The 57,343-nt window shown below is 64.2% G+C and carries 50 protein-coding genes and 1 tRNA gene (1 of these 51 only partly in view); 33 read left to right on the top strand and 18 right to left on the bottom strand.

What is annotated here, in order from left to right; translation table 11 throughout:
• On the top strand, positions 1–1,229 hold the 3' portion of the coding sequence (locus QAZ22_RS08830; protein WP_278206333.1) for an aminotransferase. It extends 190 nt beyond the left edge of the window; only the last 1,229 of its 1,419 coding nucleotides appear in the window; the start codon falls outside the window, past its left edge; the stop codon is at positions 1,227–1,229.
• Between the two features lie 171 nt (positions 1,230–1,400).
• Here QAZ22_RS08830 and QAZ22_RS08835 read toward each other — a convergent pair whose 3' ends face one another.
• Complete coding sequence (locus QAZ22_RS08835) at positions 1,401–2,603, bottom strand: aromatic ring-hydroxylating dioxygenase subunit alpha (protein ID WP_278206334.1); 1,203 nt, start codon at positions 2,601–2,603, stop codon at positions 1,401–1,403.
• A gap of 475 nt (positions 2,604–3,078) precedes the next feature.
• Between QAZ22_RS08835 and QAZ22_RS08840 the strand changes: the two genes are divergently transcribed.
• Positions 3,079–3,489: a hypothetical protein gene (locus tag QAZ22_RS08840; protein ID WP_278206335.1), complete on the top strand. Its 411-nt coding sequence runs from the start codon at positions 3,079–3,081 to the stop codon at positions 3,487–3,489.
• Between the two features lie 236 nt (positions 3,490–3,725).
• Here the strand turns inward: QAZ22_RS08840 and QAZ22_RS08845 are convergent, their stop codons facing one another.
• Positions 3,726–5,825: a hybrid sensor histidine kinase/response regulator gene (locus tag QAZ22_RS08845; RefSeq protein ID WP_278206336.1), complete on the bottom strand. Its 2,100-nt coding sequence runs from the start codon at positions 5,823–5,825 to the stop codon at positions 3,726–3,728.
• Positions 5,826–5,971: 146 nt separating this feature from the next.
• Complete coding sequence (locus QAZ22_RS08850) at positions 5,972–6,700, bottom strand: response regulator transcription factor (RefSeq protein WP_278206337.1); 729 nt, start codon at positions 6,698–6,700, stop codon at positions 5,972–5,974.
• A 94-nt stretch (positions 6,701–6,794) separates the two neighbouring features.
• Between QAZ22_RS08850 and QAZ22_RS08855 the strand changes: the two genes are divergently transcribed.
• Positions 6,795–7,481 carry a response regulator transcription factor gene (locus QAZ22_RS08855; RefSeq protein ID WP_278206338.1) on the top strand — a complete coding sequence of 229 codons (687 nt, stop codon included), beginning with the start codon at positions 6,795–6,797 and terminating at the stop codon, positions 7,479–7,481.
• 86 nt (positions 7,482–7,567) lie between these two features.
• On the opposite strand, the gene QAZ22_RS08860 is transcribed toward QAZ22_RS08855, so the two are convergent.
• Both QAZ22_RS08860 and QAZ22_RS08865 read right to left on the bottom strand, forming a co-directional pair.
• Positions 7,568–7,732, bottom strand: a complete 165-nt coding sequence (locus QAZ22_RS08860) for a hypothetical protein (RefSeq protein ID WP_278206339.1) — start codon at positions 7,730–7,732, stop codon at positions 7,568–7,570.
• A 34-nt stretch (positions 7,733–7,766) separates the two neighbouring features.
• Positions 7,767–8,099 (bottom strand): hypothetical protein, encoded by a 333-nt coding sequence (locus QAZ22_RS08865; RefSeq protein WP_278206340.1) that lies wholly within the window; start codon positions 8,097–8,099, stop codon positions 7,767–7,769.
• 337 nt (positions 8,100–8,436) lie between these two features.
• On the opposite strand from QAZ22_RS08865, the gene QAZ22_RS08870 reads away from it, so the two are divergent.
• Positions 8,437–8,889, top strand: coding sequence for a L,D-transpeptidase (locus QAZ22_RS08870; RefSeq protein WP_278206341.1), 453 nt, complete (start codon positions 8,437–8,439; stop codon positions 8,887–8,889).
• A gap of 152 nt (positions 8,890–9,041) precedes the next feature.
• Here QAZ22_RS08870 and QAZ22_RS08875 read toward each other — a convergent pair whose 3' ends face one another.
• On the bottom strand, positions 9,042–12,125 hold the full coding sequence (locus QAZ22_RS08875; RefSeq protein WP_278206342.1) for an efflux RND transporter permease subunit: 3,084 nt from the start codon (positions 12,123–12,125) through the stop codon (positions 9,042–9,044).
• A complete protein-coding gene (locus QAZ22_RS08880) occupies positions 12,122–13,423 on the bottom strand; it encodes an efflux RND transporter periplasmic adaptor subunit (protein WP_278206343.1) in 1,302 nt (433 codons plus the stop codon). The genes QAZ22_RS08875 and QAZ22_RS08880 overlap by 4 nt, the downstream gene beginning before the upstream one ends.
• Positions 13,424–13,570: 147 nt before the next feature.
• Between QAZ22_RS08880 and QAZ22_RS08885 the strand changes: the two genes are divergently transcribed.
• Positions 13,571–14,104, top strand: coding sequence for a TetR family transcriptional regulator (locus QAZ22_RS08885; RefSeq protein ID WP_278206344.1), 534 nt, complete (start codon positions 13,571–13,573; stop codon positions 14,102–14,104).
• A gap of 91 nt (positions 14,105–14,195) precedes the next feature.
• Positions 14,196–15,797, top strand: coding sequence for an inorganic phosphate transporter (locus tag QAZ22_RS08890; protein ID WP_278206345.1), 1,602 nt, complete (start codon positions 14,196–14,198; stop codon positions 15,795–15,797).
• A gap of 452 nt (positions 15,798–16,249) precedes the next feature.
• Here the strand turns inward: QAZ22_RS08890 and QAZ22_RS08895 are convergent, their stop codons facing one another.
• Together QAZ22_RS08895 and QAZ22_RS08900 are read right to left on the bottom strand one after the other, a co-directional pair.
• Complete coding sequence (locus QAZ22_RS08895; RefSeq protein WP_278206346.1) at positions 16,250–17,410, bottom strand: patatin-like phospholipase family protein; 1,161 nt, start codon at positions 17,408–17,410, stop codon at positions 16,250–16,252.
• A complete protein-coding gene (locus tag QAZ22_RS08900; protein ID WP_278207803.1) occupies positions 17,403–18,191 on the bottom strand; it encodes an acetoacetate decarboxylase in 789 nt (262 codons plus the stop codon). Before QAZ22_RS08900 ends, QAZ22_RS08895 begins: the two co-directional genes overlap by 8 nt.
• 221 nt (positions 18,192–18,412) lie before the next feature.
• Between QAZ22_RS08900 and QAZ22_RS08905 the strand changes: the two genes are divergently transcribed.
• On the top strand, positions 18,413–19,201 hold the full coding sequence (locus tag QAZ22_RS08905; RefSeq protein WP_278206347.1) for a 3-hydroxybutyrate dehydrogenase: 789 nt from the start codon (positions 18,413–18,415) through the stop codon (positions 19,199–19,201).
• Between the two features lie 108 nt (positions 19,202–19,309).
• Here QAZ22_RS08905 and QAZ22_RS08910 read toward each other — a convergent pair whose 3' ends face one another.
• Positions 19,310–20,326, bottom strand: a complete 1,017-nt coding sequence (locus QAZ22_RS08910) for an ROK family protein (protein ID WP_278206348.1) — start codon at positions 20,324–20,326, stop codon at positions 19,310–19,312.
• A 314-nt stretch (positions 20,327–20,640) separates the two neighbouring features.
• Here QAZ22_RS08910 and QAZ22_RS08915 point away from each other — a divergent pair, with 314 nt between their 5' ends.
• The 19 genes from QAZ22_RS08915 (at position 20,641) to QAZ22_RS09005 (ending at position 39,620) form a co-directional block, all read left to right on the top strand.
• Positions 20,641–21,906 carry an ABC transporter substrate-binding protein gene (locus tag QAZ22_RS08915; RefSeq protein WP_278206349.1) on the top strand — a complete coding sequence of 422 codons (1,266 nt, stop codon included), beginning with the start codon at positions 20,641–20,643 and terminating at the stop codon, positions 21,904–21,906.
• A gap of 56 nt (positions 21,907–21,962) precedes the next feature.
• Positions 21,963–22,898, top strand: a complete 936-nt coding sequence (locus tag QAZ22_RS08920) for a sugar ABC transporter permease (RefSeq protein ID WP_278206350.1) — start codon at positions 21,963–21,965, stop codon at positions 22,896–22,898.
• Entirely contained in the window at positions 22,891–23,787 is an 897-nt protein-coding gene (locus tag QAZ22_RS08925) for a carbohydrate ABC transporter permease (RefSeq protein WP_278206351.1), read from the top strand. Before QAZ22_RS08920 ends, QAZ22_RS08925 begins: the two co-directional genes overlap by 8 nt.
• Positions 23,784–24,905 carry an ABC transporter ATP-binding protein gene (locus tag QAZ22_RS08930; RefSeq protein ID WP_278206352.1) on the top strand — a complete coding sequence of 374 codons (1,122 nt, stop codon included), beginning with the start codon at positions 23,784–23,786 and terminating at the stop codon, positions 24,903–24,905. Before QAZ22_RS08925 ends, QAZ22_RS08930 begins: the two co-directional genes overlap by 4 nt.
• Before the next feature lie 11 nt (positions 24,906–24,916).
• Complete coding sequence (locus QAZ22_RS08935; RefSeq protein ID WP_278206353.1) at positions 24,917–25,684, top strand: SDR family NAD(P)-dependent oxidoreductase; 768 nt, start codon at positions 24,917–24,919, stop codon at positions 25,682–25,684.
• Positions 25,685–25,724: 40 nt separating this feature from the next.
• Positions 25,725–26,726 carry a sugar phosphate isomerase/epimerase family protein gene (locus QAZ22_RS08940; protein WP_278206355.1) on the top strand — a complete coding sequence of 334 codons (1,002 nt, stop codon included), beginning with the start codon at positions 25,725–25,727 and terminating at the stop codon, positions 26,724–26,726.
• Positions 26,723–27,535 carry an SDR family oxidoreductase gene (locus QAZ22_RS08945; RefSeq protein ID WP_126091611.1) on the top strand — a complete coding sequence of 271 codons (813 nt, stop codon included), beginning with the start codon at positions 26,723–26,725 and terminating at the stop codon, positions 27,533–27,535. The genes QAZ22_RS08940 and QAZ22_RS08945 overlap by 4 nt, the downstream gene beginning before the upstream one ends.
• An 11-nt stretch (positions 27,536–27,546) precedes the next feature.
• Positions 27,547–28,323 carry an SDR family oxidoreductase gene (locus QAZ22_RS08950; protein WP_278207804.1) on the top strand — a complete coding sequence of 259 codons (777 nt, stop codon included), beginning with the start codon at positions 27,547–27,549 and terminating at the stop codon, positions 28,321–28,323.
• A 139-nt stretch (positions 28,324–28,462) separates the two neighbouring features.
• On the top strand, positions 28,463–29,281 hold the full coding sequence (locus QAZ22_RS08955) for a chromate resistance protein ChrB domain-containing protein (RefSeq protein WP_278206356.1): 819 nt from the start codon (positions 28,463–28,465) through the stop codon (positions 29,279–29,281).
• Positions 29,278–30,666, top strand: coding sequence for a chromate efflux transporter (chrA, locus tag QAZ22_RS08960; RefSeq protein WP_278206357.1), 1,389 nt, complete (start codon positions 29,278–29,280; stop codon positions 30,664–30,666). Before QAZ22_RS08955 ends, chrA begins: the two co-directional genes overlap by 4 nt.
• A 103-nt stretch (positions 30,667–30,769) precedes the next feature.
• The gene (locus QAZ22_RS08965; protein ID WP_278206358.1) at positions 30,770–31,654 is read left to right on the top strand and encodes a dihydrodipicolinate synthase family protein; all 885 of its coding nucleotides are present in this window, start codon (positions 30,770–30,772) and stop codon (positions 31,652–31,654) included.
• A gap of 22 nt (positions 31,655–31,676) precedes the next feature.
• Entirely contained in the window at positions 31,677–32,336 is a 660-nt protein-coding gene (locus QAZ22_RS08970) for a GntR family transcriptional regulator (RefSeq protein ID WP_278206360.1), read from the top strand.
• A gap of 58 nt (positions 32,337–32,394) precedes the next feature.
• The gene (locus tag QAZ22_RS08975) at positions 32,395–33,732 is read left to right on the top strand and encodes a sugar ABC transporter substrate-binding protein (protein ID WP_278206361.1); all 1,338 of its coding nucleotides are present in this window, start codon (positions 32,395–32,397) and stop codon (positions 33,730–33,732) included.
• Positions 33,732–34,670, top strand: coding sequence for a sugar ABC transporter permease (locus QAZ22_RS08980; protein WP_278206362.1), 939 nt, complete (start codon positions 33,732–33,734; stop codon positions 34,668–34,670). The genes QAZ22_RS08975 and QAZ22_RS08980 overlap by 1 nt, the downstream gene beginning before the upstream one ends.
• A complete protein-coding gene (locus tag QAZ22_RS08985; RefSeq protein WP_278206363.1) occupies positions 34,671–35,492 on the top strand; it encodes a carbohydrate ABC transporter permease in 822 nt (273 codons plus the stop codon).
• Between the two features lie 37 nt (positions 35,493–35,529).
• On the top strand, positions 35,530–36,588 hold the full coding sequence (gene ugpC / locus QAZ22_RS08990) for a sn-glycerol-3-phosphate ABC transporter ATP-binding protein UgpC (protein WP_278206364.1): 1,059 nt from the start codon (positions 35,530–35,532) through the stop codon (positions 36,586–36,588).
• A 503-nt stretch (positions 36,589–37,091) separates the two neighbouring features.
• Complete coding sequence (locus QAZ22_RS08995; protein ID WP_278206365.1) at positions 37,092–37,616, top strand: sigma-70 family RNA polymerase sigma factor; 525 nt, start codon at positions 37,092–37,094, stop codon at positions 37,614–37,616.
• Positions 37,603–38,529, top strand: coding sequence for an anti-sigma factor (locus QAZ22_RS09000; protein WP_278206367.1), 927 nt, complete (start codon positions 37,603–37,605; stop codon positions 38,527–38,529). The genes QAZ22_RS08995 and QAZ22_RS09000 overlap by 14 nt, the downstream gene beginning before the upstream one ends.
• 200 nt (positions 38,530–38,729) lie before the next feature.
• On the top strand, positions 38,730–39,620 hold the full coding sequence (locus QAZ22_RS09005) for an adenylate/guanylate cyclase domain-containing protein (protein ID WP_278206369.1): 891 nt from the start codon (positions 38,730–38,732) through the stop codon (positions 39,618–39,620).
• Positions 39,621–39,934: 314 nt separating this feature from the next.
• Here QAZ22_RS09005 and QAZ22_RS09010 read toward each other — a convergent pair whose 3' ends face one another.
• Both QAZ22_RS09010 and QAZ22_RS09015 read right to left on the bottom strand, forming a co-directional pair.
• A complete protein-coding gene (locus tag QAZ22_RS09010; protein WP_278206371.1) occupies positions 39,935–41,038 on the bottom strand; it encodes an ROK family transcriptional regulator in 1,104 nt (367 codons plus the stop codon).
• A gap of 47 nt (positions 41,039–41,085) precedes the next feature.
• Positions 41,086–41,736, bottom strand: a complete 651-nt coding sequence (locus tag QAZ22_RS09015; protein WP_278206372.1) for an SGNH/GDSL hydrolase family protein — start codon at positions 41,734–41,736, stop codon at positions 41,086–41,088.
• Positions 41,737–42,180: 444 nt separating this feature from the next.
• Here QAZ22_RS09015 and QAZ22_RS09020 point away from each other — a divergent pair, with 444 nt between their 5' ends.
• From QAZ22_RS09020 to QAZ22_RS09040, 5 genes are all read left to right on the top strand, one after another.
• A complete protein-coding gene (locus QAZ22_RS09020; protein WP_347566950.1) occupies positions 42,181–43,206 on the top strand; it encodes an ABC transporter substrate-binding protein in 1,026 nt (341 codons plus the stop codon).
• Positions 43,207–43,287: 81 nt separating this feature from the next.
• On the top strand, positions 43,288–44,817 hold the full coding sequence (locus QAZ22_RS09025; protein WP_278206375.1) for a sugar ABC transporter ATP-binding protein: 1,530 nt from the start codon (positions 43,288–43,290) through the stop codon (positions 44,815–44,817).
• Positions 44,814–45,776 (top strand): ABC transporter permease, encoded by a 963-nt coding sequence (locus QAZ22_RS09030; protein WP_278206376.1) that lies wholly within the window; start codon positions 44,814–44,816, stop codon positions 45,774–45,776. The genes QAZ22_RS09025 and QAZ22_RS09030 overlap by 4 nt, the downstream gene beginning before the upstream one ends.
• Positions 45,777–46,730, top strand: coding sequence for an ABC transporter permease (locus QAZ22_RS09035; protein WP_278206378.1), 954 nt, complete (start codon positions 45,777–45,779; stop codon positions 46,728–46,730).
• A 69-nt stretch (positions 46,731–46,799) separates the two neighbouring features.
• A complete protein-coding gene (locus QAZ22_RS09040; protein ID WP_278206380.1) occupies positions 46,800–47,480 on the top strand; it encodes an SGNH/GDSL hydrolase family protein in 681 nt (226 codons plus the stop codon).
• Positions 47,481–48,154: 674 nt separating this feature from the next.
• Here QAZ22_RS09040 and QAZ22_RS09045 read toward each other — a convergent pair.
• The 4 genes from QAZ22_RS09045 to QAZ22_RS09060 form a co-directional block, all read right to left on the bottom strand.
• Positions 48,155–49,327 (bottom strand): cytochrome D1 domain-containing protein, encoded by a 1,173-nt coding sequence (locus QAZ22_RS09045; protein WP_278206381.1) that lies wholly within the window; start codon positions 49,325–49,327, stop codon positions 48,155–48,157.
• 20 nt (positions 49,328–49,347) lie between these two features.
• The gene (locus tag QAZ22_RS09050) at positions 49,348–50,808 is read right to left on the bottom strand and encodes a multicopper oxidase family protein (RefSeq protein WP_278206382.1); all 1,461 of its coding nucleotides are present in this window, start codon (positions 50,806–50,808) and stop codon (positions 49,348–49,350) included.
• Between the two features lie 830 nt (positions 50,809–51,638).
• Positions 51,639–51,715, bottom strand: a tRNA-Arg gene (locus tag QAZ22_RS09055).
• Positions 51,716–51,844: 129 nt separating this feature from the next.
• Entirely contained in the window at positions 51,845–53,008 is a 1,164-nt protein-coding gene (locus QAZ22_RS09060; protein ID WP_278206383.1) for a M20 aminoacylase family protein, read from the bottom strand.
• Positions 53,009–53,224: 216 nt separating this feature from the next.
• Between QAZ22_RS09060 and QAZ22_RS09065 the strand changes: the two genes are divergently transcribed.
• A complete protein-coding gene (locus QAZ22_RS09065) occupies positions 53,225–54,397 on the top strand; it encodes a D-alanyl-D-alanine carboxypeptidase family protein (protein ID WP_278206384.1) in 1,173 nt (390 codons plus the stop codon).
• Positions 54,398–54,412: 15 nt separating this feature from the next.
• Entirely contained in the window at positions 54,413–55,519 is a 1,107-nt protein-coding gene (locus tag QAZ22_RS09070) for a GTP-binding protein (RefSeq protein WP_278206385.1), read from the top strand.
• 19 nt (positions 55,520–55,538) lie between these two features.
• On the opposite strand, the gene QAZ22_RS09075 is transcribed toward QAZ22_RS09070, so the two are convergent.
• Positions 55,539–55,775 carry a sulfurtransferase TusA family protein gene (locus tag QAZ22_RS09075; protein ID WP_278073614.1) on the bottom strand — a complete coding sequence of 79 codons (237 nt, stop codon included), beginning with the start codon at positions 55,773–55,775 and terminating at the stop codon, positions 55,539–55,541.
• An 11-nt stretch (positions 55,776–55,786) separates the two neighbouring features.
• The gene (locus QAZ22_RS09080) at positions 55,787–57,079 is read right to left on the bottom strand and encodes a murein L,D-transpeptidase family protein (RefSeq protein ID WP_278206386.1); all 1,293 of its coding nucleotides are present in this window, start codon (positions 57,077–57,079) and stop codon (positions 55,787–55,789) included.
• Positions 57,080–57,343 lie beyond the last annotated feature (264 nt).

Raw genomic sequence — 57,343 nt, forward strand, 5'->3', positions numbered from 1 at the left:
ACGGTCCGGCCGGCATGTGGTGCATCAATGTCGGGCATCGCCGGGAGGAGCTGGCAAGGGTGATGTACGACCAGGCGATGGCGCTCTCCTACAACACGCCCTGGTACACGATGAATGCGCCCTCGGCCGAGCTTGCCCGGCGCATCGCGGATGCCGCTCCGGGCGATCTCAGCCATATCTTCTTCACCACTGGCGGCTCGTCGGCGGTGGAGACGGCGTTGCGCTTCATGCAGTTCTACAACAATGTGCGCGGCCGACCGGAAAAGAAGCTCATCCTCAGCCGCGGCGGCGCCTATCACGGCTCGACCTATCTGTCGGCCTCCCTCAACGGCCGCCCGCGCGACCGCGATTGGATGGACGGCGCCGACGAGCTGGTGATCAAGCTTTCGTCGCCCGATCCGTTCCGGCGGCCAAAGGAGATGAGCATCGCCGCCTTCACCGACTTCCTGGTCGACCAGTTCCGCGACACCGTCGCGCGCGTCGGCGCCGATCGCATCGGCGCCTTTGTCGGCGAGCCGGTACAGGCCTCGGGCGGCGTCATCGTGCCGCCGGACGGCTATCTCAAGCGTATCCGCGAGATCTGCCGCGCGAACGACATCCTCTATGTCTCGGACGAGGTGGTGACAGGTTTCGGCCGGCTCGGCCATGTCTTTGCCTCGGGCGACGTCTTCGGCATCGACCCGGACATGATTACCTTCGCCAAGGGCGTGACATCAGGCTATTTCCCGCTCGGCGGCGTCATCATCTCCGAGCGGCTCTTGGAACAGCTGCGCCGCTCCAATCATCCCGACGCGCTGTTCGGCCATGGCCTGACCTACACCAGCCATCCGATCGGCTGCGCCGTGGCGCTGAAGAACCTCGACCTGCTGGAAGAAGGCGTGCTCCAGCATGCGCGCGAGATCGCGCCCTATTTCCAGGCGCGCCTGAAGACGCTGGAGGAGCTGCCGCTGGTCGGCGAGGTGCGCGGCGTCGGCCTGATGGCCTGCGTCGAATGCGTCGCCGATCGCGAGAGCAAGGACCCGCTGCAGCTCGACAAGGATGTCGGCAAACGCATCGACGCGCATTGCCACGAGCTCGGCCTGCTGGTCAGACCGCTGATCAACATGTGCGTGATGTCGCCGCCGCTAATCACCAGCCGTGAGCAGGTCGACGACATGGTCGCGATCCTGCGCGAGGGGATTTCGCGCACGATGGATGATCTCAGGAAGGAAGGGGTGTGGCGCGGGTGATTAGCCAATCTCCCCCCTTGAGGGGGAGATGTCGCCGAAGGCGACAGAGGGGGTCGTCTCACGTAGAGTGCCCGCGCCTTCCGCGACGATAGAGGACGTCGGCGTTCTACGCGCAGCGACCCCTTCTGCCCTGCCGGGCATCTCCCCCGCAAGGGGGGAGATTAGCAGCTTCTACCCCCTCGATCGCAGCGCGTCGTTCAGTCCCCACATGTCCTTTTCCTCGGGCGCCGTCTCCAGGTTCAGCACCGGAACTTGCCTGCGCAGATGGTCGTGGTGGGTGCGCACGCCATATTCGAGGTCTGAGAGATAAAAACCCTCGAAGGCTTCCGACAGCATGGATTCGTTCGACCACACCGAAAGCTGCACGTCCTCGTTCATCGTGTCGCGGTCGATGCGATAAGCAAGGTAGCGCGCCGCCGCCTGCTCTCGCGTCTCGTCCGGATAGCGATAGATCGCGCCGCGCAGCAGCGTTTCTCCGGTTGAGAGCGGGAACTCCTGATAGAACTGCACCGATTCCGGCATGATCGACAGCGCGTTGTTGGGGAAGATGCCGTAATAGATCCAGGCCTTGCGCAGGTGCTCCGGCAGATGCGTCGGCTCGGGCGCTATTTTGACGTATTGGCCGACGCTCCAGCGCCGCCCGGCATGCGGGTTGTAAGTGGCGAAGGAACGCGACACGCCATTGATGAAAGGCTCGTCGAAATAGGTCGCGCCATAGAGGTCCTGCAGCGCCGGATGCGCCATGGCGACATGGTAGCCCTCATTGTCGACGTCGCGCACCGACTTCCAATTGACCGGCGATTTCTGCGTCCAGATTCCCCAGGACGGCACCATGTCGGCAACGCGGTAGTTGGCGATCTCGGCCTCGATCGGCTTCAAGAGCTCGGCCACCGAAGGCTGCGGGCCGCCCTTGCGGAAGCGGATAAAGATGAAGCCCATCCAGATTTCGAGGTCGAGCGGCATCAGGCCGAACTCGGTCTTGTCGAGCTCGGGGAAAGAGCGCGGCCGTGCCGCGCCCCGTAAGGTGCCGTCGAGATTGTAGACCCAGCCGTGGAACGGGCAGACCAGCGCGTTCTTGCAAGTGCCCTGGCTGTCGGCGACGACGCGGCTGCCGCGGTGGCGGCACATATTGTTGAAGGCGCGCACGACGCCATCCTTGCCGCGCACGATCAGCGCGCGCTCGCCGATGACGTCCATGGTCAGATAATCGCCGGGGTTCGGCACGTCGGAAACGTGGCCGGCGATCTGCCAATGATTGCGGAAGACGTATTCCTTCTCGAGCTCGAGAAGGGCATTGGAGTGATAACTCCACCCCGGCAACCCCCGCCGGTCCCAATCGTTGGGGATCGCCACGTCACGGAGATGCGGGTTCATAAAAATGCTCTTCTTTTTGTTGAATACTCATTCAATAAAAGCATATTTTTCATTGAAATGCAATGGTTTGTGAGAATATGGAAATTCCATGGCAGCGGGTTTGGCGCCGCTTTAGCCAGAAAAATCCCGGAAAATCCGAGCCTTAACCAGGGATGTAGAGCAGCGGTTCCGGCCGCGCATTCGGGCGCTGCGAGAGCTTCGTTCCGGCACGTCTGGCGCATCCGATAATCACAATGGTCATGCCAATTCGGCGGCTGTGTGAGGTTGCTTACAGTTGCCGGCGTCCGACAGGCGCATTTGTCCGCAAACCAGTGCGGTGAAGCTCAGCCGGCGGCAAGCGGGGAAACAGGCGTGGCGATCCAAATTCCCTGTTTCAATCCTGTTACACAGGCAATCGCGGTCGACCATTCGCCTGTTACGTGGCGCGTTTAAGTTCGTTTCATAAGGAAAAGAAAGATAACGAAGGGAGCAACCGATGTTTGCGAAAGTCCAGACCGCTGACACCAATCGACGCGCGCACGGCCCGGAGCGCAATGATCGCCGGCCGAAGCTGGCGTTGCGCCAGCGTGCCAGCGATCATCCGATGGCGATGTTCATGCTGATCGGCGCCTGCGCTTTCATCAGCATGGTGGCCGCTCCGGCAGCCGGTCCGGCCTTCGCTTCGCTCAACCCGCCGGCCAATGTCGTGGAGGGCGCGCCGACGACGCTCAAGACCGCGCGCCTGCCGGAGCCGGCGATCGATTTTGCCTGCAAGGGCCAGAACTGGGGCGCCGAGAACGCCGAATGCCTGCGCGCCATCGCCGAGCAGTCGGGCCAGCACAAGGCCCGCGCGGTGCGCATGATCGCCAACGCCCAGCCGCTCACCAACACGCCGAACGTCTTTTAGAACGGTTCAGCGTTTCACGGAATCGCCGAACCGCTCTAAGTATTTGTTTTTACGCAATTCCGGACGGAAAACCGTTACACACTTTTCCTGGAATTGCTCTAGAGCTCCCCTGAGCGCTCCCTCCAGCGCTCCAGTCAGGCTCCCGCCGCGAAGTCGGTCGGGAGCCTCTTTTTTTCGGCCCTATCGATATTCGAGTGAGGCCGACCTGGAGGCCACGCCTCTTTTGCGCTATTGGTTCAGATATGGGCGCCGTCATCGACAGCTGTCTCTTCGGCAACGGTCGAGAGGATGCCGCGGACGTCGAGTGTCGAGAACGGTTTCTCCAGGATATGCGGACGCTGCTGCGGCGGCTGGGACTCGATTTCCGCCTTGGCGCCGATCATGTCGCCGGTGACGAGCACGAAGCGCTTGGCCAGCACGGGCCGCTCGGCGAGCAATTCACGGTAGATCGATATGCCGCTGGTGCCGGGCATGCGCAGGTCCGAAAAGACGATGTCGGGCGACACGTGCCCGCCCAGCACCTCGCCGGCGGACCTCCAGCTTGCGACGATCCGCGACTTCACCCCCATCAGCTCCAGTATGTCGGAGAGCGAAGCGGCGACGTCGGGCTCGTCGTCGATGATCAGCGCATGGCGCAGCCCGCTGGAGCGCGCCGGGCCTTCGCCGGCTTTCGCGGCATCGCCGGTGATCGCCGGCAGCTGCACGACGAAGCGCGCGCCGTGCGGCTCAACCTCCTCGAACCAGATGTTGCCGTTGTGGCGCTCGACGATCGACTTGGAGATCGACAGACCGATGCCGGTGCCGACGCCGACCGGCTTGGTGGTGAAATAGGATTCGAAGATGCGCGAGCGGATCGCCTCGGGAATGCCTGGACCGTTGTCCTCGACCGAAAAGCCGGGGTTGCCGCGGTCGCTGCGGAAAGTCCGCACCTTGATGCGCCGTTCGCCGGTGACGCCGGCCAGCGCGTGCTGGCTGTTGATGAGGAAATTGGCCGCAACCTGCGTGACATGGTCGGCGTCGGCCATGGCGAGCAGCGGACCATTGGCAAAATCGGTATCGATGATGATGCCGCTGGAGCGCGCGCCGTAGGCGGTGACCTCAAGCGCCGCACGCATCACCTGGTTGAGGTCGGTTTCGGCCTGCTCGGTCGGATGCAGGCGCACCATCGACAGGAAGCTCTTGACGATGCGGCCGCAGCGCTCGGCGGCGGCGCGCACCTTCTCGGCGCGCACCTTGGTCTGCGGATCGGCAGCGAATTCATGCAGCAGCGTCGATTGCGCCACCACCACCGCGAGCGGATTGTTGAGCTCGTGCGAGACGCCGGCGAGCAGCGAGCCCATCGCCGCCATCTTCTCGTTCTGATGCAGCTTCTCGCGCTGGCGGTTGATCTCTTCCTCGGCGCGCAGCTTTTCGCGCAGGTCGCGGATCGAGCCGAAGATCAGCCGGCGGTCGGCGACCCGCATCTCCGTCGCGGTCAGCTCGATCGGAAAGATCTCGCCGGCCGCGTTCTGGGTCACGGTCTCCAGCCGCTGGTTGACCATCGGCGCGCCGCGGCCGGCCATGTAGTCGGCACCCGAGGCATAGCCCTTGCGGTAGTAGATCGGCACGATGGTGTCGAGCAGGTCCTTGCCGAGGATGTCGCTGCGTCGGAAGCCGAACATCTTCTCGGCGGCGGGATTGAACTCGATGATGGAGCCCGCCTCGTCGATGACGATGATGGCGTCGAGCGAGGCTTGCAGCATGGTGCGGCGGATGACCTCGCTGGCGTGAGCCTCCGAAGGCGAGTGCTCAATGGCATCACCGATGGCGAGCGCGATGATGTGCAGCGTCGCCTCTTCCTCGTCGGTCCATTCGCGCTCGGCGACGCAGTCGTTGACGGCGAGCGTGCCCCAAAGATGGCCGTGGGCGAAGACAGATACGGAAATGAAGGATTTTATGCTCTGCTTCTCGAAATCGGCCCGCAGGAAACCCTCGAGGTTGCGCGTGTGGCCGGCAAAGACCTTGCCCTGGCGCTCGTCTTCCTGCAGCCGCTCCAGCAGCGGATCCGAGTTGATGATCGACTGCATGATCACCGTGGGCGATGCGAGCTCGCCGCCGAAGGCGGGGTCGATCCAGTAGGCTGAAACGGACTGCGCAAAGCCCTGGCCCGGGAGCTCGCGCAGACGAAAAAGAATGCCGCGTTGGCAATCCATCGAGCGGCACAGCGTCTCCAGTATGCCGTCTATCTCGCGCTGCCAGTCGCCCGCCTCGCGCAGGCGGCGAACGACATGGACGGCCGCCATCGCGGCGCCCTGACGGGAGCCGTGCATGTCCATCCGTTCGGCCTCAACTGTCATCGTCGAACGTCATCCCCGGGCGATATCGGTAAACCATGAAATCCAGCACACAAGCCACGAAAATCGGTCACGGTTTCCGAGGAACATGCGCTGGATGGAATGCTACAGCGTCTATCGCGTATCCGAAAGGATGCGCGGCGCCGGAGTCAGTTGCTGTCGCTGGTCGGCAGCGAGAAGATATAGCCTTCGCCGCGCACCGTGCGCAGGAATTTCGGATTGGCGGGGTCCGCCTCGATCTTTTTCCTGAGACGCATGATGCGGATGTCGACCGCGCGCGACGATTCGGGGTCTTCCACGAAGCCGATCGCTTCCGAGATCGCCGCCCGCGTCAAAAGGCGGTTGGCGCGGGTGAGGAAAACCTCCAGCACATCGAATTCGCTCTTGGCCATCTCGATGACCACGCCGTTGGCGCCGGTGACGAGCCTGCCGTCGAAATCGGCCTGGAAGCCACCGAAATTCATGAAGCGGCGTGTGCCGGTCTCGGCCTTCGCGGCCTGAGGTGCCGCCGGCTGCGGCACGCGGCGAAGCACGCTGCGGACCCTCGCCAGCACCTCGCGCAACTCATAGGGCTTGACGATGTAGTCGTCGGCGCCGAGCTCCAGCCCGACGATGCGGTCGAGCGCGGTGCCGGCGGCGGTGGCATAGATGATGCCGATCTGGGTCTTGGAGCGCAGCCAGCGGCCGAGCGACAGTCCGTCCTCGCCGGGCATGGCGATGTCGAGGATGGCGAGATGGAAGGACTGCGCCTCGATCAGGCTGCGCGCCGCCGCGGCATTCTCGGCCGTGTCGACGTCATAGCCGCTGGCGCCGAGATACTCGGCAACCGCCTCCCTCAGGTCCGGCTCGTCCTCGACGACGATGATGCGCGCCTTCACAATGGTCTCGCTCCCGCTTTCAGCGGAAAGTAGATTGGGTATAAACATGATGTCCAGCGCTCATCTCGAGTTGTCTGTGGCGAGGTGGAGAAAAATGGCAGCACGGTCCGTCGTCGCGCTCGTATCCGTTGCGGAGGTGGTGGCCGGCGACCTTGCCGACCATCTCGACCGGCGCGGGCACGATGTGCGCCAAGCGCGCCAGCCCTGGGAGGCGGAGTCGCTGCTTTCGGCGGGGGGCATCGACGTCGTGGTCGTCGGAGACGATGTGAGCCAGGCGGAGGGGCGCGAGCTGCTCAAGCGCTATGGCGGCGAAGGCGGCTCCGACTTCATCCTGATCTGCCGGCCGGCCGATCTCGTCGACAAGGTGCTGGCGCTGGAGCTCGGCGCCGCAGACGTGGTGGAAAGCCCCCTCAACGTGCGCGAGCTCGCGGCGCGCATCGGCGGCCTGCTGACGCGGCGCGGCCGCAACACCCAGGAGCTGATCGTGCTGGAGAACGCCACCGTCGATCTGAGGTCGGCGATGGTGATGCATCGCTCCGGCGCCGAGGATCAGCTGTCGCCGGGGCAGGTGGCGCTGCTGAGACTGTTTCTGGCGAGCCCGCGCAAGGTGCTGACGCGCGACGACATCATCGCCGCCGCGCCCGCCGAGAATGCCGATGCTTTCGACCGCTCGATCGATTCGCGCATCGTGAGGCTGCGCCGCAAGCTCGATACCGAGACCATCACCACGATCAGGGGCGCCGGCTATCGGTTCGATCCGCCGACGCCGCGCACCGACTGAGGCGATAGCCAGCGGGTCTTTTCCTTGCTCTTGCATCGGATTTCCCAAAACCGATCTTCACTTTCGGGCCCGACGATGCTCGATGCTTAACGGACCACGAGGACCGAGGGGCCTGACGGCGCGTCGGCGGCGACGGTGATCTGGGCATGGGCGCGCTCCTTGAGCAGCACCGTTGCAAGCGCAGCAAAGCCAAGCAGCCCTTGTGCATAAAGCAGCGCGGACAGCACCGAGGCGGCAAATTTCGTCTTCATCGCTCAATCCCCAATTCGCTAAGTCGTCGATACTTCAGGAAACTCCCGAAGCGCCCGCGCCGCTGACGGAGCCCCCCGCTGCGGCGCGGGCCTTCGGTCCTCTCGGCAGCAAGTAGCCGGAGGGGCCGCGCATCCTCATCAGCCGAAGGCCGACCCGCCAGAGGGCCCTCAGCCGGTTGATGCGCAGGCTGGAAACAATCCAGACCGTGGCGATGAACAGTGCAGTGTGCAGCGTCGAAATCTCGCCTGAATTCATGGCGCCGAGCGTTGCCACAGGGTTGCCGGCGACCGAGCCGGCGCCACCGAGGATGACGGCCGCGACGCTGATCCTGAGAAGCCAGGGGCGTAGTTTCGATTTCCTGCCCATTTTCGTTTGCTGATGTCTGTTCCCGTTGCGTCAAACTTGCCGCCCTCCTGTATCCGCATCATGCCGCGCGAGCCGCGTTTTGTTGCAGATTGGTTTCGAAACCGGGGAAATGGCTTTCGTATCAAGGTCATATGCGCTTTCGCTTGCCTGTTTTCCCTGTCCTGCCGTTAACCATCCCGCACGCCAGGGGCAGGTTCCTTCGGTCGGAGCCGTTAACTTGCAGAAACAGATTCGAAACAGAAACGAGCGTCAAGCGAAATAGGCTTGAAACAGGTTCCCACGATAAGACGGCCATCGAAATTGAAGCCGGCCAGACCGGACAAAGAGAGGGATCGTCATGCATACCGCCATTTCAGCCAAGCTCATCAACATCACCGCCGCCGCGCTCACCGGCGCGGCACTGCTTTTCGGCGGCAACGCCGCTCACGCCAATCAGATCGTCGCCCGGGTTTCGCTGTCGCAGCAGACCATGGAAGTCATGGTCGACGGCCGCCCGACCTTCGCCTGGAAGGTGTCGACCGGCGACAGAGCGCATGTCACGCCGACGGGGTCGTTCAAGCCGATCCGCCTGCACGAGATGTGGTACTCGAAAAAGTACGACAACGCGCCGATGCCGCATTCGGTGTTCTTCAGCGGCGGCTATGCCGTGCACGCGACCTACGCCATCAACCGCCTCGGCCGGCCTGCCTCGCATGGTTGCGTGCGCCTGCATCCCGATGCCGCGGCCGATTTCTATCAGCTCGTCGAGGCCTTCGGCCCCGCCAACACCAGCATCGTCATCGTCAAGTGACGGGCTGGGTCAAGTAGCGGGCGGATCGCCGCCTTCGGACCAGTTTTGACGCAATTCCGGACGTTTGCCGGAATTGCTCCGGCGCCGAAGCCGCGGGGCGACCGCCAAAAAAAGAGGCCGGAGCTTTTTTCCGGCCTCTTTCCATTTTGGAGCTAAGTCGGCAGCGCCGGCATCAGCTTCGGATCCGGCTTTTCGGCGAGATGCGGCAGATCCTTGCTGGCGATGAAGGTGTAGAACATCGGCACCACGAACAGCGTGAACATGGTACCGACCAGGATGCCGGTGAAGATGACGAGACCCATCGAGTAGCGGGCCGCGGCGCCGGCGCCGCTGGAGATGATCAGTGGCACGACACCGAGCGCCATCGCCGCCGTCGTCATCAGGATCGGCCGCAGGCGCACCTTGGCCGAGGCGATGATGGCATCGCGCCGCCGCATGCCGTGGATCTCGCGCTGCTGGTTGGCGAATTCCACAAGAAGGATGCCGTGCTTGGTGATGAGGCCGATCAGCGTGATCAGCCCGACCTGCGTGTATATGTTGAGTGTACCCAGCCCGATGTTGAGCGGCACGATCGCGCCGAAGATCGAGAGCGGCACAGCCATCATGATGATCAGTGGATCGCGGAAGCTCTCGAACTGCGCGGCCAGCACCAGATAGATGACGATCACGGCGGCCGCGAAGGCGATCAGGATGGTGTTGCCCTGTTCCTTTTCCTGCCGCGACTGCCCGGAATAGTCGATGAAGAAGGTGTCGGGCAGCGTTTCCCTGGCAAGGTCCTCCAGCACCTTCAGCCCGTCGCCGGTGGTCACACCAGGCAGCGGCAGGGCCGTGATCGTCGCTGAATTCAACTGGTTGAATTGCTCGATCGCCGCCGGCGAGGCGTTGGTCGAGATCCTCACCACCGCAGACAGCGGCACCATCTTGCCATCGACACTGCGCACGAAATATTCGCCTAGCTTGTCCGGATTGTCGCGGAACTCCTGCGGCACCTGCGGGATGATGTCGTAGCTGTTGGAGTCGCGGTCGAACTGCGCCACCTCGGCGCCGCCGACCAAAAGGGTCAGCGTGCTGCCGATGTCGGCGATCGGCAGGTTCAACGCCGCCGCGCGCTCACGGTCGATGGTCACGGTCACCTGCGGCGCGTCATAGGCCATCGAGTTCTGCACGACGATGAAGCGACCGGAAGCCTGCGCCTTGTTCTTGATCTTCTCGGCCTCGTCGAAGACCTCGGAGGGATCGCCGGTCGAGCGCACCACCATGGAGATGGGCAAGCCGCCGCCGGAGCCCGGCAGCGTCGGCGGCGCGAAGACGAAGGCCTGGACGCCTGCCACCTTGGCGAGCCGGCCGGTAATGTCGGCCTGCAGCTCTTTCGAACCGCGCTTGCGGTCGGCCCAATCCTTGAAGGCGAAGCCGACGAAGGCGCTGTTGGTCTGGCCGCCGAAGGCGACGGCCGAGAACTGCGCCCTGGTCTCCGGGATGTCCTTCACGAGGCCGAGGATCTGGTTGACGTAGGTCTCGGTGTAGTCCGAGGTCGCATAGCGCGGCCCCGTCACCAACGAGAGCAGGAAGCCTTGGTCTTCTTCCGGCGCCAACTCGGTGGAGGTCTTGGTGAACATGAAGCCGGTGAGCGCGACCAGCGCCACGACGATGATCAGCGTCACCGGCCGGTTTCTGAGCGAAGCGGTGACCGCGCGCTCATAGACGCGCTCGACCCGGCTGAACGTGCCGTCGACGATACGCTGGAAGCGCCCGTGCGCGCCGGCCTTCAGGAGCCGCGCCGACATCATCGGCGTGATGGTGACGGCGATCAGGCCGGACAGCACCACCGAGCCGGCAAGCGTGACCGCGAATTCGCGAAACAGTGCGCCGGTCAGGCCGCCGGTGAAGGCAAGCGGCGCGAACACGGCGGCCAGCGTGATGGTCATGGCGATGATTGCCGAGAAGATTTCGCGCATGCCGTTGAAGGCCGCCTGCATGGGCGACATGTGTTCCTCTTCCATGTGGCGATGGATGTTTTCCACCACCACGATGGCGTCGTCGACGACGAGGCCGATCGCCAGCACCATGGCGAGCAGCGACAAGAGGTTGATCGAGTAGCCGACCGAAAAAAGGATGAAGCAAACGCCGATCAGCGACAGCGGGATGGTGACGATCGGCATCATCACCGAGCGGAACGAGCCAAGGAACAGGAGGATGACCACGATGACGATGGCGACCGCCTCGCCGATGGTCTTGAACACCTCTTCGATCGAGGCGCTGATCTGCTCGGTGGCGTCGTAGACGACCTCGATCGTCATGCCTTTCGGCAGCGTCTCCTGGATCTGCGGCACGAGCTTGGTGACCGCCGCCGCGGTCGTCAACGGGTTGGCCGCCGGCGTCGGGAAGATGGCCAGGAAGGTGCCGGGCTTACCGTTGAAGCTCACCCTGGTGTCGGTGCTTGCGGCGCCGAGTTCGACGCGCGCCACGTCGCGCAGGCGCACGACCTGACCGTCGGTCGAGCGGATCGGGAGCTGCGAGAACGCCTCCGGCGTCTGCAAGGTCGAATGCACGGTGATCGAGGAGACCACATACTCGTTCTGGGTGTTGCCGGGCGCGGACAGGAAGTTGGAGTTGTTGATCGCGGTCAGCACGTCGGCGGCGGTGGCGCTGCGGGCGGCAAGCCTGATCGGATCGATCCAGACGCGCATGGAATATTCCTCGGCGCCGAAGATCTGCACGTCGGCGACGCCTTCCACCGTCGAAATGCGAGGCCGAATGACGCGCTCGATATACTCGGTGAGCTGCTCCTTGGTCATGTTCGGATTCTGCATCGAGATATACATCATCGCGAACTGCTGGCCGGTGCCCTTGACGATCACGGGGTCCTTGGCGGCATCCGGCAGCGTGCCGCGCACGCCCTGAACCTTGGAAAGCACCTCGGTCAGCGCGACGTCGGGATTGGAGCCGAGCTTCATCTGCACGGTCACGGTGCTGGAAGACGGCCGGCTCGACGAGGTCACGTAGTCGATGTTCTCGGTCGAGGCGACGGCACGCGCGATCGGCGCGGAGATGAAGCCCTGGATCAGGTCGGCGCTCGCCCCCGGGTAGGCCGTGGTGATGGTGATCGCCGTCTCGTCCACCTTCGGATATTGGCGGATCGACAGGTTGAAGATGGCCTGGAAACCCAGGAGCAGGATCATGCAGGCCAGCACCGTCGAGAGGACGGGGCGGCGAATGAAGATATCGGAGAAGCTCATTGCTGAACCTCTTTGTTCGCCGATTTGCTGGGATCGATCGTGTTGTCGACGGCAACGGGCATGCCGTTGAAGAGCCGGTTCTGGCCGGCGGTGACGACCTGGTCGCCGGCCTTCAGGCCCTCGACGATCTCGACCATGCCGTTGTTGCGGCGGCCGAGCTTGACGAACACCTGCGACAGAACGAGCGCCGGCTGCTGCCCGGCTTCGGCGGGCTTCTGGGCGTTGTCAGCCGGTTTTGCGGCGTTGTCGGCGGGCTTTGCCGCATCGGAGGCCGGCTTGGAGGCATCGGCTTGCGGCTTGGCGGCATCGCCGGCAGGCTTCTGCGCGCCGGCTTTCTGCTGTTCCGGTTTCGCCGGCGCGCCAGCGCCGCCGTCAGCAGGCTTCGCCGGCACGACGACGAAAACAAAGTCGCCGTACAGGCTTGACGTCACCGCCGTCTGCGGCACCGAGATGACGTTGCTTTCCTCCGGCAGCTCGACGCGGATCTGCACGAACTGGCCAGGCGTCAGCTTGCCCTCCGGATTGGCAACCTCGCCGCGGATCGACACCAGCCGGCTCGCCGGGTCGATCTTGGGATCGATGCCGCGAATGGAGCCGGCAAAGGGCATGTCGGCCACGCTGCCGCCGATCCGCACCGTCTGGCCGATCTTCAGCAATGAGAGCTGCTGCTCGGGCACGGTGAAGTCGACCCGCATCGTGTCCAGATCCTGGAGGGTCACCACCGAGTTGCCTGGGGCCAGATATTGGCCGATGTCGATCCTCGGAATGCCGACCGTTCCGTTGAAGGGGGCGGCCAATTGCTTCTGGTCGAGCACGGCCTGCAGCTTGTTCACCTGCGCGGCCGAAGCGTCCGCCGCCGCGCGCGCGGCATCGAGCGTCGCGTCGGTGCCGACGCCGCGCCGCTGCAATTCGAGCGCGCGGGTCAACGCCGCCTGGTCGGAGGCGGCCTGCGCCTTCTGCGCCACCAGATCGGCCTTCTCGACGGCGTCGTCGAGCTGCAGCAGCACGGCGTCGGCCGCGACCTTCTGGTTGGCGTGGAAGAGGATGTCCTTGACGATGCCTGCCGTCTCGACGGTCAGGTCGACGCCGCGCACGGCGTTGACGGTGCCGATCGCCTCGACGCCGGGCGTCCAGTCCGACGGCTTCACCACGACGGTCGAGACGGTCGCGGCAGGCGGCTTCATGGTGGCGAAAAACTGCTTGATCGCATTGTCGCGAAACAGGTTGAAACCGACGATTCCCGCGCACGCCACGACAAGCAGCAGCAGGATTCCGGTGATGATGAAGAAGCGCTTCACGGACAGTCCCCTCAAGCCGGCAACCGGCAAAACAATCGATGCCGGGACACATATCGATGACGCATCCCGATTTCAAATGGCGGCGCCTTACTGTACCGTCTGGACGGTCTTGTCAATTCTGCATAAGCTAATGTAAGGGAAGGCGTGATGAAGGCTCGCAGGGCAAACTCGCGCGACAGAATATTGGCCGCCGCCGCCGACGTGGCGCGCGAGGCGGGTCCCGGAAGCCTGTCGCTCGACGCCGTTGCCAGCCGCGCCGGTGTCTCCAAGGGCGGCCTGCTCTACAATTTCCCGACCAAGGCCAAGCTGATGCAGGGGCTGGTCGAGAACTACCTCAATGCTTTCGAACAAGCGCTCGAAGAACGCGTGGCCGAGGCCAGCGACGAGAGCGTGCTCGCGGCCTACATACGGCTCTCGGCCGATGATTGCGAGAAGCCAAAGCCTTCGGCTTCCTGGATGTTTTCCGCGATCGCGGAGGATCCGGATTTCCTGACGCCGATAAAGGCGTTCAAGCGGCAGCTCTTCGAAAGGCTGAAAGGCGAAACGGACGACCTCGGCTCGCTGCTGGTCTGTTTCCTCGCCATCGAAGGACTGCGCAGCATGAATCTCTTCGATTCCGATGTGCTTACCGAGGATGAGCACAAGCTTCTGGTGGCGGCGCTCCTGAACATAGCCGGATAGTCACCAGACGGTTAAGAGCGTCACACCAGCTTCATCCTGGGGACATAGCGTTCTTCCCGGTTCTTTGCTGCAATGCAAATGGAGTGGGACAATGGTGGACATGGTTTCCAGTGAGGCGGGGATTCCGAGACCGGATCATCCGCTGGAGCAATCGAGCAGCGCGAAGTGGTTCCTGCCGGCATTCGGCGTGCTGGTCCTGGTCGGGCTGATCTATGTCGGCTATGCGCTGAGCCAGGATCTGGCGATCGCCAAGACGGTGCCGTGGATCCTGCTCGGCATCGCGCTCCTGATTGCGCTAGGCTTCGAGTTCGTCAACGGCTTCCACGACACCGCCAATGCCGTGGCGACCGTTATCTACACGCGCTCGCTGCCGGCGGAATTCGCCGTCATGTGGTCGGGCGTGTTCAACTTCCTGGGCGTCTTGACCTCGAGCGGCGCCGTGGCCTTCGGCATCCTGTCGCTGTTGCCGGTCGAGTTGATCCTGCAAGTCGGGTCGTCTTCCGGCTTCGCCATGGTGTTCGCGTTGCTGGTCGCGGCCATCCTGTGGAATCTGGGCACCTGGTTCCTCGGTCTGCCGGCGTCCAGCTCGCACACCATGGTCGGCTCGATCATCGGCGTCGGCCTCGCCAACCAGTTCATGGCGCCGGCCGGAAGCGCCACCAGCGGCGTCGAGTGGGGGCAGGCGACCAATGTCGGCATGTCGCTGCTGGTTTCGCCGCTCGTCGGCTTCTTCGCTGCCGCGGCCCTGCTTTATGTGATGAAGTTTCTCGTGCGCAATCCGGCGCTCTATGAGGCGCCGAAAGGCAAGACGCCGCCGCCGTGGTGGATCCGCGCGCTGCTGATCTTCACTTGCACCGGCGTCAGCTTCGCGCATGGCTCGAATGACGGCCAGAAAGGCATGGGTCTGATCATGCTGATCCTGATCGGCGTGGTGCCGACCGCCTATGCGCTCAACCGCACGCCGGACATCAACTATCTCGAGGCCTACAAGTCGGCTTCGGTCTCCGTCGAGCAGGCGCTGGGCAAATATGTCAAGCCGGGCGTCACCGTCGCCGATGCCAAGGCCGCGGTTCAGGAGGCCGTGCGCTCGAAGACCTGGAACGACCAGACGACTGTCGCGCTGCAGAGCTACATCCACAACACGACGGCCGGGCTGCAGCCTTACGCCACCGTCGACAAGGTGCCGACGGACCTGGTCAGCAACGCCCGCAACGACATCTATCTGATCGGCGAAGCGCTGAAGCTGATCGACAAGAAGAAGCTGCTGCCGATGCAGGATGCCGACCTGAAGGCGGTGACGGACTATCACAAGGCGGTCGACAACGCGACGAAGTTCATCCCTCTCTGGGTCAAGATCGCCGTGGCCCTGGCGCTCGGCCTCGGCACCATGGTCGGCTGGAAGCGCATCGTCGTCACCGTCGGCGAGAAGATCGGCAAGAGCCACCTGACCTACGGCCAGGGCGCCGCCGCCGAACTGGTCGCGATGATCACGATCGGCGCGGCCGACCGTCTCGGCCTGCCGGTGTCGACCACCCACGTCCTGTCGTCCGGCGTTGCCGGCACGATGGCGGCGAACGGCTCCGGCCTGCAGTGGGCGACCGTGCGCAACCTTTTGCTCGCCTGGGTACTGACGCTGCCCTGCTCGATCGCGCTGTCTTTCGTGCTCTTCGTGCTGTTCCGCCAGGTGTTCTGAGCGGAACGCAAGAACACTTAAACGAAAGGCAGCGCCGGCGACCGGCGCTGCCTTTTTTCTTTGGGCAAACCATTGTTTGGGACACGAGTAGCGAGGGATGTATTTGTAGTGTCGAGGAGGCGCATCGGATTAGCCGAGGCGACCCTCACGTCGTCATTCCATGGCGGAGCAAGGAGCGAAGCGACGCGGCGCAGACCATGGAATCCATTCCGTTACCTGTAAGCGTCACGGCGGTGCAGAACGACCTCCGTTCTGCGCCGCCTTTACCCTTCGCGACAGGTCACGGAATGGATTCTCGGGTCTCCGCGACGCCGCTTCGCGGCTGCTCCGCCCGTGGATGACGACGTGAGGAAGGGTTTCGACAATCTCGGACGTCGGTCCGCTCGGTCGAACGACTGGATTCTCGCTGCCAACACCTATGATACCGCTGAAAAGCCGCCTCGGAGGGCTGGCTAAGTCGGGTCTTCGCGGTGCAGGTCGTGGATGGCGACGCCCTCGACATTGGTCGGCAGCATCAGCCACTGCTTGTGGCGCAGCGTGCGCTCGGTGTCCTCGAGGCCCATCTCCCAGTGCTCCCGCATCGAGGTGCCCGAGAACTCATAGTCCTTGGCGTGGCCTTCATAGCCTTTGTGCTGGTAGATCAAGTGGACGATGTTGACGACGCCGGCATCGGAATAGTCGGCTATCAGTTCCTTCTCGCCGTCCTTCAGCTGCTCCGGCGGCACGCGCTTGAGCGCATCGAGCAGCTTCATCTTGAGCGCATGGATGCGCTGGAAATTGTCGGTGTTCTGGCGCGTGCGGCTCGAATACATGATGTCCTTGTGGCGCGACAGCACGTCGGCCATGCCGCGCGGCAGCGCGCCGCGGGCGCTGAACAGGTCGACCTGGAAGACCAGCGAGGAGCGGTCCTCCTCCTGGTCGAGCAGGTATTGCAGCGGCGTGTTGGAGACGATGCCGCCGTCCCAATAATACTCGCCCTCGATGCGGATCGACGGGAAGGCCGGCGGCAGCGCGCCGCTCGCCATGATGTGCTCCGGCCCGATGCGCACCTTGTCGGTGTCGAAATAGACGAAGTTGCCGGTCCTGACATTGACCGCGCCGACGCTCAAGCGCTTCTTGCCGTCGTTGAGCACGTCGAAGTCGATCAGGCTTTCCAACGTCTCCTTCAGCTCGGCCGTGTCGTAGAAGCTGGTGGCGCCCTCGGCGCCTGGCGGCTCGAACCATGGATTGGGATTGCGCGGCTTGAAGAAGCCGGGCTGGCCCATCATCATCGTCATCCACGACGAGGTGCGGTTGCGGATGTCGCGATAGACGTCGCCTTCCGGCGTATAGGCCCAGATCTTGCGGCCTGAAACCGTCTGCCAGAACTGCTCAAGCCGCTGCAGGCGCCGGCTCGGCTCGTTGCCGGCGATGATCGAGGCGTTGATGGCGCCGATCGAAACGCCGGAGAGCCAGGTCGGCTCGCAGCCGGCATCGGAAAGCGCCTGATAGACGCCGGCCTGATAGGCGCCCAGCGCGCCGCCACCCTGGAAGACCAGGGCGACGCGATCATATTGCTGCGAGATTTCCTGGATGGTGGCGGCGGTAGCCTTGTTTCGGGTGCGTTCAAGCACGAGCCTTCTCCGGCTGGATTGCGCTGGTCGCGGTCGAGTTGCGATCGGCGAGATAGTCGTGGACGACCTCGCCCAACCCGAGCGTCAGGTCGGCGGTGAAGTGGACGGCCGAGACGACCTTGAGCACCGGCAGCTTGGCCACGTCGGCCATGACATGGGGCCGAAGGTCGAGCGCGGCCGGCGCCGTCCAGGCTTCCTTCAGCGTCACGTCGGTCAGGTAGTAGCGCACCAGCTCGCAAATGCGCGGGCTGCCATCGACATGCGGGATGATCTTGATCAGGAAGTTGGGCGCGGCGAGCGAGGCGAGCACGGAATCGTGGTCGGCCTCGCGATGCTTGTAGCCCATGGTGCCGGTGGCGCACAGCACGCTGCCGTAGTGAAGCGTGCCTACCACCACTTCGCCCTCATGCACGATCTTGGGGCTGGCGAGCTTCTTCGGAAAACCCCAGAGCTCGCGGCCGCCGGCGATCGGCGCGTCGTCGTCGAGATACATGGAATGGACATAGCCGCCATGCTGACCGCCGAAGCGCACGGGGATGACCTGGCCGGTCTCGGTATAGTCGCCGAAGCCGGTCGAATCCGGCATGCGGATGAACTCGTATTTCACCAGCGGTTCGTCGATCTCGAGCGGCTTCGGCACCACGGCTTCCAACGCCTCGCGCGTCGTGCGGTAGGTGATGATGATGTATTCGCGGTCGAAGAAACGATAGGGGCCGGGCGGGAAGGAAGGGTTGGTGAGCGGCATCGCATAGGCGCGCTTCACGACATCGTCGATTTCCAAGCTGTTCACCTATCGGTTCAGGAATGACATGCGCGAGATGCGCAGGTGAGTATGTTGCACGGCACCATGACAGTGCCATGTCATCGTCCCCGAGCGCCAGCTTCATGGCGCTCGCACGGCATCACAACATTGTAATCGCAACGACATATGGCCATGGCATTGTCATGCTGCGGCGCACAAACTATGTGCCTTAGTCCCCTCCACCTCTTGCGAGATCTCCCATGGGTTCCCTGTCTTCGAAGAATGCGCTCGTCACCGGCTCGACCAGCGGTATCGGCCTGGCAATCGCCCGCGCCTTTGCCGCCGAGGGCGCCAACGTCACCATCAACGGCCTGGGCGACGCCGCGGCGATCGAGCAGGAGCGCGCCGGCATCGAGAAGGATTTCGGTGTGAAATGCCGCTATTCGAGCGCCAATATGATGGACGGCGCCGCGGTCACCGCCATGGTGCACGAGGCCGAGGAGGCATTCGGCAGCCTCGACATCCTGGTCAACAATGCCGGCATCCAGCATGTCGCGCCGATCGACGAGTTTCCCGACGACAAGTGGGAAGCGATCATCCGCATCAACCTGCTCGCCGCCTTCTACGCCATCAAGGCGGTGCTGCCCGGCATGAAGCGCCGCAAATGGGGCCGCATCATCAACACGGCCTCGGCACACGCGCTGGTCGCCTCGCCGTTCAAATCGGCCTATGTCTCGGCCAAGCACGGCATTGCCGGCCTGACCAAGACGGTGGCGCTGGAAGTGGCGCAGGACGGCATCACCGTCAATGCGATCGCCCCCGGCTATGTCTGGACGCCGCTGGTCGAGAAGCAGATCCCCGATACGATGAAGGCGCGCGGCATGACCGAGGAGCAGGTCAAGCACGATGTGCTTTTAGCCGCGCAGCCGACCAAGGAATTCGTCACCGTCGAGGAACTCGCGGCGCTGACGCTCTTCCTGTGCTCGGACGCCGCCAAGCAGATGACCGGCACGACCCTGCCGATGGATGGCGGCTGGACGGCGCAGTAAGCGCGCTTCCCTAAAGGGGCCCAAAACGGGGCGCTGTCGCTGCGTAAGGCTTAACTCGCGCTGCTTCGTGCTATCCTTCCCTGGCGCAGTCATTGCCGGTCCCCATGGCTATTGAAGTCGCCCGTAATGGCTCAGGACGAGGCCGACGGCTCCAAGCAGCACATCGTTTTCGGTGTGCTTGCCGATGATTATTCGCGTGCGCCTGTCGGGGGCGACGTCCCGCGCCTTGATTAGGGTGTGCCGTTCATAGGCTGCAATGAGCGGCGTAAGCAGGATGTCGCCGGCGAGCGCCATGCGTCCTCCGATGATGATGAGGGGCGGGTTCAGAACGGATCCAATCATGCCCAGGCCCCGGCCCGCCATTTCGGCCGTATCCTCGATCATGCGCAATGCTCCGACATCGCCCTGCTCGGCCATGCGGATCACGTCGTCCATCGTGACGCGCCGGCCCGTCACGCGCGCGATCTGCTCCAATGGCCGGTTGAAGCTGGCGTAGAGTTCCAGGCAGCCTCGATTGCCGCAGCGGCAAAGATCGCCCGATGGATCGATGCTCATGTGACCGAACTCGCCCGCGCCGCCGGCAATTCCGGTCACGACGCGTCCGTGCTGGACGATCGCGCCGCCCACCCCGAGGTCGATCTTGAACAGGACAAAGTCCTCGTAACCGACGGCGGCGCCCCACATCATCTCGGCAATGGCGGCGCAGTTGCTTTCATTGGCGGCGAAGATCGGCTGCTCCAGCACCGGCCCAAAGACATGTCGGATGTTGACGCCAGCCCAAGTGGGAACGATGCTGGCCCGCTGGACGAAGCCTTCGGGGCTGACCGGTCCCGACACAGAAACCCCGACACCCAGGAGGCCGGACGCAGACAGGCTGTTCTCCTCGTAGCATTGCGCGATCGCCGCCTTGGTGAGCTTTGCCGCCCGGTCCGGAGGATAATCCAGGCCGAGGGGGATAATTTTTTCAGAAATGAATGAATGTGAGACGTCGGCCACAGCGACCCGAATCTCGTCGAGACTAAGATGAACGCCGACGCAGGTGCCGGCTTCAGGATTGAGCGTCAGCGTCGCCGGCGGCCGGCCGACGCCTTTGGCCGTTTCGTCAGCCGCCGCCAGTTCCACCACGATCCCTGACTTCCTCAGACCAGTCAAAGCCGTCGAGACGGTCGAGCGGGCCAAGCCGGTGAGCCGGGCGATCTGCGCGGCGGAAATGGCGCCGCGCTGGCTGAGACAGCGGACAATCAGACTTTCAGGCGTGCCCGGAGGTTGACCGTCCAGCAGCGATCTGAGCAGGCTTTTTGTCATTTTTGTCTTAAAACTCCTTGACTGCCGATCGTATTTGATCATTCTAGAAAAAACTAGAGACCTTCTGCGATCCGTGGGTGGTCTCGACGAAACGGTCGTGATGAACCGTGCTGAAATCAAATGGGAGTGAGACGATGAGATATCTGAGGGCGACCCTTGTCGCTACGGCGGCATTTGCCTTTCTTGCAAACACAGCACTCGCCGAGCCGAAGACCAATCTGCTCCACCAATGGGCGACCGGATCGGACGCGCAGGCCATCGCCAAGCTTGGCGAGATGTTCGAGGCGAAGGGTGGAAAGTGGCAGCAGACCTCGATCGCCGGCCATACCGCCAACACGCTTGCCAAGCTGCGCGCCGACGTGATCGCAGGCAATGCTCCGCCGGCGGTTCAGCTCAAGGGTCCCGAGATCGCTGAATGGAACAAGACCGGCATGACCGCCGATCTGGATGATCTCGCGAAGGCTGAGAATTGGGAGAAGGTGGTGGCGCCGGAATTGCTGCCGGTGATGAAGCCGAGCGGCAAGTGGGTGGCGGCACCCATGAACATCCACCGCATCAACTGGATATGGGCATCGCCAAAAGTCATGCAGGCCGCCGGCGTGACGGAAGTTCCGAAGACCTGGGCGGAATTCAACGCAGCCTGCGACAAGATCGTGGCCACCGGCAAGATCTGCATCTCGCACTCGACCGCCGACTGGACCGATTCCACCGTCTTCGAAGTCGTCGTCTACGGCCAGGACCTCGACCTCTATCGCAAGGCCTTCGTCGAAGGCAGCGTCGACGCCATGCGCAGCGACGGCATGGTCAAGGCCTTCGAGCAATTCCGCATCATGACGTCCAAGTACATGGACTCCGGCATGAACGGCCGCGACTGGGATTCGATGTCGGCTCTCGTCGGGCGCGGCGAGGCGGCGTTCCACATCATGGGCGACTGGACGATCGGCTTGCTCACCGCCGCCGGCTTCAAGGAGGGCGCGGATTATGTCTGCGCCCAGGCGCCGACCGACTGGGGCAAGCCCGGCTTCATCCTGAACTCCGATTCCGTCGTGTTCTTCCAGCAGAAGGATCCCGACTATGTGGAGGGCCAGAAGCTGCTCGCCAGCACCATCCTGTCACCGGAGTTCCAGACCGTCTTCAACCAGGCCAAGGGCTCGATCCCGGCGCGCCTCGACGTCGATCTGTCGAAGGGCTTCAATCCCTGCCAGCAGAAGTCCCAGAAGGACCTGCAGGCCTCGATCGAGGCGGGCACGCTGGTCCGCTCGATGGCCCACAACATGACCATCCCGCAAAAGGTCCGCGGCGCCATCATGGACACGATCACCGAATTCGTCGCGACGCCGGACATGTCCGCCAAGGATGCGGCCAACGCCATGGCCGACGCCGCCGAAGCGCAGGAATGAGGTGCGGAGGGCGCCGGCGCGACATCGCGCCGGCGCCCGGCCGGCAGGAAAGCCCAATGTCCATCCACGACCTTTCCGTTCCGATAGCCGTGCCCGCCCGCTCGTGGCGGGATCGTCTGGGATCGATCGTGCCGATCCTCGTGCTCGCCCCTTCGCTCGCGGCGAGCTTCGTCTATGTCTTCGTGTTCACGGGCTGGACGCTCTATCTGTCGCTGTCCGACTCGACACTTTTGCCGAGCTACGGCCTTACGGGCCTCGACAACTACGCATCGCTCTGGTCCAACCGGCGCTGGAACATCGCCTACACCAACCTTTTCCTCTTCAGCGGCTTCTATATCGTGGGCTCCATGGCGGTCGGGCTGCTGCTGGCCATCCTGATCGACCAGCGCGTGCGGGGCGAGGCGGTGTGGCGGACGATCTTCCTCTACCCGCTGGCGGTTTCCTTCATCGTCACCGGCACCGTCTGGAGCTGGCTCTACAATCCGGTCGACGGCATCCAGGCGCTGGTGCGCGGGCTGGGCTGGAGCGACTTCAGCTTCGCGCTCACCAGCGATCGCAACCACGCGATCTATGCGGTGATCATCACCGGCGTCTGGCAGTCTTCCGGTTTCGCCATGGCGCTCTTTCTGGCCGGCCTACGCTCGGTCGATCCGGATCTGGTGAAGGCGGCGCAGATCGACGGCGCATCGGTCGTGCGCACCTACAGGAAGGTCATTCTGCCAACCATCGCGCCGATCTTCCTTGCGGTCGCCGTCATCCAGATCCAGTTCGCCATCAAGACGTTCGACCTCGTCGCCGCCCTGACCCGCGGCGGGCCGGGCATCTCGACCACGTTCCCCGCCATCTACGTCTACGATCTGATGTTCCAGCGTGGCGAGATCGGCGAGGGCGCGGCCGCCGCGGTCATGATGCTGGCAGCGCTTGCCGTGGTGCTGGTGCCCTATTCGCTGTGGGTGGCGTGGCGCCGCAGGGCGGAGGCAGGAAATGGCTGAACTGGCCGCCGCCATCGACCTGGAAGCGGCTGCAGCGAGCCGCAGGCACTTCTGGAGCCGGTTCGCGATCTATGGCCTGCTCACGGTCTTCGCCGCAATCTATCTGATCCCGCTGCTCGTGGTCGTCTTCAATTCCTTCCGCGAGCAGGCGGAGATCGCGCGCGACGGGCTCATCTCGCTGCCAAAGACCTTCCGGCTGGAGGCATGGGCGCAGGCCTGGAGCACTTATTGCATCGCCGGCACCTGCCAGGGGATGCAACGTAATTTCCTGAACTCGCTGTGGATGACCATTCCGGCGACGATCATTTCCACGCTGCTCGGCGCCGTGAACGGCTACGTGCTGTCCAAATGGCGCTTCAAGGGCTCGGAGGTCCTGTTCACCCTGATGCTGCTCGGTGTCTTCATGCCGGGGCAGATCGCGCTGATGCCCTGGGCATTCGTTCTTGGAAAGCTCGGTCTGACCAACTCGACCTACGGCCTGATCCTGGTGCATGTCGTCCAGGGAATTTCCTTCACCACCCTGTTCTGCCGCAACTACTATGTCGGCATCCCCGACGACCTGATCAAAGCGGCGCGCATCGACGGCGCCGGCTTCTGGCGGATTTTCTGGAAGATCATAATACCGCTGTCGCCGCCCATTCTGATCGTGACCGTCATCTGGCAGTTCACCGGCATCTGGAACGAATATCTGTTCGGCGTGGTCTTCACGTCCGGCCAGGCGCAGCCGATCACAGCCGCGCTCGTCGCGCTGACGGCGAGCGGCACGACCGCCCGCAGCTACGACGTGATGAGCGCCGCCGTGCTGATCGGCGCGCTGCCGCCGCTCCTGATCTATCTCTTTGGCGGCAAGTACTTCGTTCGCGGTCTGACACAGGGCGCCATCAAATGACGAGCCAATCCCTATCCGCCCTGACCATTCGCAATCTCTACAAGAGCTACGGCGCCGTGGACGTCTTGAAGGGCATCAACCTCGAAGCGCAGCCGGGAGAGTTCATCGCTCTCGTCGGGCCTTCCGGTTGCGGCAAGTCCACCCTGCTTGCCATGATCGCCGGACTTGAAAGCGTGACGTCGGGTGAAATCCGCATCGGCAACCGGCTCGTCAATTCCGTGCCGCCAAAGGATCGCGACATCGCCATGGTGTTCCAGTCCTATGCGCTCTACCCGACCATGACCGTGCGCCAGAACATCACCTTCGGCATGGAGAGCCGCGGCGTGCCGAAGGCCGATCAGGCCGAAGCCGTCAAGCACGTCGCGGCGCTGCTGCAGATCGAGGCGCTGCTTGGCCGCAAGCCCGGGCAACTCTCCGGCGGTCAACGCCAGCGGGTCGCCATGGGCCGGGCGCTGGTGCGGGACCCGAAGCTTTTCCTGTTCGACGAGCCGCTTTCCAACCTCGATGCCAAGCTGCGCGTCGACATGCGCACCGAGATCAAGAAGCTGCACAACCGTGTCGGCAAGACCACGGTCTATGTCACCCACGACCAGGTGGAGGCGATGACGCTCGCTTCGCGCATTGCCGTCATGCATCAGGGGTCGGTGCAGCAGTTCGATGCCGCTCAGATGATCTACAGCCGCCCCGCCAACATGTTCGTCGCGGGCTTCATGGGCTCGCCGGCGATGAATTTCATTCCCGCCGAGCTCGGCGACGGGGCGGGTCGGCCCTGCGTCACGGTTCGGACCGCGGATGGCGGCACCGCAGCGTTGGAACTTGCCCAGCCGGTGCCGGCCGGCGCGCCGAGGAACGTCGTGCTTGGCGTGCGGCCGGAACATATTTACCGCTTTTCGGACGACTTGAAGCACCGCAAGCGCGCCATCGCGGCGGTGAAGGCCCCGGTCGAGCTTGTCGAGCCCACGGGTGCCGAGACCCTGGCGGTACTTCGCTTCGGCGATCTCGAAGTCACCGGCCGTTTCGACCCGGACGGCGCCCCCCGGATGGGCGAGACAATGACGCTCGGCATCGACATGGCGCGGGCCTGCCTCTTCGATCCGACGACCCAATCCCTTCTTTGAAAGCTCAGCCTTTGACATTCGCCACCTATCCAAGCCTCGCAGACCGTGTCGTGCTGATCACCGGAGGAGCCTCTGGGATCGGCGCCGAAATGGTTCGCGCCTTCGCGGCCAACGCGGCGCGAGTGGCCTTTCTCGACATTCAGGAAGCGGCCGGCCGGGAACTGAAGGCGGAGCTTGCAGGCGCCGCGCGCCACGCGCCTCTGTTCCTGCCATGCGATGTGACCGACATCGCGGCCTTGCGCGCAGCGATCGAGAATGTGCGGGAAAAGGCCGGGCCGGTTGCTGTCCTGGTGAACAACGCCGCCAATGATGACCGCCACGCAGTCGCTGAAGTGACGCCGGACTACTGGGATCATGCCCAAAACGTCAATCTGAAGCATCAGTTCTTCGCCGCCCAGGCCGTCCATCCGCAGATGAAGTCGCTGGGCTTTGGCTCCATCATCAACCTTTCCTCGACCTCCTGGCGCTTCGGCGCCGACCAGATGACCGCCTATGCCACGGCCAAGGCCGCGATCATCGGCATGACGCGGTCGTTGGCCCGCGCCTTCGGTCCCGACAATATCCGCGTCAACGCCATCGAGCCGGGCGCCGTGATCACCGAGCGGCAGCGCCGTCTTTGGTACACGACGCCGGAGTCCGTCGATCAGATGGTCGGGCGCCAGTTGATAAGACGGGTTCTGCTGGCCGACGAGATCGCCCGCACAGCGCTTTTTCTCGCCGCCGACGACAGCCGCATGATCACCAAGCAATCCATCACCGTCGATGCGGGCCTGCGCTGATGCAGGTTCTCCGTCTCCCCTCGTTGGATCGGCTGGCCTGATGCTCCGCGTTGGTTTGAACCCGTATGGGCTTACCTATCATCTCGGGCTGCAGGGCCGCGGCACGCCGCGCGCCAACCCCAAGGGCGCGGGGCTCGAAGGATTCATCGCCCTGGCCGAGGAGCTCGGCGCACGCACGCTCGAGATCTACGATCCATGGCTGGCGGAAATGTCCGATTCCGGGCTGACCGCCGTGAAGGAGCGGCTCGACGGGCTTGGGATGACGCCCGTCGTCAGCGCCGGGCTCAACATGATGGGGCCGCTGGAGAGCGCGTTCCGTTCCGCCCGCGCGCTCGGCGCGAAGACCATTCGGCTCGGCCTGACACCGGTTCTGTGCGGTGACCGCAATGCCTGGGGAGACAAATGGGGCGAACTCAACGCCTCGATCAGATCGGCGCTTCAGCAATGGGGGCCGCGGGCCGAAGCCGAAGGCCGCGTGCTCGCGATCGAGAACCATCAGGATTTCGGCAGCGCCGAGCTGGTGGCGTTCTGCGAGACGGGCGGGCGAGGGGTCGGCATCACGTTCGACACCGGCAATACGTTTCCCGTCGCCGAGGCGCCGCTCGACTTCACCCGCCGCATCGCGCCCTATGTTCGACATGTCCACCTGAAGGACTACCGCGTTCAGTTCACGGGCGAAGGATATCGGCTCGTGCGCTGCGCCATCGGCGACGGCGCCGTGCCCTTCAGCGACCTCGCGGCCCTGCTCGGCGACATGCACGACGAACTCACCGCCGTGCTCGAGCCGGGTGCGCTTGAGGCGCGCCATGTGCGCTTTCTTCTCGACGACTGGTGGAACGGCTATCCGCCGAAAACCGCGCGCGAATTCGCCGCCTGCCTTGCCGCCGCGCAAAAGAATCGCCTGCCCGACGATGCCGATTTCCGCACCCCCTGGGAGCGCGGGGACGACGGCGCCCTGGTTTCCTACGAGCTCGACATGATCCAGCGTAGCGCCGCCAACATGAAGGAGCTCGGCCTCATGACTCTGGAGAACCCCTCATGACAACTCGCGAACTCAGCGGCGTCACCGCCTTCGTCACCGGTTCCGGACGCGGCCTCGGCCACGTCATGGCGGACCGGCTGGCGGAACTCGGGGCGGACGTTGCAATCCACGACCTGGACTGGACCCAACCGGCGAAGTATGGCGAGTTCGCCGACCTCGGTGAATCGGCAAGGCACCTGGGACGACACGGTACCCGGGTGACCGCGGTCACCGGCAATATCGGCGACCGTGCCGCCGTTGCCGAGATGAAGCGCAAGATCGAGGCGGAACTCGGCGATGTGCATGTGCTCGTCAACTGCGCGGGCGGCGACATCGGCGCCAAGGGAACCAAGCCCAACCCCAACAATGCCCTCGACATCGACTACGAGGACATAAAGGTGCTCACCGAAAACAACCTGATCGGCACCATGCTGGTTTGCCAGGCCTTCGTGCCGCCGATGGTGAAGCGCGGATCAGGGTCGGTGATCAATATCGCCTCGGCGGCCGCTCACCTCGGCTGCTCGCCGGAGGTCGTCTATTCGACCCTCAAGGCTGCTGTCGTCCACTATACCCGTTGCCTCGCCAAGGAACTGATCGACGAGGGCGTACGGGTCAATGCAGTCAGCCCCGGGGCGACGAAAACCGCCCGGTTCCAGGCGACACGCGTCGTCGATCCGGCAAGGATGGATTCGTCGAAGCGTTCCCTGAACCGCTATGCCGAGCCCGAAGAGATTGCCGAGGCTGTCGCCTTTCTCGCTGGATCGCGCGCCCGCTTCATCAACGGCCAGGTGATCCGCGTGGACGGCGGCTTCACGATCTTTCCGGGGTGATGCACGTGACGATGAGGGAAACTGCCATCAAGCGCTTCGACCTTTCCGGCCGGCTCGCGCTGGTAACCGGATCCTCGAAGGGGATAGGCTTCGCGATCGCCCGCGGCTTGGCCGAAGCAGGCGCGGAGCTGGTGCTCAACGCGCGCAACGAAAGCGTGCTGGAGGAGGCGCGGGCACGGCTCGCCGCCGAAGGCCATAAGGTTCACGCTCGCGCCTTCGACGTGACCGACGCGGTCGCCGTGACGGCAGCGGTCGATGCCATCGAGAGCGAAATCGGTCCGATCGAGATCCTCTTCAACAATGCCGGCACGCAGTTTCGCGCGCCGCTCGAGGAATTTCCGCTGGATGCCTGGGAAAGGCTCAAGGCGACCAATATCGACAGCGTGTTCCATGTCGGCCAGGCTGTGGCACGCCGCATGATCCCGCGCGGACACGGCAAAATCGTCAACATCGCCTCCGTGCAGAGCGAGCTGGCACGCACGAGCATCGCGCCCTACACGGCGACCAAGGGTGCCGTGAAGATGCTGACCAAGGGCATGGCGACCGACTGGGCGCGATACGGCCTGCAGGTCAATGCGATCGGTCCAGGCTATTTCAACACCGAACTCAATGCCGCCTTGGTCGCCGACGCCAACTTCACCGCCTGGCTGGAGAAACGCACGCCTGCCGGCCGCTGGGCAGAGGTCGAGGAACTGATCGGGGCGGCGGTCTTCCTGGCTTCCGATGCATCAAGCTTTGTCAACGGCCACGTCCTCTATGTCGACGGCGGCATCACGGCATCGCTCTGACGGGACGAACGTAGAAGCTCTTCCTTGACAATCGGCGGGGATCATTCCAGCATCATTGCAAGGGGTTCCCCGCGACGACCCCGTGAGGCGTCAGCCCAACGATCGCGTCCAGGCTCTCTTTGTTCAGGAGGTGGACGCCATGCCGTCAACGACCGCAATCACCATTCCGCAACTTTCCCGTCTCGTCGGCTTGCCGGATGCGCCGGTTCTCATCGATGTGCGCGTCGATGAGGATTACGAAGCCGATCCGCGGCTGCTGCCGGCTTCCCGCCGGCGCGATTTCAGAACCGTCTCGACCTGGGCGGCAGAGTTCTCCGGATCCAAGGTCGTCGTCATCTGCCAGAAGGGACAGAAGCTCTCGCAAGGAGTCGCCGCGTGGCTGCGTCATGAGGGTATTCCGGCGGAGTCACTGGAAGGCGGCTTCGAGGCCTGGACCGCCGCCAAGGCGCCGTTGATCGCGGCCGGCGCGGTCCCGCCCCGCGACGAGAAGGGCCGCACCGTGTGGGTCACCCGTTCGCGGCCGAAGGTCGACCGCATCGCCTGCCCCTGGCTGATCCGCCGCTTCGTCGATCCCGATGCGGTGTTCCTGTTCGTCGACCCGGCCGAGGTGCCGCTGGTGGCGGACCGCTTCGCGGCGATTCCCTTCGATATCGAGGGCGTGTTCTGGAGCCATCGCGGCGATCGCTGCACTTTCGATACGATGATCGAGGAGTTCGGCCTGCGCGTCGATGCGCTCGACCGCTTGGCGCTGATCGTGCGCGGAGCCGATACGGCGCGGCTCGACCTCGTTCCGCAGGCGGCCGGGTTCCTCGCCGCCTCGCTCGGCCTGTCGCGCATGTTCCGCGACGATCTCGAGCAACTCGAAGCCGGCATGCTCCTCTACGACGCGTTCTTCCGCTGGTGCCGCGACGCCACGGACGAGACGCATAACTGGCCGGTCGGAGGCAAGGCACAATGACCGTGCTTGCCAAGAACGGCGCGGCGCGGCCGGCCGAGGTTCCGGCCGTGCCGACTTTTCGCGAGGCGACGCGGCTCTGGGCAAAGATCGGCTTGCTCTCCTTCGGCGGGCCGGCCGGACAGATCGCGCTGATGCATAAGGAACTGGTCGAGGAGCGCCGCTGGATCGGCGAGGAGCGTTTTCTCCACGCGCTGAACTACTGCATGCTTCTGCCAGGCCCGGAAGCGCAGCAGCTTGCCATCTATGTCGGCTGGCTGCTGCACCGGACCGCCGGCGGCTTGGTCGCCGGCACCCTGTTCGTACTGCCGGGCGCGCTGGTCATGCTCGGCCTGAGCAGCTTCTACATGCTCTACAACGACGCGCCGGTCATCGAGGCGCTGTTCTTCGGCGTCAAGGCGGCGGTGCTGGCCGTCGTCGTCGAGGCTGTCATTCGCATCGGCAGGCGGGCGCTGAAGAACCGGGTCATGGTGGCGATAGCGGTGGCGGCCTTCCTCGCCATCTACGTCGCCAGGTTGCCGTTCCCGCTGATCGTGCTTGCGGCAGGCCTGATCGGCTGGATCGGCAATCGTTTTGCACCAGGGCTGTTTTCCGGCTCGGCGCACGGCAAGGGCAAAACCGCCGCCGACAGCCGGGGCGTGGTCGACCTGATGTTCGAACGCGGCGAGCTCGGCCACACCGTGCCGACCAGGTGGCATGCGGCCCGCGCCATCGCGATCTGGCTGCCGCTCTGGCTCGGACCGGTGGCACTGATCGCCGCGCTGGCGGGACCGGGAAGCGTGTGGGCGCAGATGGGCGGCTTCTTCAGCCTGATGGCCGTCGTCACCTTCGGCGGCGCCTATGCGGTTCTGGCCTATGTCGCGCAAGCGGCGGTGACCTCGTTCGGCTGGCTGGCGCCCGGCGAAATGGTCGACGGGCTCGGGCTTGCCGAGACGACGCCCGGCCCACTGATCCTGGTGCTGCAGTTCGTCGGTTTCGCCGCCGCCTATCGCCATGCCGGCACGCTCAGCCCGTTGCTTGCGGGATCGCTGGGGGCGGCGCTGACGCTCTGGGCCACCTTCGCGCCCTGCTTCTTCTGGATATTCCTCGGCGCGCCTTACATCGAGCAGTTGCGGCAGAACAAGGCGCTGTCGGCGGCGCTCGGCGCGATCACGGCGGCGGTCGTCGGCGTGGTGATGAACCTTGCGCTGTGGTTCGCGCTGCATGTCGTGTTCGGCGAGGTCGCGAGCATCGGCTGGGGCGTGGAGGTCCCGGTCTTCCCCTCGCTCGACTGGCGCGCGGCGCTGCTGTCGGCGGCGGCGATGGTCGCCATGCTGAAGCTGAAAGTCGGCATGCTGCCGACACTCGCGGCATCGGCGCTGGCGGGACTGGCCTTGCAAGCACTGTGAACTGTTTCAGGCCGCAGCCAAGCGTGATCGAGGGACTCTGTTTACAACTAACATGTTAGCATGATACTGCTGCCTGCAGATTGATGAATTGGAGACTTTGCAGGTGGCTTCGCGCTTTGGTCTGTCGGTTGCGCTCACAACGCCCTTTGATGCATTCGGGCGGATCACCGTCCCGCTGATGACCGCGCATGCTCGGGCTTGTCTCGATGCCGGCTGCAGCAGCGTGACGCTGTTCGGTACCACCGGCGAAGGCGCTTCCGTCGGCACGGCGGAACGGCAGGCGGTCATCGATGCCATGCTTGCGGCGGGTATTGCGGCCGACCAGCTTGTCGCCGGCGTGCTGGTCGATGCGGCGGAGGATGCCGCGGAGCAGTGCCGTCAGGCCTTGCAGCGCGGCGCCCGCAACATCCTGCTCGCGCCGCCGAGCTACTTCAAGAATGTCGGCGACGATGGGCTGTTCGGCTGGTTCGGGGCCGTGTTCGCCGCGCTCGGTCCGCTCGCCCGCGGCATGCTGCTCTACAACATCCCCTCGGTCACTACGGTGCAGCTGTCGCTCGACCTGATCGGTCGGCTGCGCAAGGCGTATCCGGGCGTGATCGCCGGGGTCAAGGATTCCGGCGGAGACTGGACGTACAGCGAAGCGCTGCTCAAGGCGCATGGCGACCTGATAATCCTGATCGGCGACGAACGGCATCTGGCGCCGGCGGTGCGGATCGGCGGCCAGGGCGCGATTTCCGGCATGGCCAATTTCGCCGCCGGCGAGCTTCGCGCGATGATCGACAGCGGGCGCGACGATTCCCGCGTGGAGGGCTTCGTCCTCGAATTGCTCAGGCATCCGGTCATCCCGGCGGTGAAGGCGATGGTAGCGCGCCAGACCGGCGACGAACGCTGGCTGACGGTCCGGCCGCCGCTCGAGCCGGTCGCGCCACCGGAGCGGCAGCAGCTCGGTGCCGCTTACGACCGGCTGTTCTCGACGCAAGCGGCATGAGCGGCGGAGGGCGCTGATCGGCATGGACGACACGAGCGAGCCGGCAACCCTGAGGGAAAAGGCCTATGCCAGCTTCACGCGGCATCTGCTGGCCCGCGACCTCAAGCCGGGTCAATTCGTGTCGCAGCGCGAACTGGTCGCCTTCACCGGCCTGCCGCTCGGAGCCATCCGCGAGATCGTGCCGCGGCTCGAGGCGGAAGGGCTGCTGACCACGATCCCGCAGCGCGGCATGCAGATCGCGCACATCGACATCAGCCTGATCCGCGAGGCGTTCCAGTTCCGCCTGTTCATGGAACGCGAGGCGGTCGCGCTGTTTGCCGTCAACGCTTCCGACGCCGAGATTGCCCGACTGCGGCGCGAGCACGAGGACATGCTCGCGCAGGCGCTGGCGCAGACCCCGACGCCGGAAATGGAAGCCAGGGCGCAGAGCATCGACTGGGCCATGCATGACACATTCATCAGCGCGCTGGGCAACGAGATCATCGCCAAGGCCTATCTGGTCAATTCGGTGAAGATCAGGCTGATCCACCAAGAGCGGTTTCGCATCGACGGTCGCGTCGTGCCGGTCATGCGCGAGCATCTGGCGGTGATCGACGCGCTGGAGAAACGCGATCCGCAGAAGGCGGTCGAGGCGATCAGCCAGCACATCGACAATGCGCGCCGGCTGGCGCTCCAAATTTGAGGAAGACCCGCGCCGCAATCGTCGCGGCGCTATCGACAACGACAACCGGGAGGAAGAAATGTCGTCCAATCCATTCAGCCCAACCAGGAGACAGCTGCTCCAGGGAACAGCCGCACTCGCCGCCGCCGGCCTTGCAGGTCTTCGTCCGGGCCTCGCCGCGGGCGTCGACTGGAAGCGCTTTGCCGGCACGACGCTCGACGTCAATCTGGTCAAGAGCCCGCGCAGCGACACCATCCTGAAGAACCTCGCCGAGTTCGAGGAGCTGACCGGCATCAAGGTCAATGCCGAGGCCACGCCCGAACAGCAGCAGCGCCAGAAGACGGTGATCGAGCTCAGCTCCGGCAAGCCCAGCTTCGATGTCGTGCATCTGAGCTACCATGTGCAGAAGCGGCAGTTCGAGAAGGGCGGCTGGCTGGCCGACATTTCCGGCTATCTTGCGGATCCGGGCCTCACCGATCCGGGGCTGGTCGCAAGCGACTTCGCCGAGGCCGGCATGCAGTTCGCCAAGGACAGCCAGGGCGCGCTGCGCTCGCTGCCGTTCTCCGTCGACTACTGGATCCTTTACTGGAACAAGGAGCTGTTCGACGCCAAGCGGCTGAAATATCCCGAGAGCTTCGAGCAGCTGGTGGCCGCCGCCGAAGCGCTGACGGACCCGTCGAGCAACACGTTCGGCTTCGTCGCCCGCGGTCTCAAAAACGCCAACACGCCGGTCTGGACGTCGCTGATGCTCGGCTATGACATGACGCCGCTCGGCAGCGACGGCAAGCTGCGCACGACATCGCCGGAAGCGGTCGAAGCCGCCAGCCTCTACCAGCGGCTGATGACCAAGGCCGCACCTCCCGGCGTCACCGGCTTCAACTGGGCCGAGGCGCAATCCGCCTTCCTGCAGGGCAAGATCGGTATGTGGTTCGACGGCGTCGGGTTCGCGCCGCCCATGGAAAATCCGGAGAAATCGCGGGTGGTCGGCAAGGTCGGCTACGGCGTCATGCCAAAGGGGCCGAAAGCGCATGCCTCGGGTACGTTCGGCGACGGCATCGGCGTGACGTCCGCCAGCTCGAAGAAGGAAGCGGCTTATCTGTTCTGCCAGTGGGCGGTGTCGCCGGCCATGGGCGCGCGCCTGCTGCAGGCCGGCGCCGGCGTGCCGTTCCGCAAATCCGTGCTCGAAGACCCCAAGGTGCGTGAGGGCGTCACGATGCCGTCGAGCTGGCTGGACGCCGTGATCGGCTCCGGCAACATCAGCCGGCTGGCGCTGCCGGTCATCATCCCCGTCACCGAGTTCCGCGATATCTATGGCGTGGCCCTGACCAACATGATTGCCGGCGCCGATCCCGCCGCGGAGCTGAAGAAGGCCACCGAGCAGTTCCAGCCGGTTCTCGACAGGAGCGAGCAGGGCTGATGTCCGCCATCGCCCCAGAACGCGCGGGGGTGACGACGCAAGCCATCGAGGAGAGCCAGCCGGTCCGGCTGGCTCCCAACTACTGGCCTTTCGTCGTCCCCGCGCTCGTCGTCGTCGGCGCGGTGATCGTCTTTCCGTGGGCCTTCACGCTATGGATGAGCGTCAACAGCTGGACGCTCGGCCAGTCGCGAAGCTTCGCCGGGATGGAAAACTACCTGCGCCTGGCGAGCGATCCGCGCTTCTGGGAATCGCTCTGGCATACCTTGACCTACACCTTCCTGTCGGTGGTCGCGCCGATGTTCCTCGGCACCGTCGCTGCCCTGATCTTCGACGCCAGGTTTGCCTTGCGCGGCCTGCTGCGCGGCATCTTCGTGATGCCGATGATGGCCACGCCCGTTGCCGTGGCATTGGTCTGGACCATGATGTTCCATCCGCAGCTCGGCGTGCTCAACTACCTCTTGTCGCTGGTCGGCATTCCGGCGCAGGAGTGGATATTCAACGCCAACACCGTCATTCCTTCGCTGGTCGCGGTCGAGACCTGGCAGTGGACGCCGCTGGTGATGCTGATCGTGCTGGGCGGCCTGGCGTCCGTGCCGCGCGAGCCGTTCGAGAGCGCCGAGATCGACGGCGCCAATGCCTGGCAGCAGTTCCGCTACCTCACCTTGCCGATGATCGCGCCGTTCCTGATGATCGCGGTCATCATCCGCACGATCGATGCGCTGAAGAGCTTCGACATCATCTACGCGATGACCCAGGGCGGGCCGGGCACGGCGTCGGAAACGATCAACATCTATCTCTATAACACCGCCTTCTCCTATTACGACATGGGCTATGGCTCGGCCATGGCCGTGGTCTTCTTCATCGTCATCGTGGCGCTGTCCTTCATCCTCTTGATGCTGCGCCAGCGCTCGCAATGGATCGACGCGGAGGGCAAATAGATGAGCTCGCGGCTGCTCAACAAGCTGGGCCTGTTCTTCGCGGCGCTGGTGCTCGTCTCGCCGGCGATCCTGTTCTTCCTCTGGATGATCTCGCTGTCGCTCAAATTCGAGATCGACAACGGCGCCTACCCGCCGATCCTGATCCCCGAGCGCTTCGCCTGGTCGAACTACGCGAAAGTGTTCGAGGAGAACAATTTCCTCCTCTATCTCTGGAACTCGGTGCTGGTGACCGGCACGGCGACGCTGCTGGCGCTGCTGATCGGCGTGCCGGCCGGCTACGGCATCGCCAGGCTCAAGGCGGAGCGCTCGGCGGTCGTCATCATGATCGCCCGGATGACGCCGGGGCTCTCCTATCTCATCCCGCTCTTCCTCCTGTTCCAGTGGCTGGGCATCCTCGGCACGCTCTGGCCGCAGATCATCATCCATCTGGTGGTGACGGTGCCGATCGTGGTCTGGGTCATGATCGGCTATTTCGAAACGACGCCGATGGAACTGGAGGAGGCGGCCAATATCGACGGCGCCACCTCCTGGCAGGTGTTCCGGCTGGTGGCGCTGCCGATCGCCAAGCCTGGCATCGTCGTCGCCTTCATCCTGTCGGTCATCTTCTCATGGAACAACTTCGTCTTCGGCGTGGTGCTCGCCAGCCGCGAGACGCGCACCTTGCCGGTCGCCGTCTATAACATGCTGTCCTACGAGCAGGTGAGCTGGGGACCGCTCGCCTCGGCGGCACTCGTGGTGACGCTGCCGGTGCTGGTCCTGACCATGTTCGCGCAACGGCAGATCGTCGCCGGGCTGACCGCCGGCGCGGTCAAGGGCGGCTGAGCGCCCCGTCCGCCCTCATTCTTTTTGGAGAGACGCAATGGCATCGGTAACCATCGACAATGTGCAGAAGGCCTTCGGAGCGACCCGGATCATTCACGACGTCAGCGTCGACATCACCGACGGCGAGTTCGTCATCCTCGTCGGACCGTCGGGCTGCGGGAAGTCGACGCTGCTGCGCATGATCGCGGGGCTCGAAACGATCTCGGCCGGCAAGATCGCGATCGGCGAGCGCGTCGTCAACAATCTGAGGGCGCGAGACCGCAACATCGCGATGGTGTTCCAGAACTATGCGCTCTACCCGCATATGACGGTGGCCGACAATATGGGCTTCGCGCTCAAGATCAAGAAAGCCGACCCGACCGACACCGCGAGCCGGGTCAAGCGGGCAGCAAGCATTCTCGGCCTCGAGAAGCTGCTTGACCGCTATCCGCGCCAGCTTTCGGGCGGCCAGCGCCAGCGCGTCGCCATGGGCCGCGCCATCGTGCGCGATCCGCAGGTGTTCCTGTTCGACGAGCCGCTCTCCAATCTCGACGCGAAATTGCGCGTCCAGATGCGCGGCGAGATCAAGGCGCTGCATCAGCGGCTCGGCACCACAACCATCTATGTCACGCATGACCAGATCGAGGCCATGACCATGGCCGACAAGATCGTCGTGCTGCATGACGGCCTTGTCGAGCAGATCGGCGCGCCGCTCGATCTTTACGACCGTCCGGCCAATCTGTTCGTCGCCGGCTTCATCGGCTCGCCCGCCATGAACTTCATCCACGGCCGCATCGAGGAGGGCATCTTTCGCAGTGCCGGCGGGCTGACGCTGCCGCTGCCGGAAGGCATCCGGCCGACCGAGGCCGCGGGGAGGGAACTGGTCTACGGCATTCGCCCCGAACATATCCGAGCGACCGGCCAAGGCCTTGCCGGCACCGTCACGCTTCTGGAGGCGACCGGCTCGGAGATATTCGCCGCCGTCGACTGCGGCGGGGAGATGATCTCCTGCCTTTTCCGCGAGCGGCTTGCATTGAAGCAGGGCGAGGCCGTGCGGATCGAAATCGACCGCGCCTCGGCGCATCTGTTCGACGCCAAGACCGGTCAACGCATCTGATCGCGGCCGGCCTCGCAGACCGAGTTGGACGGTCGGCGCCGGGCCGTCCGGGATTGTCCACTTGGCAAGGCCAGGCGACATCGATCACGTCAGCGTGATCGAAACTGGCGAGCGTTCGGGAATAAACCGACGGTTCCACCGGTCTTCCGGGCAGATGCCGCTCACGGCGTCGCAGGAGACCGAGATGACCTATCGTGACGATGCGAACGCCGGGAGGCAGGGAGAAGGCATAAGCCGCCGCTGGCCCCTGGAGCGGCTGAGCTGGACCGAAATGCTTTTGGCCTCGCCGTCATGCCTCCGGGCCTGACGCGGCGATGCGCCGTTCCGTTGCCAGACGCTTGACTCCGGTGACGCCAATGCCTTCACCTCCACCAAAGCAGGCGCCTTCGCCTGCGATCGCGATCTTCTCCCGCGCAAGCAGGGACGGATCGTCGCCTCCCGTTGAGGGTGGTCGCAAAGCCCTGGCGGGAGCGCCTGACGGTGGGACGGTGTTGAGCGAAAGAATGCTGGCCGCGCGTTTTGCCGAGGTGGTGCTGCCGCATCTCAGCGATGCGCTGTCGCTCGCTCGCTGGCTGACCGGCAATGCCGCCGACGCCGAGGATGTGGTGCAGGAGGCTTGCCTCAAGGCGCATGCCGGTATTGCCGGTTTCGCCGGGGGCAATCCGCGCGCCTGGCTGCTCGCCATCGTGCGCAACGCCTCCTACACATGGATGGCGCGCAACCGCCCGCGCGCCGTGGTCGCCGTCGGCGATCTCGCCGATCTCGACGACGTGTCGCCGCCGGACAGCTCAGACGGCCCGGAGGCGGCGCTGATCGCCAAGGCGAACTCGGCCGCGATAGAGGCGGCGATTGCCAGGCTGCCGGATGCGTTTCGCGAAACGCTGGTGCTGCGCGACATAAACGGCCTCAGCTACCGCGAGATCGCGACCATGCTCGGTGTGCCGCAAGGCACGGTGATGTCGCGGCTGGCGCGGGCGCGCAGCCTGCTGATGACGGATATTGGAGGGCGCCACGATGAGCCCGCATGAAAATCGCCCGCGCGAGGACGGATTGCCGGAAGACCCGCAGGATATGAAGCTGATGATCCACGCCCTTGTCGATGGCGAGCTCGACGCCGCGGCCGCACTTGCCGTCGAGCGGCGTATCGCCGCCGATCCCGAGCTTGCCGCCGAACATGCGCGTCTTGTGGCGCTGCGCAGCGCTGTCGCCAGCATGCCGCGTCCGGCGGTCAGCAACGACTTCCTGGCGCGCATCGCGGCCATCGCCGAGGTGAAGGATCCCGAGGTCGCGGAGGCGGCGCAGGCTCAATCAGCGATGAAGGAAGCGCAGCCGTCCGCGCGGCAACAGCAGCAAGGCAACGTCGTAGAGATGCCGCCGCGCGCGTCACGCTGGTTCAACTCCTTCGACTGGCGCCAGATGGCGGCCTCGATCGTGCTGACGGCGTTTCTCGCCAGCGGCGCGACGCAATGGCTGATGATGGAGAATGCGACCGACAGTTTCGCGGTCGACGTCGCCAACGGCCATCGCCGCAGCCTGCTTGCAGCGACGCCTGTCGATATCGTCTCATCCGACCGGCATACGGTGAAGCCGTGGCTCGACGGCCGCCTCGGCGTGTCGCCGCCGGCGCCCGACATGGCCAAGGACGGCTATGCGCTGCTCGGCGGACGGGTCGAGGTCATCGGCGACAGACCGATGCCGGCTCTGGTCTACCGCCATCACGAGCACCTGATCACCCTGGTGGCGGCGCCGCGGCAGAACGAAGCCAAATCCGTGCCGGTGGCGGACAACCTGTCGGCCGGCGGCTTCCTCTTGGTTCACTGGACCGACGATGCCTTCTCCTACTGGGCGATATCGGATGCCGAGCGCCCGGCGCTCGACGATTTCGTCGCCCGCTTCCGGGCGGCCATCATTACCAATCCGGCGGCGGGCAGCCCGGGTTAGGGAAACGAAACTCTTTGTCGCTGCTATTTTTGAGGCCGATCACCGTTTGGTGGAATGAGTGACGGCAGATGCCTGTCCGTCCGACATGATCGCGCCAAAGCACTTTGCCGGTCGCGCCAGCGCCCTGGCGCGCAAGTAGATAAGTCAAAGTTGACCTTGGTATGTTATACACGCTGCGTTCTCGGGGCGGATACGAGGCGATGGATCAGGAAAGGCTTCTAGCCGCAGTCCTCTTGGCGGATGTCGTGGGCAGCACGCCGCTCTATGAGCGCATCGGCGACGATGCCGCTCTGCGGCAGGTCTCGGATTGCCTCGACGCGATACGCGAGATCGTCGCCCAGCACGGCGGTGACTTCATTTACTCGAAGGGCGATGACGTGCTCAGCCTGTTCGAGAGACCGGAGGCGGCGCTGAGGGCCGTCTGCCAAATCAACAGCCAAATGACGAGAGCGCCGTTGAACGCCCGGATCGGATTGCATTTCGGGGCGGTCATTCGCGCGCGGGGCGCGGTATTCGGCGATGTTGTCAATGTCACCGCAAGGCTGTCCACCACCGCCAACCCCGGGGAGGTGCTGATCAGCCAGAGCTTCTTCGAAGCGCTTTCCGCGGGCAGCCGCGGTGCCTTGCGGCTTCTCGACAAAATGGCCTTCAAGGGGAAGCAGGAACTCTTCGATGTCTATACCCTGGGGAGCGACGATGGGGCCCTCAGCACGCATATCGCCAGCCGGGGCACCATTATCGAAAGGCGCTCCGCGCCGCCGCGGCAGATCAATCTGGTCATCCGCTATGGAGATCAGTTGGGATCCTGCCGAAACAACGAATTCGTGACGATCGGCCGATCTCCGGAATGCAACATCGTCGTCCAGCGGCCATGGGTCTCAAGGCACCACGCGACCTTCACCATTTCGAATGGCAAGGCCCGGCTTATCGAGCGAAGCTCGTCGGGCACATTTGTGTCGATGGGACCCGGCCATGAAGTATTCGTGCGCCGCGAAGATATTCTCCTCTTCGGCTCCGGCGTCATCTCGCCTGGACGCAGATCGTCTCTCGGCGACGCCCAGATACTTCACTACGAAATTATCTCAGGCTGACCCGGCCGGCTCGTTAGAGCGTTTCATCGTTTCACGGAAACGCTGAACCGCTCCAACTATTTGTTTTAGGCAATTCCGGACGAAAACCGCTACACACTTTTCCTGGAATTGCTCTAGCCGCGACCGACTTCAAGCGGCCGGTTTCTGCACGCTTTCGGACATTTCCGAGATCGACGAGGTGATTACCGACGAGGGCGTGTCGCAGGACGCGCTATCTTCGCTATACGTCGCCGATCGAAAGGTGACGGTGGTGCGCGTCGGCGGCCTGACAGGGACGCGTCGCCCGGTCGCCAGCCTTCGGCCACTGTAAACGTCTATTCCACCATGAACCGTGAGCTGAAGGGAAGGCTCGCCGCTCCTACCGCCTTGGGCGAACGCTCGATGTTGCCGGCAATGGCGGTTATGCCGGGCATGGCCTGCTCCAGCTCGCGGCAGATCGCCTTGCAGACCGCCTGCGGCGCGTAGGAGGACAGGACGACCGAGGTTACGGGAACGAACTGCTTCAGCGCCCCTATCGACAACTTCATCTGCTCCACAAGGTCGCGTTGCCATGCGGTCTCGGCATCGCCAAACGACGGCCAGTCGGCGCCTCGTTCCCAGAGCTCGGAGGGCGAGCTGCCTGTCTTCCGGATCTCCTGCTCCAGCCGCAGGATGCCGACGTCGAAGCTCACCGCGGCGGCGGTGTTGTAGATTTGATGATTGAGGACCAGGCGGCTGTGCAGGCGCGCGCCGAGATAGAAGAAAAGGTAGTCCGAAAGGTGTTTCGCGACGCCGAACATGCTTTCGCCGCCGGCCGCCGCGGTGATGTCGTTCTGGACATAGACAGGGTAGCCGATTTCCCTTTCGACCTCCTCCTGCAGGGCGTCGAACCGCTCGCGGGCCGCCTTCGGCGTCAGCTCGAGCTCGGCCTGATCGCCGGGCAAGGCAAGGCCGATGCCGGCGATGCGCGGGTGAAGGTGCTGCGGCAGATTGGCGATGGCCGTGGCGATGGCGCTCATGAATTGCGGATGGTTGGTGTCCTGCGCGGTCGCCGAGAACGGCAGCACCGTGCGCGAGCGGATCGAGCCGACGAAGTCGACGAGCACGACCTCCACCTGCCGATGGCCGACGCTGATGCCGACGGAGTAGGCGCCTTCCGGGTTGAGAGAGATCGGCACTGTCGGCGGCCCGACACGACCACGCTGGGCCTCGCCCTTGGCGATCAGCCCTTCCTGCTCGAGCGATCGGACGATGACGGACACCGTCTGCGCCGACAGGCCGGTCCGCTCGCCGATCTCGAGACGGGTGATGCCTTTGCTCTGGAGTAGCAGCGACAGCACGAGACGCTCGTTGTAGCCGCGCACGCTGACGGCATTGAGGCCGCTGGCGCGGTCCGCGATGCGAAGCGGGTTGGGCGGCGCAAAGCGCATGTCAGGCATGGTGCGTCCTCTCGCAATCGGTCGTGGGGGACACCCCTATGCCGCGGTCACTTCTCATCCGGCCACCCGATTGCCTCGACCTCGCGGGCCAGCGCGCTGCCCAGCAGCGCATGCGCCTGCCTGTTGATGTGGAACCCGTCGAGCGGGTCGCAGGTGACGACCGAACCCGCGTCGAAGAAATGCACTTCAAGCGAATCGGCGATGATCTCGAACTCCAGCGCCAGCTGCCGCGACTTCTCCGGCGCGCCGGAGAAGATCGACCGCCATTCCTTGATGTCGTCCAGCATCGGCGGCGGAGAGACGATCATGATCTCCGGCACGCTGCCGCCCGGGCCGGGCTTCAGCTCCTTGATGTCGTAGACAAGGCAGCCCATGGCCATCGCGACTTCTGAGGCCGGCTGGTTGAAGCGCGCCTTGAGGTCGTTGGTGCCCAGCATGATGATGACCAGATCGAGAACGGCGTGGCTCTGCAGGCAGGGTTTGAGGTAGGTGCGCCCATTCTTGTGGGCACCCTCGATCGGATCGTCGCGCACGGTCGTGCGGCCGCTCAGGCCTTCCTCGATGACATGCCAGCCGGCTCCCAATTCCTTTGCCATGACGCCGGGCCAACGTTCCGAAAGACCATAGCGGTCCAGCGGCGTGCCGCCGGGTACCTGCCCATGCGTGTTGGAGTCGCCGTAGCACAAGACCGATCGCATGCTCCTCCTCCGATGCTGCCAAGGTTCTGATTTGCAGAGGTTAATCGGACGAGAGTCCGTCGTCCGTCATTCAGCGACCCTGCCACTTGGCGGAAAGGTAGCGCAAGCCGCAAAGATAATCCATCACTCTGAATAATTATTGACAGCCGTTCGGATCGATGGTTGAAGTGAGCCTGGGAGGAATGCCCCGAACCTTTTGCGCCGACGGGCCGCCATGACGCATGGCGGCAACGCTGGAGCCATGTCTCCAGCCGCCTTGGCGCGCAGGTTGAGCAATGAACTGCAGCAGTGCCGGAGTCTCCGGCAGATGCGGCGTTCGGCCATGGCCGGACGTCGCAGGGGAAGTTGCGACCCTGACATCCAGGGTCGGTGGAGCTTGAGAAGGAGGATGGCTCAGTGAGACGGATTATCCAATCAATCGCAGCGGCGGTGATCGCGACAACGATGTTGTGCGCTCCCTCGTTCGCCGACGACGTGTCCCTGCTGGATGGGGTTACCGCCCGCGCGGGCGACAATCCGACGGTCGAGGCCGGCAAGTTCAAGAAGGATGCGCCCTGGGTCATCGGCATGAGCCATTTCGGCGTCAACGCGAACACCTGGACGGTGCAGGTCGCGCATGAAGCAGAGGCTGCCGCCGCCAAGGACAAGCGCATCGCCAAGTTCATCCTGCTCGATGCCGGCTTCGACCAGAAGAAGCAGGTCGCCGACATCGAGGACCTGATCGCGCAGAAGGTCGACGCCATAATCGTCCAGCCGGTCACGTCCACTTCGGCGGACGCCAGCATCGCCAAGGCCGTCGCGGCGGGCATCCCTGTCATCGTACACACCGGCCGTATCGAATCCGACGCGTTCACGACCGAGATCCAGGGCGGCGCCGAGCATTTCGGCAAGGTGATGGGCGATTTCCTGGTCAAGGACCTCGGCGGCAAGGGCAACATCTGGGTGCTGCGCGGGCTCGCCGGCCATCCGGAGGACACCAACCGCTACAACGGCCTGCTGCAGGCGCTGAAGGGAACCGACGTCAAGATCATCGCCGAGGAGCATGGCGACTGGCAGTACGACAAGGCCAAGAAGCTTTGCGAGACACTCTACCTGAACAACCCCGAGGTGGACGGCATCTGGTCCTCCGGCGCCGACATGACGCGCGCCTGCGTCGACGTCTTCAAGCAGTTCGGCGCCAAGATCCCGCCGATCACCGGCGAGGGCAACAACGGCTTCTTCGGCCAATGGATCGCTGACGGCTTCAAGTCGATCTCGGCAGAATACAGCCCGGCCCAGGGCGCCGCAGGCATCCGCGCCGCCGTGGCCCTGCTCGAAGGCAAGGAACTGAAGAAGCATTACGACTACAACCCGCCCGGCTGGGATCTCGAGAAGGTCAAGAAATACTATCGCGACGATCTCTCGGCCAATGTCTGGTGGCCGTCGGAGTTGCCCGAAGACAAGCTCAAGGAGTTCTACGCCAAGAAGTAAAGGGCGGCGCCATCGCGGCGCGGGCGGCGGCGACGTCGCCCGCGCCGCGGAAACTCTCCTGGATGCAGTGGTGCTTGTTTCGTGAAAACCCTCGTCGAAATGTCCGATATCCGCAAGGCGTTCGCCGGCACGGCGGCGCTGAAGGGTGTCTCGATCACGCTCCAATCCGGCTCCGTGCACGCGCTTATGGGCGAGAACGGCGCCGGCAAATCGACGCTGATGAAAATCCTCGCCGGCGTCCATCACCCGGACAGTGGCGCCATCGTTCGCGACGGGCGCCAGGTCGTCTTCCACAAGCCGAAGGATGCGCTGGAAGCCGGCATCTCGACCGTATTCCAGGAACTGTCGCTGCTGCCCAACCTGACGATCGCCGAGAACATGTTTCTCGGTCGTGAACCGACCACTGCCTTCGGCGGTATCGACCGCCGGCGCATGCGGCGCGAGGCGGGCAGGGCGCTTGCCGAGCTCGGCCTCGCGCTCGATCCGGGCACGCTGGTCTCGAGGCTCAGCATCGCCGAACGGCAATTCGTCGAAATCGCGCACGGCATCATGACAGATGCCAGCGTGTTCATCCTCGACGAGCCGACGGCGGCGCTGAACGCCGCCGACGTCGAAGTTTTGAACCGCCACATCCGCAGGCTGAGGGATGAGGGCAAGGCGGTGGTCTACATTTCGCACCGCATGAACGAGATCTTCGCCATTTGCGACACCGTCACCGTCCTCAAGGACGGCGAACTCGTCGGGACCAGGCCGGTCGCCGAGATGACTCCGGCTTCGCTGATCGCGATGATGGTCGGTCGCGAGCTCGCCGACCTCTTCCCGCAGCGCGGCAATGCCCCCGAACCCGTTGTGCTCTCGGTCGAGGATTTTCGCATCACCGAGCGTTCCAGGCCGTTCTCGCTGTCGCTCAGCCGCGGCGAGATCGTCGCGCTGGCCGGCCTGGAGGGGCAGGGCCAGCAGCGCCTGCTGCGCTCGCTGGTCGGCCAATACCATCCTTTCGCCGGCCGTGTGACGATCAAGGGCAAGTCGCTGCCGTTGCCGGTGCCGCCTGGCGGCGGGGTGCGCCGGCTGCAGGCGATGGGCGTCGGCTTCGTGCCGGAGGACCGAAAGGAGGACGGGCTGTTCTTCGGCCTCTCCGTCGCGCACAACATCGTTTCCGCGCTCCATTCGAAACGGTCGGAATTGGCGCTCGCCGCCGGCTATCAGCGTCTGATCGCCGACACGATGTCGAGCCTTGCGGTGAAGGCGAGCGGCCCGACCGCCGCCGTCGGCACGCTGTCGGGCGGCAACCAGCAGAAGGTGCTGCTCGGCCGCTACCTCGCCGCCGACATCGACATCCTGCTCGTCGAGGAGCCGACGCGCGGCGTCGACATCGGCGCAAAATCCGAGATCTACCGGCTGCTGCGCGACTTTGCGCAGAAGGGCGGCGCGGTGCTGGTGCTGTCGCGCGAGACGGTCGAGCTGATCGGGCTCTGCGACCGCATCTGCGTCGTCCACAACGACACGATCGTGAGGGAAATGCCTGCAGCCGAAGCCACGGAGCACAACATCCTCGACGCGGCGCTCAGCGCCAATGGGGAGGCCAATAGTAAACGAGGTGAGCGCCGATGACAGCCATCAGCAAACGCCTGACGGGCGCAAGGGGATCGCGCCAGGGCATGTGGATGCTGCCCTTGCTGATCGCGCTGGCGATCGCGCTCTGGCTGAGCCTCGAGACCGCGCAGTTCCTCAATGGGGAGAACCTGCTCAATCTGGTGCCGCAGGCGATGCCGCTCGTCATTACCGCGGTCGGCCAGATGTTCGTCATCCTGCTCGGCGGGCTCGATCTTTCGGTCGGCTCGATGATCAGCTTCACGACGGCGGTGCTTGCGCTTGGCGGACCCGCCTGGCTGCTGATCCCGGCCGTGTTCGTGCTGGCCGCGCTGGTCGGCTTCACCAACGGCTTCATCATCACGCGCTTCAACGTGCATCCGATCATCGCGACGCTGTCGATGCAGTACATTTTGCTTGGCATCACGCGGGTGCTGCGGCCAGTGTCCGGCGGCACCGTGCCGGATATCGTCATCAGCGCCGTCGCCGGCTCGTTCCTCGGAGTGCCGATGCCGGTATTCTGGGGGATCTTCACCCTCGCGGTTGCCTGGAAGCTCGTCTACGGCTCGCGCTTCGGGCTGCACCTTTTCGCGATCGGCGGCGGCGTGTCGTCGGGCGTCGAGGATGCGGCGCATAATTTCGGCATTGCCGACAGGCGCAACGTCATCCTCGCCTATGTGATCTGCGCATGTTTCGCGGCCCTTGCCGGCGTCTTCCTCGCCGGGCGCATCGTCTCGGGCGACCCTAATGTCGGGCTGCTCTTCGAGCTCGACGCGATCACGGCGGTTGCCATCGGCGGCACCCAGCTTTCCGGCGGCATCGGCAGCCTGCACGGCACGGTCATCGGCGCGCTCGTCATGGCGCTGCTAGCCAACGGCATGAACCTGACGAATGTGTCGCCCTTCATCCAGACCACAATAAAGGGGGCGATCCTGCTTCTGGTGGTCGCCCTGCAATCGCGCAAGAAAATGGGGTTGTAAGTGGCTGCCGCTCTCACCAACCCCGTCATGCGCCGCCTGCTTCGCATCCCGCCGGCCTACTACGTCTTTGCCGGGCTGCTTTTGGTTTTGTGGATCGCGCGGCCGAACATGCTCAACCTCAATGTCATGGGCATATTCGTGCGCCAGATCGTGCCCCTCGGCATATTGGTGCTCGGCCAGCTCCTGGTGATGCGGGTGAGAAGCATCGACCTGTCGGGCGGCGGCGTCATCCTGCTCATCAACTACACCATCTCGTCCGGCGTCTTTCCGGGCGCCTCCATGACCTTCTTCATTGTCCTGGCGTTGGCCATCGGCCTCGCCGTCGGGTTCTTCAACGGCCTGATGGTCGGAGTCAGGCGGGTCTCGGCCGTCATCGTCACGCTTGCGATCGGCATCGTTCTCGTCGGGATCGTGCAGTATCTGTCCAGCGGCAAGCCGCCCGGCGATGTGCCCGGCATGTTCGGCGACATCTACAACACCAAGCTCGGCCCGGTGCCGACGCCCGTGATCTTCTGGGTAGCGGTTTCGGCCGCGCTGTCGCTGTTCCTGTCACGCACGGTCTTCGGCCGCTATGTGACCTCGGTCGGCGAGAGCGTGCAGGCGGCACATTTCTCCGGCGTCCCGGTGGCTCGCACGGTGGTGCTTGCGCATACGCTCGCCGGCCTGTTCGCGGGGGTTGCGGCGCTGGTCCAGACGGCGTCGATCGCGGTCGGCAGCGTCAGGGTCGGCCTCGACCTGCCGATCCTGGCGGTCGCCGCAACCATCCTTGGCGGCGTCGTCTTCGGCCGCGGGGAAGGTGGCGTCTGGGGTCCCTTCTTCGGCGTGCTGTCGTTCGCGCTGCTGTTCGTCGTGATGACCACCTTCGGCGTCGACGAGCCCGGCAAGCTGATCGCGCAGGGCCTCATCATCCTGCTTGCGGCGATCCTCTACGGGATCAGGAGCAGGTCGACGTGACGGCATTTTTGAGGGGACGAGGCCGGAATGGCCAATGATCAATCGCATACGGAAAAATGGATTGGAGACATGACCAAGAGATCGATTTTGTGCTTTGGAGATTCGCTGACCTGGGGATGGATCCCGGTCATGGAGGGATCGCCGACGCATCGCTACGCCTATCAGGACCGCTGGACGGGTGCGATGGCCTCGCATCTTGGCGACGGATACCATGTGATCGAGGAAGGCTTGAGCGCCCGCACCACCAGCCTCGACGATCCCAACGATCCGCGCCTCAACGGCAGTGCCTATCTGCCCTCGGCCATCGCCAGCCACCTGCCGCTCGATCTCGTCATCGTCATGCTCGGCACCAACGACACCAAGTCGTTCTTCCGCCGCACGCCTTACGAGGTCGCCAACGGCATGGCCAAGCTCGTCGGCCAGATCCTCACCAGCGCCGGCGGCGTCGGCACGCCTTATCCGGCGCCGCAAGCGCTGGTGGTCGCGCCGCCGCCGCTGACCCCAATGCCTCATCCCTTCTTCCAGGGCATGTTCGCGGGCGGCCATGAGAAGACCGCCGCGCTCGCGGCCGAGTATCGCGCCATGGCCGATTTCATGAAGGTCGATTTCCTCAACGCCGGAGATTTCATCACCACCGACGGCTGCGACGGCATCCACTTCACTGCTGAGAACAACCACGACCTCGGCAAGGCGATAGCCGCCAAGGTCCAGGAGATATTCGCGCGCCGGTCCGATCGCAAGGTTGCTTGAGGGCGGAGTGTTTTTTTGCCGCGTATCGGCCCCTCCAGACCGATGCGCCGATTGCGGGACCGGCGCGGCACCGCCGGCCCGCATTTTTACAAGGCAGTACCGTCGGATGATGGTTCCTTCGGAACGTTGACGGGCCCCTAACTCGTTTGGGTTAGCTGTCGCTAAATTATCGCATTGACGAAAGTGTCCAGTCGAAGCGCGATGCCAGCCATGCCGTATGCTCCCTTTGGCACGCGGCAGAGGCCCTGGTGGACCCACCCAACACCACAGCACCGGGTCGGGCTGGCTCGCGTCTTGTGGAAGCAGGCGCGAGCCAGTTTGGCAACAAAAAAGCCCACCAGCAAAGCTGGGGGCAGCTTTTGGGGTAAATAGTTGGCCAGCCTGCGCAAAGGGGAGGAGCGCAGGCTGGCGCTAGAGAATAGCTTGGCGAGGAAGAATGTTTCCCTACCCCTTTCGAGTGAGCCCTCGCCTCATCCAAATGGCCGTGAACAAAAAACATTAGCGGTCGCTCATGGCGGAACGTGGCGCGAACGAAAGAGAACCTTGCGGCGACGTGCCCATGGCGCGGCACGCTCGCGAGAACATTGTCCCGATCGCCAGGTCTTTACGAAGAGGTTCTCAGGCTGCTTCTCCTTGTTGGTCTTGCAACTTCATCGGCTTCATCGGCGCTTGCTTCAGCCTGCACCGCCCAAGGCCGGGCTGGCGGACCGGAAGGTGACGCCGTTCGGTCCCTTGCCGACTTGATAGGACTTCAGGACCGACTGGTCCTTGACCGAGATTCGCGACACAGTGCCGTCGACGATGTTGGTCACGAAGACGAAGGTGCCGTCATCGCTGACGGCAACGCCATGCGCTCCGGCGCCGGTGTGGATCGTCTTGACGGCCCTGCCGCTAGCGACGTCGATCACCGAGACTGTGTTGTCAGGTGCGACCTCGGTGCCCTGGTTGGCAACGTAGACGAAGCGACCGTCGGGTGTGGCGTGGACCTGGACGGGTGAATGCCCGACCTCGATCCGTCCAATCACCTTGCGGGTGGACGTGTCGATCACCGCCACCTTGTTCTCGTCCCGTAGCGAAACATAGACGCGGCTGCCCTCGGGCGTGAAGGCGACCTGCACGGGAGCTCGGCCGACTTTGATCCGCGCAACTTCCTCGAGCTCGGCTGCGTCTATGGCGGACACAGTGCCACTCTCGACATTGGCGACGTAGATGAATTTTCCGTCAGGGCTCATCCTCAATCCATGCGGATAGTCGCCGGTCGGGACCGTCGCGATAACCGCGCCGTTCTCGAGATCGATCACGGAAACGATATTGTGTTCGGAGTCCGTGACGAAGGCTCGCTTGCCGTCGGGGTCGGCGATGACATGGGCCGGATGTGCGCCGGCGGGAAAGGAAGCGATCGGTCCCAAAGCCAGATTGGCCGTGTCAAGGACGATGAGCTTGCCATCGGCACCCATGTCCATCTCGCCCATCCCGCCCATCTTGCCGTGCTCGGCGCCCTGGCCGTTTTCACCTCCACCGTGATCGTCGGCGGAGCGCGAGACCCCTACCACAAGCAGCTTTCCCGTGCTCGGGACGAACTGGACGTTGTGCGGCATGACGGCGACCGGAATGGAGTCGACCCTCCCGGTTGAAAGGTCGATCCGGCTGATGGAGCCGCCCTGCTCGTCGGCAGTGTAGACGAAGCCTGAAGCAGCGGGCTCTGTTGCTCCCACCGGCCTGACGAAGTGGGCAGCAGCGGCGACAGCAGCGGCGGCCATCAGGGCCAACAATGTCGTGCGTCGGCTGACGCCCGAGCGGTTTTCGACCGCCAGGGCGACTGCATTGTTTCTGTGATTGTTTCTCATGGTGCTATCCTCGAAATCGGTCACGCGGAGTAGTCGACGACGGTCATCATGCCGGTCGCCATGTGATAGAGGTGATGGCAGTGGAGCGCCCATGTCCCTGGGTTGACGGCGTCGAACGCCACCGTCACTTCGCGCATCGGCGGCACCCAGACAGTGTCGCGCACGGCTCCCGCGAGGCGGCGGCCGTCGACGGCGACCACCTGGAAATGGTGGCCGTGCAGATGCATGGGATGGCCCATCATGCTGGCGTTGCGCAGCGTGAGCTCGATGCGCTCACCCTTCTTGACCGAGATCGGTCGATGGTTGCCCCATGTCCTGCCATTGAGTGTCCAGGAGTAACCCTGCATCGTACCGCCGATCTCGACGGGCTGATTGCAATCCGCAGACGCCATCGCCAGGGGCTTGGCGGCGGCGAGGCAGGACTCGAATGCGATGTCGAGGGCCATTGTCGCCTGGCCGCCAACAGGCGCGATGCGCTTTACAGCGCCGCCCCGGGTAGCCAGCACGAAACCGGTGCGCTCGACACTGCCCTCACGCAGCGCCAGGATCGCCCAAGCTCCAACCTCATTTGGAATGCGCAGCCGGATGTCGATGCGCTGGCCCATAGCGAGCGGAAAGCGATGGCCGCGCACGGGAATGACAGGATTCCCGTCGACGGCGATTGCCTCGCCTTCGAGCGACCCGGTGTCGACCCAAAACGCCGTGGCGGTCGCTCCGTTGATGAGGCGGAGCCGGACCGTGCCGTTCCGCTCTACTGCGAATACTTGCGGATCGTCCAGCGTATGGTCGTTCGCCAGATAGGCGTCATACTCGATGTCGTTGACGTCTATCGGCATGGCCATGCCCTGTCCGACAGACATGCCTGGCATATCCATGCCTGACATGCTCGACATCGAGTGCCCGGCCATGCCACTGTTTCCCGATGCAGGCGCTGATCCGGTCAGCCCGACAAGCAACTCCTCGGGAGTCTTGAAGCTGAAGTCGTGGAACAGCACCACGACAGGCTGCTCGTCCGCGCTATCTTCCGTGGGGTCTGTGATGATCAGCGGTGCGGCAAGGAGGTGCTGCTCCTGCAGCGTATGGGCGTGCATCCAATGAGTGCCGGGTGTCGAGATGGGGAAGCCGTAGTCGTAGCTTTGGCCCGGCCGCAGCAACGGCTGCGGCAGGTCGGGCACGCCGTCCTGTCCGAATGGCGGCGTCAGCCCGTGCCAATGGATCAAGGTTGGCGCGTCCAGCGCATTTTCGAGCCGGACCCGGAAGCCGTCGGCCGCCGGCATGGCAAGCCCATGCGTGCCGTCGGGCCGGACGAGACCGAAGACCTTGGCGGCACGGCCGGCAACGTCGATGACGCGGGTATCGGCCCGGATGATATTGGGGGCGGCCGCTCGCGCGGCATGAGGAATGATTAGCGGCAGGACAGCGCTCGCAGCGCCGGCAGCCGCCGTGGACGCCAGGAACTGGCGACGGGATATAGGTTGCATTGCATAGCTCTCATGTTCGTGACTTCGGGCCATAACGGCCGATGACGAAGCGCACTGACGCGATGTCGCGTGCGCTCAGGCAGTCACGACAAGCTTGGGAGGACGCAGCCGGATCGGCAGGTCGCCGGGAGAGGATACGAAGGGCGGCGCGGTCGCGACGGGGTGGCTTCCCGAAACCGCGACGAAGAGATGGTCGTCGACCGGAGTGCAGAAGGAACAGCTTGAAGCCGAGATGCCGCATGTTCCTTGATGATGCATCTGGCCAACGTCCTTACAGGGAGCTTGATGACCATCATGTCGCATCGCCGCAGAGCCATGGTTGTGCTCCGCGGCCCACTGGGCGCCACGCGGAGCCGCTGCCGCGTTGGCATGGCCGTAAAGGACTGTGGTGAACGCCATCAGCAGGGCGAGGCATACGGCGAGCCAACGCGGCCCGCCGAATCCCGACGAGCGCTTCATCGAACGGCCCAGCCTTGATCGGATGCCATTCCGATCCACAATCAAACCCTTCTGCTCGTGGCGGCGAACACCATCTTCAAGTTGATCATATCCCAGAGACCCGGGCAGGAATTTGCTCTAGGTCAAAGAGTTCAGGGCTCTGGAAAGAGGCCTTCCCCAAGTCCTCCTGCACAAAAGCGTGTGACGTCAGCGTGGAGAGCTGGCGAGATGCTTGTTGCCCCGGCATGCGTTCGGAATTGCTGCCGATCGGCTTCAAGCTTTCATGCCGGCTTTAACTCGCGGACGTTGTTGCCCGAACCGGGTGATCCGCGAATTTCGCCGTACCAGTCTTCAGAAAAAGTAGCGGCGGCCCGCTAAGCCATTTGAAAGAATGGTGATCCCGACAGGAATCGAACCTGTGACCTACAGATTAGGAATCTGCCGCTCTATCCTACTGAGCTACGGGACCACGCGGCCAGACACATAGCCGCTTCGGGCCGGTTCGCCAAGGGGTGATGCTGTCCGGTCGCGCGGCGCCTTGCTCCACGACGTCAGCCAGGCGGGGCGGCGAGGCGAACGCTCGCCGCTGCAAAGGCGGTCAGGCCGCCAGCGCCGTCTCCGCCAGCCTCACCCAATAGCTCATGCCGTGCGGGATGACTTCGTCGTTGAAGTCGTAGGCGGGATGGTGGAGGCCGGCCGAGTCGCCGTTGCCGATGAAGATGAAGGCGCCGGGGCGCGCTTCCAGCATGTAGGAAAAGTCCTCGCCGCCCATCACCGGCTGGATGGCGCGGTGAACATGGGCGTCGCCGGCGACGTCGGCAGCGATATCGCTGGCGAAGACCGTCTCTTCCGGGTGGTTGAAGGTGACCGGATAGTTGGCGTCGTAGTCGACCTCGATCGTCGCGCCAAAGGCCGACGCAAGGCCCGCGCAGATGGCGCGGATGCGCTCTTCCGCCTTCCTGGCCACTTCTTTCTTCAGCGTGCGCACGGTGCCGGCGATCTCGGCTTTCTCCGGAATGACGTTGTAGGCATCGCCGGCGTGGAATTTGGTCACCGACACCACGACGGCCTCGACCGGATCGGTGCTGCGCGAGGCGATGGTCTGCAGCGCGCCCACCAGCTGGCTGGTGATGACGATCGGGTCGATGGTGCCGTGCGGCATGGCCGCGTGGCCGCCATGCCCCTTGACGGTGATGGTGAATTCGGCGGTCGCGGCCATGATCGGGCCGGGCTTGATGGCGAACTCGCCGACGGGCAGGCCGGGCATGTTGTGCATGCCGAACACCTTCGAGATGCCGAAGCGCTCCATCATGCCGTCCTTGACCATTTCGTTGCCGCCCCCGCCGCCTTCCTCGGCCGGCTGGAAGATCACCGCCACGGAGCCGGCGAAATTGCGCGTCTCGGCAAGATATTTGGCGGCGCCGAGCAGCATGGCCGTGTGGCCGTCATGACCGCAGGCATGCATCTTGCCGGCAACGGTCGACGCATAGGGCTTGCCGGTGATCTCGTTGATCGGCAACGCGTCCATGTCGGCGCGCAGCCCGATGGTCGAACCTTCGCCCTTGCGGCCGTGAATGATGCCGACGACGCCAGTCTTGCCAAGCCCCGTCACAACCTCGTCGCAGCCGAAGGCCTTCAGCTTGTCGGTGACGAAAGAGGCGGTCTGGAAGACGTCGAAGTTCAGTTCCGGCGTCTGGTGCAGATGGCGTCGCCAGCCGGCGACTTCTTCCTGCATTTCCGCGGCACGGTTGAGAATTGGCATAGTCGGTCCATTTCTTTGTTGGGGCAGGCGGTTCAGGTCCGCTTGCTCAGCGATTGTGATTGCCTGGCGTTTTGCCATTTTGGCGTCACATAGGGTAAATAGCACCGCATAACGCGGTCCGGGGTCGAGGGTCGGTCCGCACCATGCTGGCCATCGCGTAATGAAATCTTACGGAGCCAGCGGCGATTACGGCAAGAGGCGATTTCGGAATAGATCATGCGGCAAAGGCATTTCCTCAACCTATTGCTTGCGGGAGCACTGGCGCTACCGATGTTTTGCGACGCGGCGCGCGCCAATCCGGTCGTGCTGTTCGACCTGAAGAGCGGCAAGGTTCTCGAGCATCAGGATGCCTTCAAGCGCTGGTATCCGGCCTCGCTCAGCAAACTGATGACGGCCTATGTCACGTTCCGGGCGATCGCCGCCGGCGAGGTGGCGCTCGATTCGCCGATCAAGGTGACGAAGCATTCGGCCGGCGAGCCGCCGAGCAAGATGGGCTTCAAGCCGGGTTCGGTGATGCGGCTCGACAATGCGCTGAAGATGATGCTGGTCAAATCGGCCAACGACATCGCCATGGCGGTCGGCGAGAATATCGGCGGGTCGCAGGCGGCCTTCGCCGACCGCATGAATGCCGAGGCCGCCAGGCTCGGCATGGTCGGAACGCATTTCGTCAATCCGAACGGTCTCTATTCGCCGGACCAGTACACGACCGCGCGCGACCTCGCCGTGCTGGTGACGGCGCTCCGCAACGACTTTCCGCAATATGCGCCGTGGTTCTCCATCGAGGGGCTCGCCGTCGGCAAGAAGGCGCTCCCGAACTACAACCTGCTGATCGGGCGCTATCCGGGCGCCGACGGCATGAAGACCGGTTTCGTCTGCTCGTCGGGCTTCAACATGATCGGCTCGGCGACGCGCAACGGCCGCACGCTGGTCGCCGTGGTGCTCGGCGAGAAATCCGCCATCAGCCGCGCGGAGGCGGCGGCGAAGCTGCTCGACCAGGGTTTTGACACACCGGCGGCGGGCTCGACGACGCTCGCGGCGCTCAAGCCCTATGGCGACACGCTGTCGCCCAACGATCTGCATGACGAGATCTGCAAGAAGAAGCCGAAGGACGAGCAATCCGAGGCAGCGCCCGCCGTTGCCGCCAAGGACAAGCCGAAATCGCTATATCAGGTGAAGCTCGACCATCCGACTCTGATCGCGGTCGGCCTCGGCGGCGCGACCGGACCGGCGCCCAAGGCTTTCGTCGACCAGACCGATCAGAATTACGCCGACGTGCCGCTGCCGACCTGGCGGCCCGACATGCCGCTGCCGGACGGTGCCGCGCCCGCGTCAACCCCGACGGCCGCCGCCGCCGCGCAGGGCGATCAGCCGGCCAAGGCCGCCAACTAGCCGGTGACCGGGCGGATGAGCGGCTTTCCCATTCCCGTCTCGGTGCTCACCGGCTTTCTCGGCGCCGGCAAGACGACGCTGCTCAACAGGCTGCTCAAGGATCCGCAGCTTGCCGACACGGCGGTCATCATCAACGAGTTCGGCGAAGTGGCGATCGACCACCTGCTGGTCGAGCAGGCCTCCGACGGCATCATCCAGCTTTCCGACGGTTGCCTCTGCTGCACTGTGCGCGGCGACCTCGTCGATACGCTAGCCGATCTCGTCGACCGGCTGCAGACCGGCCGTATCGCCAGGCTTGCCCGCGTCGTGATCGAAACCACCGGACTTGCCGACCCCGCGCCGGTGCTGCAGTCGATCATGGCGCATCCGGCGCTGGTGGAGGCCTTCCGGCTCGACGGCGTCGTCACGCTGGTCGATGCCGTCAACGGCGAGGCCGCGCTCGATGGCCATGTCGAGGCGGTGAAGCAGGCCGCGGTCGCCGACCGCATCGTGCTCACCAAGACCGACCTTGCCGATGCGAACGATGTCGAGGCGTTGCGGGCGAGGCTCAGGCAGATCAATCCGGGCGCGGTGCTGCTCGACGTCAACGATCCCGCTACGGGTGCTGCGTCCCTGTTCAATTGCGGCCTCTACAATCCCGAAACCAAGAGTGCTGACGTGCGGCGCTGGCTCGGCGAAGAGGCCGCGCACGATCACGATCATCATCACCACGATGATGAGGACCATGATCATCATCACCACGACCACCGCCATGACAGCCGCGTGCGCTCCCACGCGCTCATCCACGACGGACCGGTGCCGTTCTCGGCGATCGAGATGTTCCTCGATCTCTTACGCTCGACGCACGGCGATAAGCTGCTGCGCATGAAGGGCGTCATCGAACTCGCGGAAGATCCGTCACGGCCCTTGGTGATCCACGGCGTGCAGAAGATCCTGCATCCGCCGGCAAGGCTGCCGACATGGCCGGATGGCCAGCGCGGTACCCGACTGGTGCTGATCACGCTCGATATGCCGGAAGACTATATCCAGCGGCTGTTTTCCGCCTTCACCAACAAGCCGTCTATCGACACGCCCGACCGGGCGGCGCTCGAAGCCAATCCGCTGGCGATCGCCGGGCTGTAGGCAAAGGAAGCAGGCAGGTTCAGGCCGCGCCGCCGCGCTCGACCAGGAAGCGATGGCCGCCGGCAACCGCGGCCGTCTCGATCAGCCGATGGCCGGCATCGGCACAGAAGGCCGGAATGTCGATCACGGCCAGCGGGTCGGTGGTTTCGAGCCACAGCCGGCTGCCGGGCCGCATCGCGGCAAGGCGCTTGCGCGCCTTCAGCACCGGCAATGGGCAGTTCAATCCCTTGAGGTCGTAAATGACGGGCCTGGGCAAGGCGAAACCTCTCAGCCGCCGAACATGCCGAGCAGCTTCTTCTTCAGCTTCGAGACCGTCCCCTCGTCGGCGCTTGCCGCCTGTGTCTCAGCCGGCTGGGCCGGCGCCGCCTCGACGCCCGCGGTGGCCACCTGCTGCTGGGCTGCCTGCTTGGCGGCTTCCTTCTCGGCCAGAGCCTGCGCCTTGGCTTGCTCCTTGGCGGCCTTGGCCGCCTCGATCGCCGCCAGGCGCTGTTCCTCGGCCTTGCGCTTGGCCTCTTTCTCGGCGTCGAGCGCCGCCATCTTGCGGCCGAGCGGCGAATCGATGCGGCCCATGCGCACCGTCTCGGTCACCGAGCCGTCGGCATTCATCGACGGCGGGTCGATCGGTACCCGCTCGCCGCGTGCGCGGCGCTTCGACCAGTCGGAAACGAGGCTGGCTTCCTTGATGCCGGCAATGGTCGGCTTGGGCGCCACCGAGCTCGACTTCACTGCCGAACTGAAGGCCGCGTCGTAGCTCTTCTCATAGTTGGCATAGGCCGTCTTCAGCGAGTCGGGCTGCGTCGTTGCCGGGCAGGGGCCGGTCGGGTCGAAGGTCGTGCCTTCGGGCGCCACCTGGTTGAAGACGTAGCGCTTCTCGCAGACGTCGACCTTGGGCGGTACCTTGGTGATCTCGAAATTGTCATAGCCGACCTTCAGCATCTTCCAGAACTCGTAGTTCGGGTCGTTGCGATAGCGCGCCATGTTGGCGGCGGTCATGCGGAACGGGAAGGCCTGGATCTGGAACTCGGTCTGGCCGCCCTGGAAGGCGTCACGGCCGAAGGCATAGATCTGCTCGATCTGTGCGTCGGTCATCGAATAGCAGCCGGAAGACGAGCAGGCGCCATGCACCATCAGATTGGCGCCGGTGCGGCCGTTGGCGCGGTCATAGGCATTGGGGAAGCCAATGTTGAAGGACAGATGATAGTTCGAGCGCGGATTCATCTGCGACGGACGCACCGTGTAGAAGCCTTCCGGCGCCTGGCGGTCGCCCTCGGTGTATTTGGGGCCGAGCTTGCCCGACCATTTGCAGATGTCGTAGGTGGCGACGAGATCGTAGCGGCCGTTGGTCTTGGCCTTCCAGATCTCCAGCTTGCCCTCTTCCTTGAAGATACGCGCCATCACCGAGGAGGTGCGCACCATGCCTTTGGCCTTCATGTCGGCCAGAATCTTGTCCGGCAGCGGCTTGTTGGCCTCCGGCGCGAAATCCTTCATCGACGAATCATTGCAGCCGGCGACGCCTATCGCGGCGATCAGGACTCCGGTGCGGGCAAGCTTGGCAAACATCGATACGGCTATGTCTTTTCTCTCGGGTCAACGGCTTCGGCTTGGCCGGCCCCGCAGGCTGAACACCAATGGACCGTAAGCCCGTTAACCTTGAAAATTCCTTACCGCAAGCTTCGACGAACCCCTCACGGCAATTTTCATTGAGCCGAATCCAGCGGCATTTTTGTGGCGAAATTGTTCATTGCCGCCACAGTTTACCACGGGCAGCCCGATTAAAGCGCGCCGCGTTGAAACGGATTCAGGCGACGCGCTTTAAGTTCTTGT

Origin of the sequence: Mesorhizobium sp. WSM4906 (genome assembly GCF_029674625.1) — a bacterium.
GTDB lineage: Bacteria > Pseudomonadota > Alphaproteobacteria > Rhizobiales > Rhizobiaceae > Mesorhizobium.

Excerpts from the sequence above, each read along its gene's own strand:
- QAZ22_RS08870 (WP_278206341.1), top strand. The coding sequence starts at position 8,437 with ATGCATACCGCCATTTCAGCCAAGCTCATCAACATCACCGCCGCCGCG.
- QAZ22_RS09005 (WP_278206369.1), top strand. The coding sequence starts at position 38,730 with ATGGATCAGGAAAGGCTTCTAGCCGCAGTCCTCTTGGCGGATGTCGTG.
- QAZ22_RS08865 (WP_278206340.1), bottom strand. The coding sequence starts at position 8,099 with ATGGGCAGGAAATCGAAACTACGCCCCTGGCTTCTCAGGATCAGCGTC.
- QAZ22_RS09000 (WP_278206367.1), top strand. The coding sequence starts at position 37,603 with ATGAGCCCGCATGAAAATCGCCCGCGCGAGGACGGATTGCCGGAAGAC.
- QAZ22_RS09015 (WP_278206372.1), bottom strand. The coding sequence starts at position 41,736 with ATGCGATCGGTCTTGTGCTACGGCGACTCCAACACGCATGGGCAGGTA.
- QAZ22_RS09030 (WP_278206376.1), top strand. The coding sequence starts at position 44,814 with ATGACAGCCATCAGCAAACGCCTGACGGGCGCAAGGGGATCGCGCCAG.
- QAZ22_RS08845 (WP_278206336.1), bottom strand. The coding sequence starts at position 5,825 with ATGACAGTTGAGGCCGAACGGATGGACATGCACGGCTCCCGTCAGGGC.
- QAZ22_RS09080 (WP_278206386.1), bottom strand. The coding sequence starts at position 57,079 with ATGTTTGCCAAGCTTGCCCGCACCGGAGTCCTGATCGCCGCGATAGGC.
- QAZ22_RS08885 (WP_278206344.1), top strand. The coding sequence starts at position 13,571 with ATGAAGGCTCGCAGGGCAAACTCGCGCGACAGAATATTGGCCGCCGCC.
- QAZ22_RS08860 (WP_278206339.1), bottom strand. The coding sequence starts at position 7,732 with ATGAAGACGAAATTTGCCGCCTCGGTGCTGTCCGCGCTGCTTTATGCA.
- QAZ22_RS08955 (WP_278206356.1), top strand. The coding sequence starts at position 28,463 with ATGCCGTCAACGACCGCAATCACCATTCCGCAACTTTCCCGTCTCGTC.
- QAZ22_RS08985 (WP_278206363.1), top strand. The coding sequence starts at position 34,671 with ATGAGCTCGCGGCTGCTCAACAAGCTGGGCCTGTTCTTCGCGGCGCTG.
- QAZ22_RS08905 (WP_278206347.1), top strand. The coding sequence starts at position 18,413 with ATGGGTTCCCTGTCTTCGAAGAATGCGCTCGTCACCGGCTCGACCAGC.
- QAZ22_RS08970 (WP_278206360.1), top strand. The coding sequence starts at position 31,677 with ATGGACGACACGAGCGAGCCGGCAACCCTGAGGGAAAAGGCCTATGCC.
- QAZ22_RS08980 (WP_278206362.1), top strand. The coding sequence starts at position 33,732 with ATGTCCGCCATCGCCCCAGAACGCGCGGGGGTGACGACGCAAGCCATC.
- QAZ22_RS08855 (WP_278206338.1), top strand. The coding sequence starts at position 6,795 with ATGGCAGCACGGTCCGTCGTCGCGCTCGTATCCGTTGCGGAGGTGGTG.
- QAZ22_RS08890 (WP_278206345.1), top strand. The coding sequence starts at position 14,196 with ATGGTGGACATGGTTTCCAGTGAGGCGGGGATTCCGAGACCGGATCAT.
- QAZ22_RS09045 (WP_278206381.1), bottom strand. The coding sequence starts at position 49,327 with ATGAGAAACAATCACAGAAACAATGCAGTCGCCCTGGCGGTCGAAAAC.
- QAZ22_RS08925 (WP_278206351.1), top strand. The coding sequence starts at position 22,891 with ATGGCTGAACTGGCCGCCGCCATCGACCTGGAAGCGGCTGCAGCGAGC.
- QAZ22_RS08950 (WP_278207804.1), top strand. The coding sequence starts at position 27,547 with ATGAGGGAAACTGCCATCAAGCGCTTCGACCTTTCCGGCCGGCTCGCG.
- QAZ22_RS08840 (WP_278206335.1), top strand. The coding sequence starts at position 3,079 with ATGTTTGCGAAAGTCCAGACCGCTGACACCAATCGACGCGCGCACGGC.
- ugpC (WP_278206364.1), top strand. The coding sequence starts at position 35,530 with ATGGCATCGGTAACCATCGACAATGTGCAGAAGGCCTTCGGAGCGACC.
- QAZ22_RS09050 (WP_278206382.1), bottom strand. The coding sequence starts at position 50,808 with ATGCAACCTATATCCCGTCGCCAGTTCCTGGCGTCCACGGCGGCTGCC.
- QAZ22_RS09060 (WP_278206383.1), bottom strand. The coding sequence starts at position 53,008 with ATGCCAATTCTCAACCGTGCCGCGGAAATGCAGGAAGAAGTCGCCGGC.
- QAZ22_RS08995 (WP_278206365.1), top strand. The coding sequence starts at position 37,092 with ATGCTGGCCGCGCGTTTTGCCGAGGTGGTGCTGCCGCATCTCAGCGAT.
- QAZ22_RS08930 (WP_278206352.1), top strand. The coding sequence starts at position 23,784 with ATGACGAGCCAATCCCTATCCGCCCTGACCATTCGCAATCTCTACAAG.
- QAZ22_RS09065 (WP_278206384.1), top strand. The coding sequence starts at position 53,225 with ATGCGGCAAAGGCATTTCCTCAACCTATTGCTTGCGGGAGCACTGGCG.
- QAZ22_RS09020 (WP_347566950.1), top strand. The coding sequence starts at position 42,181 with ATGTTGTGCGCTCCCTCGTTCGCCGACGACGTGTCCCTGCTGGATGGG.
- QAZ22_RS08875 (WP_278206342.1), bottom strand. The coding sequence starts at position 12,125 with ATGAGCTTCTCCGATATCTTCATTCGCCGCCCCGTCCTCTCGACGGTG.
- QAZ22_RS08940 (WP_278206355.1), top strand. The coding sequence starts at position 25,725 with ATGCTCCGCGTTGGTTTGAACCCGTATGGGCTTACCTATCATCTCGGG.
- chrA (WP_278206357.1), top strand. The coding sequence starts at position 29,278 with ATGACCGTGCTTGCCAAGAACGGCGCGGCGCGGCCGGCCGAGGTTCCG.
- QAZ22_RS08920 (WP_278206350.1), top strand. The coding sequence starts at position 21,963 with ATGTCCATCCACGACCTTTCCGTTCCGATAGCCGTGCCCGCCCGCTCG.
- QAZ22_RS08945 (WP_126091611.1), top strand. The coding sequence starts at position 26,723 with ATGACAACTCGCGAACTCAGCGGCGTCACCGCCTTCGTCACCGGTTCC.
- QAZ22_RS09010 (WP_278206371.1), bottom strand. The coding sequence starts at position 41,038 with ATGCCTGACATGCGCTTTGCGCCGCCCAACCCGCTTCGCATCGCGGAC.
- QAZ22_RS08915 (WP_278206349.1), top strand. The coding sequence starts at position 20,641 with ATGAGATATCTGAGGGCGACCCTTGTCGCTACGGCGGCATTTGCCTTT.
- QAZ22_RS08975 (WP_278206361.1), top strand. The coding sequence starts at position 32,395 with ATGTCGTCCAATCCATTCAGCCCAACCAGGAGACAGCTGCTCCAGGGA.
- QAZ22_RS09040 (WP_278206380.1), top strand. The coding sequence starts at position 46,800 with ATGACCAAGAGATCGATTTTGTGCTTTGGAGATTCGCTGACCTGGGGA.
- QAZ22_RS08835 (WP_278206334.1), bottom strand. The coding sequence starts at position 2,603 with ATGAACCCGCATCTCCGTGACGTGGCGATCCCCAACGATTGGGACCGG.
- QAZ22_RS09070 (WP_278206385.1), top strand. The coding sequence starts at position 54,413 with ATGAGCGGCTTTCCCATTCCCGTCTCGGTGCTCACCGGCTTTCTCGGC.